At 66.3% G+C, this 49,270-nt stretch carries 47 protein-coding genes; 20 read left to right on the top strand and 27 right to left on the bottom strand.

Annotated elements, in window-relative coordinates; genetic code table 11:
* Positions 1–500: alpha/beta fold hydrolase (locus LL06_RS16910; RefSeq protein ID WP_035529488.1), on the bottom strand; the 500-nt coding region annotated here is incomplete at its 3' end.
* A gap of 149 nt (positions 501–649) precedes the next feature.
* Between LL06_RS16910 and LL06_RS16905 the strand changes: the two genes are divergently transcribed.
* Both LL06_RS16905 and LL06_RS16900 read left to right on the top strand, forming a co-directional pair.
* A complete protein-coding gene (locus tag LL06_RS16905) occupies positions 650–1,594 on the top strand; it encodes a helix-turn-helix domain-containing protein (protein ID WP_035529486.1) in 945 nt (314 codons plus the stop codon).
* Positions 1,595–1,665: 71 nt separating this feature from the next.
* A complete protein-coding gene (locus tag LL06_RS16900) occupies positions 1,666–2,037 on the top strand; it encodes a VOC family protein (RefSeq protein ID WP_035529484.1) in 372 nt (123 codons plus the stop codon).
* A 53-nt stretch (positions 2,038–2,090) separates the two neighbouring features.
* Here LL06_RS16900 and LL06_RS16895 read toward each other — a convergent pair whose 3' ends face one another.
* The 9 genes from LL06_RS16895 to pcaC form a co-directional block, all read right to left on the bottom strand.
* On the bottom strand, positions 2,091–3,491 hold the full coding sequence (locus LL06_RS16895; protein ID WP_052161665.1) for a L,D-transpeptidase: 1,401 nt from the start codon (positions 3,489–3,491) through the stop codon (positions 2,091–2,093).
* An 86-nt stretch (positions 3,492–3,577) separates the two neighbouring features.
* Entirely contained in the window at positions 3,578–4,759 is a 1,182-nt protein-coding gene (pobA, locus tag LL06_RS16890; RefSeq protein ID WP_035529482.1) for a 4-hydroxybenzoate 3-monooxygenase, read from the bottom strand.
* On the bottom strand, positions 4,756–5,826 hold the full coding sequence (locus tag LL06_RS16885) for a 3-carboxy-cis,cis-muconate cycloisomerase (RefSeq protein ID WP_035529480.1): 1,071 nt from the start codon (positions 5,824–5,826) through the stop codon (positions 4,756–4,758). Before LL06_RS16885 ends, pobA begins: the two co-directional genes overlap by 4 nt.
* 1 nt (position 5,827) lies before the next feature.
* Positions 5,828–7,033 carry a 3-oxoadipyl-CoA thiolase gene (pcaF, locus tag LL06_RS16880; protein ID WP_035529478.1) on the bottom strand — a complete coding sequence of 402 codons (1,206 nt, stop codon included), beginning with the start codon at positions 7,031–7,033 and terminating at the stop codon, positions 5,828–5,830.
* Positions 7,033–7,827: a CoA-transferase subunit beta gene (locus LL06_RS16875; RefSeq protein ID WP_035529476.1), complete on the bottom strand. Its 795-nt coding sequence runs from the start codon at positions 7,825–7,827 to the stop codon at positions 7,033–7,035. Before LL06_RS16875 ends, pcaF begins: the two co-directional genes overlap by 1 nt.
* Entirely contained in the window at positions 7,824–8,678 is an 855-nt protein-coding gene (locus LL06_RS16870) for a CoA transferase subunit A (protein ID WP_035529473.1), read from the bottom strand. The genes LL06_RS16875 and LL06_RS16870 overlap by 4 nt, the downstream gene beginning before the upstream one ends.
* Positions 8,679–8,687: 9 nt before the next feature.
* Positions 8,688–9,296: a protocatechuate 3,4-dioxygenase subunit alpha gene (gene pcaG / locus LL06_RS16865; RefSeq protein ID WP_035529471.1), complete on the bottom strand. Its 609-nt coding sequence runs from the start codon at positions 9,294–9,296 to the stop codon at positions 8,688–8,690.
* 1 nt (position 9,297) lies between these two features.
* Positions 9,298–10,041, bottom strand: coding sequence for a protocatechuate 3,4-dioxygenase subunit beta (pcaH, locus tag LL06_RS16860; RefSeq protein WP_035529468.1), 744 nt, complete (start codon positions 10,039–10,041; stop codon positions 9,298–9,300).
* Entirely contained in the window at positions 10,038–10,433 is a 396-nt protein-coding gene (pcaC, locus tag LL06_RS16855; RefSeq protein WP_035529464.1) for a 4-carboxymuconolactone decarboxylase, read from the bottom strand. Before pcaC ends, pcaH begins: the two co-directional genes overlap by 4 nt.
* 97 nt (positions 10,434–10,530) lie before the next feature.
* Between pcaC and pcaQ the strand changes: the two genes are divergently transcribed.
* Positions 10,531–11,448, top strand: a complete 918-nt coding sequence (gene pcaQ, locus LL06_RS16850) for a pca operon transcription factor PcaQ (RefSeq protein ID WP_035529461.1) — start codon at positions 10,531–10,533, stop codon at positions 11,446–11,448.
* An 86-nt stretch (positions 11,449–11,534) separates the two neighbouring features.
* On the top strand, positions 11,535–12,314 hold the full coding sequence (locus LL06_RS16845) for a DeoR/GlpR family DNA-binding transcription regulator (protein WP_035529459.1): 780 nt from the start codon (positions 11,535–11,537) through the stop codon (positions 12,312–12,314).
* Here LL06_RS16845 and LL06_RS16840 read toward each other — a convergent pair.
* Positions 12,311–13,105 (bottom strand): pyrroline-5-carboxylate reductase dimerization domain-containing protein, encoded by a 795-nt coding sequence (locus LL06_RS16840; RefSeq protein ID WP_152599650.1) that lies wholly within the window; start codon positions 13,103–13,105, stop codon positions 12,311–12,313. The two genes, LL06_RS16845 and LL06_RS16840, sit on opposite strands and share 4 nt — an antisense overlap.
* A 466-nt stretch (positions 13,106–13,571) precedes the next feature.
* Here LL06_RS16840 and LL06_RS16835 point away from each other — a divergent pair, with 466 nt between their 5' ends.
* Complete coding sequence (locus LL06_RS16835; protein ID WP_035529457.1) at positions 13,572–14,720, top strand: efflux RND transporter periplasmic adaptor subunit; 1,149 nt, start codon at positions 13,572–13,574, stop codon at positions 14,718–14,720.
* A complete protein-coding gene (locus tag LL06_RS16830) occupies positions 14,717–17,857 on the top strand; it encodes an efflux RND transporter permease subunit (RefSeq protein ID WP_035529454.1) in 3,141 nt (1,046 codons plus the stop codon). Before LL06_RS16835 ends, LL06_RS16830 begins: the two co-directional genes overlap by 4 nt.
* Before the next feature lie 85 nt (positions 17,858–17,942).
* Here LL06_RS16830 and LL06_RS16825 read toward each other — a convergent pair whose 3' ends face one another.
* On the bottom strand, positions 17,943–18,914 hold the full coding sequence (locus tag LL06_RS16825) for an SLAC1 anion channel family protein (protein ID WP_152599649.1): 972 nt from the start codon (positions 18,912–18,914) through the stop codon (positions 17,943–17,945).
* Positions 18,915–19,297: 383 nt separating this feature from the next.
* On the opposite strand from LL06_RS16825, the gene LL06_RS16820 reads away from it, so the two are divergent.
* From LL06_RS16820 to LL06_RS16805, 4 genes are read left to right on the top strand one after another with little or no spacing between them, the layout of a single operon-like run.
* Positions 19,298–20,419: an ABC transporter ATP-binding protein gene (locus LL06_RS16820; RefSeq protein ID WP_280114122.1), complete on the top strand. Its 1,122-nt coding sequence runs from the start codon at positions 19,298–19,300 to the stop codon at positions 20,417–20,419.
* Positions 20,416–21,312 (top strand): ABC transporter permease, encoded by an 897-nt coding sequence (locus LL06_RS16815; RefSeq protein WP_035529447.1) that lies wholly within the window; start codon positions 20,416–20,418, stop codon positions 21,310–21,312. The genes LL06_RS16820 and LL06_RS16815 overlap by 4 nt, the downstream gene beginning before the upstream one ends.
* Positions 21,309–22,142, top strand: a complete 834-nt coding sequence (locus tag LL06_RS16810; RefSeq protein WP_052161664.1) for an ABC transporter permease — start codon at positions 21,309–21,311, stop codon at positions 22,140–22,142. The genes LL06_RS16815 and LL06_RS16810 overlap by 4 nt, the downstream gene beginning before the upstream one ends.
* A gap of 33 nt (positions 22,143–22,175) precedes the next feature.
* Complete coding sequence (locus LL06_RS16805) at positions 22,176–23,243, top strand: extracellular solute-binding protein (protein WP_035529511.1); 1,068 nt, start codon at positions 22,176–22,178, stop codon at positions 23,241–23,243.
* A gap of 76 nt (positions 23,244–23,319) precedes the next feature.
* Here the strand turns inward: LL06_RS16805 and LL06_RS16800 are convergent, their stop codons facing one another.
* The 7 genes from LL06_RS16800 to LL06_RS16770 all read right to left on the bottom strand — a co-directional run bounded on the left by LL06_RS16800 (position 23,320) and on the right by LL06_RS16770 (position 30,947).
* Positions 23,320–24,180 (bottom strand): ABC transporter permease, encoded by an 861-nt coding sequence (locus LL06_RS16800; protein WP_081964030.1) that lies wholly within the window; start codon positions 24,178–24,180, stop codon positions 23,320–23,322.
* Positions 24,170–24,940, bottom strand: a complete 771-nt coding sequence (locus LL06_RS16795; protein ID WP_035529444.1) for an ABC transporter ATP-binding protein — start codon at positions 24,938–24,940, stop codon at positions 24,170–24,172. Before LL06_RS16795 ends, LL06_RS16800 begins: the two co-directional genes overlap by 11 nt.
* An 82-nt stretch (positions 24,941–25,022) precedes the next feature.
* Positions 25,023–26,057: an ABC transporter substrate-binding protein gene (locus tag LL06_RS16790; protein WP_081964029.1), complete on the bottom strand. Its 1,035-nt coding sequence runs from the start codon at positions 26,055–26,057 to the stop codon at positions 25,023–25,025.
* Between the two features lie 280 nt (positions 26,058–26,337).
* Positions 26,338–26,571 (bottom strand): hypothetical protein, encoded by a 234-nt coding sequence (locus LL06_RS16785; protein ID WP_035529438.1) that lies wholly within the window; start codon positions 26,569–26,571, stop codon positions 26,338–26,340.
* 56 nt (positions 26,572–26,627) lie between these two features.
* Complete coding sequence (locus tag LL06_RS16780) at positions 26,628–27,833, bottom strand: aminomethyltransferase family protein (protein WP_035529435.1); 1,206 nt, start codon at positions 27,831–27,833, stop codon at positions 26,628–26,630.
* 1 nt (position 27,834) lies between these two features.
* Positions 27,835–29,346, bottom strand: a complete 1,512-nt coding sequence (locus LL06_RS28070) for an NAD(P)/FAD-dependent oxidoreductase (protein ID WP_035529433.1) — start codon at positions 29,344–29,346, stop codon at positions 27,835–27,837.
* Positions 29,343–30,947 carry an NAD(P)/FAD-dependent oxidoreductase gene (locus tag LL06_RS16770; RefSeq protein ID WP_035529507.1) on the bottom strand — a complete coding sequence of 535 codons (1,605 nt, stop codon included), beginning with the start codon at positions 30,945–30,947 and terminating at the stop codon, positions 29,343–29,345. The genes LL06_RS28070 and LL06_RS16770 overlap by 4 nt, the downstream gene beginning before the upstream one ends.
* A 199-nt stretch (positions 30,948–31,146) precedes the next feature.
* Here LL06_RS16770 and LL06_RS16765 point away from each other — a divergent pair, with 199 nt between their 5' ends.
* The 4 genes from LL06_RS16765 (at position 31,147) to LL06_RS16750 (ending at position 34,710) form a co-directional block, all read left to right on the top strand.
* Positions 31,147–31,767, top strand: a complete 621-nt coding sequence (locus LL06_RS16765; protein WP_035529430.1) for a TetR family transcriptional regulator C-terminal domain-containing protein — start codon at positions 31,147–31,149, stop codon at positions 31,765–31,767.
* A 286-nt stretch (positions 31,768–32,053) separates the two neighbouring features.
* A complete protein-coding gene (locus tag LL06_RS16760) occupies positions 32,054–32,890 on the top strand; it encodes a methyltransferase domain-containing protein (RefSeq protein WP_052161663.1) in 837 nt (278 codons plus the stop codon).
* The gene (locus tag LL06_RS16755) at positions 32,887–33,615 is read left to right on the top strand and encodes a TetR family transcriptional regulator C-terminal domain-containing protein (protein WP_081964028.1); all 729 of its coding nucleotides are present in this window, start codon (positions 32,887–32,889) and stop codon (positions 33,613–33,615) included. Before LL06_RS16760 ends, LL06_RS16755 begins: the two co-directional genes overlap by 4 nt.
* Positions 33,616–33,696: 81 nt before the next feature.
* Complete coding sequence (locus LL06_RS16750; protein ID WP_244447164.1) at positions 33,697–34,710, top strand: extracellular solute-binding protein; 1,014 nt, start codon at positions 33,697–33,699, stop codon at positions 34,708–34,710.
* 322 nt (positions 34,711–35,032) lie between these two features.
* On the opposite strand, the gene LL06_RS16745 is transcribed toward LL06_RS16750, so the two are convergent.
* The 3 genes from LL06_RS16745 to LL06_RS16735 all read right to left on the bottom strand — a co-directional run bounded on the left by LL06_RS16745 (position 35,033) and on the right by LL06_RS16735 (position 37,873).
* Positions 35,033–36,106 carry an ABC transporter ATP-binding protein gene (locus LL06_RS16745; protein ID WP_035529428.1) on the bottom strand — a complete coding sequence of 358 codons (1,074 nt, stop codon included), beginning with the start codon at positions 36,104–36,106 and terminating at the stop codon, positions 35,033–35,035.
* A gap of 64 nt (positions 36,107–36,170) precedes the next feature.
* Complete coding sequence (locus LL06_RS16740) at positions 36,171–36,977, bottom strand: ABC transporter permease (protein ID WP_035529425.1); 807 nt, start codon at positions 36,975–36,977, stop codon at positions 36,171–36,173.
* Entirely contained in the window at positions 36,974–37,873 is a 900-nt protein-coding gene (locus LL06_RS16735) for an ABC transporter permease (RefSeq protein ID WP_052161661.1), read from the bottom strand. Before LL06_RS16735 ends, LL06_RS16740 begins: the two co-directional genes overlap by 4 nt.
* A gap of 267 nt (positions 37,874–38,140) precedes the next feature.
* Between LL06_RS16735 and LL06_RS16730 the strand changes: the two genes are divergently transcribed.
* Positions 38,141–39,535, top strand: a complete 1,395-nt coding sequence (locus LL06_RS16730; RefSeq protein WP_035529422.1) for an aminotransferase — start codon at positions 38,141–38,143, stop codon at positions 39,533–39,535.
* Between the two features lie 168 nt (positions 39,536–39,703).
* On the top strand, positions 39,704–39,940 hold the full coding sequence (locus LL06_RS16725) for a hypothetical protein (protein WP_152599648.1): 237 nt from the start codon (positions 39,704–39,706) through the stop codon (positions 39,938–39,940).
* 131 nt (positions 39,941–40,071) lie between these two features.
* Here LL06_RS16725 and LL06_RS16720 read toward each other — a convergent pair whose 3' ends face one another.
* The 5 genes from LL06_RS16720 to LL06_RS16700 form a co-directional block, all read right to left on the bottom strand.
* Entirely contained in the window at positions 40,072–41,274 is a 1,203-nt protein-coding gene (locus LL06_RS16720) for an aromatic ring-hydroxylating dioxygenase subunit alpha (RefSeq protein ID WP_035529417.1), read from the bottom strand.
* 127 nt (positions 41,275–41,401) lie between these two features.
* Complete coding sequence (locus LL06_RS16715) at positions 41,402–42,715, bottom strand: TRAP transporter large permease (protein WP_035529415.1); 1,314 nt, start codon at positions 42,713–42,715, stop codon at positions 41,402–41,404.
* On the bottom strand, positions 42,708–43,214 hold the full coding sequence (locus tag LL06_RS16710; protein WP_035529411.1) for a TRAP transporter small permease subunit: 507 nt from the start codon (positions 43,212–43,214) through the stop codon (positions 42,708–42,710). The genes LL06_RS16715 and LL06_RS16710 overlap by 8 nt, the downstream gene beginning before the upstream one ends.
* Positions 43,215–43,273: 59 nt before the next feature.
* Positions 43,274–44,296, bottom strand: a complete 1,023-nt coding sequence (locus LL06_RS16705) for a TRAP transporter substrate-binding protein (protein ID WP_035529408.1) — start codon at positions 44,294–44,296, stop codon at positions 43,274–43,276.
* A gap of 108 nt (positions 44,297–44,404) precedes the next feature.
* Positions 44,405–44,917, bottom strand: coding sequence for a MarR family winged helix-turn-helix transcriptional regulator (locus LL06_RS16700; protein ID WP_052161660.1), 513 nt, complete (start codon positions 44,915–44,917; stop codon positions 44,405–44,407).
* Between the two features lie 138 nt (positions 44,918–45,055).
* On the opposite strand from LL06_RS16700, the gene LL06_RS16695 reads away from it, so the two are divergent.
* The 4 genes from LL06_RS16695 to LL06_RS16680 all read left to right on the top strand — a co-directional run.
* Positions 45,056–46,042, top strand: coding sequence for a PDR/VanB family oxidoreductase (locus tag LL06_RS16695; protein WP_244447163.1), 987 nt, complete (start codon positions 45,056–45,058; stop codon positions 46,040–46,042).
* Between the two features lie 10 nt (positions 46,043–46,052).
* Entirely contained in the window at positions 46,053–47,396 is a 1,344-nt protein-coding gene (locus LL06_RS16690; RefSeq protein WP_035529405.1) for an aromatic ring-hydroxylating dioxygenase subunit alpha, read from the top strand.
* Positions 47,393–47,872, top strand: coding sequence for an aromatic-ring-hydroxylating dioxygenase subunit beta (locus LL06_RS16685; protein ID WP_035529403.1), 480 nt, complete (start codon positions 47,393–47,395; stop codon positions 47,870–47,872). Before LL06_RS16690 ends, LL06_RS16685 begins: the two co-directional genes overlap by 4 nt.
* Positions 47,869–49,270 (top strand): AMP-binding protein (locus tag LL06_RS16680; protein ID WP_035529400.1); only part of this gene is annotated, 1,402 nt, incomplete at its 3' end. The genes LL06_RS16685 and LL06_RS16680, both read left to right, overlap by 4 nt.

Genomic DNA, 49,270 nt, shown 5'->3' with positions numbered 1-49,270 from the left:
AGGCGCGCCGCCCGGTCGGCGGCAAAGCCCTGCCTCAGCCCGGCCCAGTGATCGCTGCGCACCAGCCGCTGCGCATTGGCAAGCCCCGCCACCAGCGGCACCTGCGAGACCACGCATTTGACGCGGCGGTCCTGTGCCGCCACCACCAGCACATGGCCGCCGCTGTAGCTCGATCCCCAGATGCCGATGCGCTCGGCGTCGACTTCGTCGCGGCCCTGGACATAGGTGATCGCGTCGCGGAAATCGCGGATCTGCTGGATCGGGTCGATCTCGCCGCGCGGCGTGCCGGCGCTGTCGCCGAGATTGCGGTTGTCATAGACCAGCACGTTCATGCCGGCCTCGTTGAAGGTCCTGGCGAAGCCTTCGAGATGCATTTCCTTGGTGGCCGAAAAGCCGTGGCACATGACGATGGCCGGGGCCGGCTTTCCCCCGGCCGCGGCGAAGAACCAGCCGGCGAGCTCGGTGCCGTCCTCGGTGTGGAAACTGACGTCGTGTTTCATGCGATATCCTCCCGTGCATGCAAGACGGCCTCACCCTAGGGGCGGGCGGCGGCGCCCGCTTGACCGCGAGTGCGCAAATCGCCATCATTTTGCGCGGCCGGCTGCGGAGGAGCAGCCGTCCTGTCGGTGCGCGCTTCGGGAGGGCCGCCATGGAGTGGGCGACAGCACAGATCGCGCCGGTCGATCGCTTCGAAGCCTGGCGCCAGGCGCTCAACGCCACGCATCTGCCGTGGACGCTCGGCCGCCCGCCATCCCCGGGGTTTTCCGCGTCGCTGCGCACGCTCGAAGCGGGCGGGCTCAGCATCGTCGACTGCATCTGCGATCCCTGCCACGGCTATCGCGACCGCCGCGACATCCGCAGCGGCGACGACGGCTGCTTCGGGGTGCTGATGCTGCGCAAGGGGCGCGAGCGCGTCGAACAGGGCGGCACGACGGTCGAGCTCGGGCCGGGATCGACGCTGATCTGGGACGCGAGCCGTCCCGCCGCCTTCGATGTGCTCGAGCCGCTGGAAAAATGCACGCTGATGATCCCGCGCGAGGTGCTCCGGCGCGAGACGGGACTGTCCGACCTGCCGGTGGGGCTCATCGACAGTTCACGTGGCTTCGGGGCGCTCCTGCATGCGCGGGCGACCGGGCTCGGCGGCGTGTTCGCCGATTTCGACACAGGCGACAGGGCAACGCTCGGCGCGGCGCTGCTCAGCGATCTCGTTCATGCGATCAGGGGCGGGGTCCGTTCGCCCACGGTTCCGCCGCGCGCCCGGCTGGTCGAACGGGTCTACCGCATCATCGACACCGGCTTCGCCGATCCCGATCTCGACCTGCCGCGCGTCGCCGCCTGCGCCGGCATTTCGGTCAGATACCTGCATCAGATCCTCGAGGACGCGCCGGAGACTGCGGGTGCGCGCATCCTGCGGAGGCGGCTCGAGGCGCTCGCCGCCGGGCTCGCCGATCCCGAGCTTGCGGAGGCGAGCATCACGCAGATCGGCTTTGCCAGCGGCTTCTCCTCAGCCTCCCATATCAGCCGGGCCTTCCGCGAGCATTTCGGAAAGGCGCCGTCGGCCTTTCGCAGGGCGGCCCTGGAGAGCCGGCGGTAAGGCCTCTTGGGCGCGCAGGCGATTGCGGCTATCCTGCCCCCGGTCGGCAGTCCAGGACCAGGAGCGATCCCATGCAGCTCGGCGCATTCTCCATCAGTCTCGCGGTCAAGGATCTCGCGGTGTCGCGGGCATTCTACGAGAAGCTCGGTTTCCGGGCGGTGGGCGGCGAGGCCAGCGAGAAATGGCTGATGATGCAGAACGCCGACTGCGTCATCGGGCTGTTCGAGGGCATGTTCGAGAAGAACATCCTCACCTTCAACCCGGGGTGGGCGACGAACTCCGAGCCGGTCGAGACATTCACCGATGTGCGGGACCTGCAGAAGCAGCTCAAGGCCTTGAGCGTGGCCTTCGACACCGAGGCCGACGAGGCCACCACCGGGCCGGCGAGCTTCCTCATCCACGACCCCGACGGCAATCCGATCCTCGTCGACCAGCACCGCTGAGCGCTCGGCCGGAGCGGGTCCGGCCGGGCGCTGGCAGGGTCTGGCGGCGAAAGCTAGTCCACGAAGCTCACGGTCACGCCCGGCGTGACCAGGCCGGCCAGTTCCTCGGCGTCCCAGTTGGTCAGCCGCACGCAGCCGTGCGAGGCGGTCTTGCCGATCTTGGAGGGTTCGGGCGTGCCGTGGATGCCGTAGGTGGGCTTGGACAGCGCGATCCAGATGGTGCCGACGGGGCCGTTCGGGCCGGGCGGGACTTCCAGGATCTGGTCGTTGTCGCCCTGCTTGAAATTGACCTTGGGATTGTAGGTGTAGCCGGGATTGCGGGCGACGCGCTCGATGGTCACCTGGCCGGTGGGCGAGGGCGTGTCGGACGAGCCGATGGTGGTCGGGTAGGCGACCACCAGCTTGCCGTTGGCGTCGTAGCCGCGGACCTGCTTGCGGGCCTTGTCGGCAACGATGCTGGCCACCTTCCCGGTCCGCTTCTGGCCGGGCTCGACCACCTTGATCTGCACGCCCGGGCGGGAGAAATCGGCGCCGGGATTGAGCGCCTTGAGATAGTCCTCGTCCATGTGGAAGCGTTCGGCCAGCATCTCGACGGTCGAGGTGTAGGCGAGCCGCTCCAGCCGCGCCTTTTCGGCGTAGTCGCTGGGAATGGAGGCGATGAAGGGGCCGGCGGCGTCTTCCGAGGTGATGGTGTAGGAGGTGAAGGCCAGTCCGCCGCTGGCCGCCAGGCGGCTGACGATCAGGTCGGTGTCGGCGGGATCGATGCGTTCCCCGGTTTCCTCGAACCAGGCATCGAGCGCCTTGCTGACATTGGAGCCCATGCGGCCGTCGATGACGCCGGGCGACACGCCGTTGCGGTCGAGAAACACCTGCAGGGCGGCGACCTGCGCCTTGGTCAGCTTCGGCGCCGCGGGCTGCGCGGGCATGGCGGGCTCGACGAATCGCGGCGCCTCGATCACCTCGGGCGTATCCTGCGGTCCGGAGAGGCCGGGTTCGCGGGTCCGTTCGCCCGGCACCGTGCCGGTCATCGGGTTGAGGTCGCGGCGCTCGATGCCGTCGGCGGGCGGAGCCGCGGCGAAACCGTCGCGCTCATAGAGGCCGCCGTCGAACCCGTCGCGCGGGTAGGCTTCGCGCGGCGGCGGCGGCGGTGCCGGAAAGGCCGATTCGATCCGGTCGCGCATCCGCGGGCGCTGGCCGCCGTTCTGCTGGCGGTATTGCCAGGCCGGGATCTCGAAGCCGATCACCTGGTCCCAGGTGTCGAGCAGCAGGCGGCGGCCTTCGGTGTCGATGACGATGCGGACGGCGCCGGCTTCGGGCACATCGCGCATCAGCCGGCCGTCGGTGTCGACGACAACCATCCCGTCGACCGGCTGTTGGGCCAGCGCCTGCGGTGCGGTCAGCGCGCTCAACGCCAGGAGCGCTGCGGCATAGGGGGAACGGGCTATCTTGATCATGCGGTCAACCTGCGGCTTATGGGACAATGGGGCATCATTGCCTGATTATGCTGAACGGAGCCTGAACAGACTGTGAAATCCGGGCTTCAGTAAGGCAAACCGACATAGTTTTCCGCAAGCGCGGTTTTTGCGGCTTCGGAGCTGAGCGTATAGGCCAGTTCGGTTTCGAGGATGCGGGCCTCGAAGGGGCCCTGTTCGGGAAACCGGTGCAGCATGGTCGTCATCCACCAGGAAAACCTCACGGCCTTCCAGGCCCGGGCGAGCGCGCGCTCGGAATAGGAGTCGAGCAGGAACCGGTCGCGCTCGAGGAAATGGCCGCACAGGCCCTCGAACAGGTAATGCACGTCCGACACCGCCAGGTTGAGCCCCTTGGCGCCGGTGGGCGGGACGATGTGCGCGGCGTCGCCGACCAGGAACAGGCTGCCGAAGCGCATCGGCTCGGCGACGAAGGACCTCAGCGGCGCGATGGATTTTTCGAATGACGGCCCGGTGGTCACCGCCTCGGCGATGTCGGGCGGCAGCCGCCGGCGCAGTTCGGTCCAGAACCGGTCGTCCGACCAGGCCTCGACGCTGTCGCCGGCGTTGCACTGGATGTAGTAGCGGCTACGGCTTTTCGAGCGCATCGAACAGAGCGCGAAGCCGCGGGAATGGCTGGCGTAGATCAGCTCGTGGCTGACGGGAGGCACATCGCTCAGGATGCCGAGCCAGCCGAAAGGGTAGACTTTCTCGAAGGTGCGGATCGACTTTTCCGGCACGGCGCGGCGGCTCGCGCCATGAAAGCCGTCGCATCCGGCGATGAAGCGGCAGTCGATCCGCACCTCTTCGCCGTCGATCCGGCAGGTGACATGGGGCTTGTCGCCGGCGAAGTCGTGCGGCTCGACGGCGTCGACCGAGTAATAGGTGACGCCGCCGGTGTCGGCGCGGCGGTCGACCAGGTCCCGCGTCACTTCGGTCTGGCCATAGACCGTGACCCACTTGCCGCCGGTCAGGCCGGAGAGATCGATGCGGTGGACATCGGTTTCGCGGGTGATGGCGAAGCCTTCATGCACCAGGCCCTGGGCGTGCATCCGGCCGCCGATCCCGGCCGCCTCGAGCGTGCGCTGGGCGCCCTGCTCCAGGACGCCGGCGCGCACCCGCGACAGCACGTGGTCGAGGCTCGAGCGTTCGACGATGATCGTGTCGATGCCGATGTCATGCAGCAACTGGCCGAGAAGCAGGCCCGAAGGGCCGGCGCCGATGATGCAGACCTGCGTGCTGAGAATTTTCATCGCCCGTCTCCCCCGGGCTCGCCGATCCGATCGACGCAGCCCATCAGCGCAGACGCCGTCGCCAGAGCGGCGCCGGCGGCCTCACACATCTTCGGCAGGATCATCCATTCGAGCATCCAGGCGGCGCCCGAGCGCTCCATCTCGTGGATCTGCGCCTGGTGCATGCCGGCGACCAGCGTGGCGTTGAGCCGCGCCAGCGCCACCAGGCGTTCGGCCGCGACCGGGTTCTGCTTGTGCGGCATGGCCGAGGAGCCGCCGCCGCCCGAGAGCCTGATGTCCCGGTCGCCGCGCAACGCCATCAGGGCCACGTCCTGGCCGATCTTGCCGAGCGCGCCGGTGAGTTCCGACAGGTAATTGGCGTGCGCCAGCATAGGGCCGCGCGCCGCATGCCAGCTATGGCCCGGCCAGCGCAGGTCGAGCTCGCGGCCGAGCGTCTCGGCGATGATGGCCGCGTTGTCGCCGAGCGCCCGCAGGCCGCCCACCGCGCCGCCGAACTGCAGGATGCGGGTCTGTTCCCTGAGCTTGGTCAGGCGGGCGCGCAGCGCCTCAAGCGGCTGGCTCCAGGCGGCGAGGCGGTCGGACGCCTTGAAGCCGAGTGCCGGCTGCATCCGGGTGATGGCCTCGAGCGCGTTGCCGCCGTCGCGGTTCTCGAGATCGGCAAGGCGCGTAAGAAGCGCGTCAAGTCGCTTGGAAAGGATGGCGCCGGTGCGGCCCAGCGCCTCGATGGTGGCGGTGTCGACCAGATCCTGGCTGGTGGCGCCGTGGTGGACGAGCTCGCTGCCTGGGCCGGTCACAAGGGCGCGCAATTGCCGGACATAGTCGGGCGCCGGCACGCCGTCGCGGAGAAGGGCGCCGTCGATCGCCGCCCGGTCCGGTTCGAAGCCGGCGATCTGGTCGATCAGTCCGGCGGCATCGTCCGGACCGATCAATTTCGCCTGCGCGAGCCCCTTGATCAGCGCCTGCTCGAAGCGGGCGAAGCTGGCGAACAGGGCGGTGCCGGAAAACAGCCCGGCGATCTCGGGATCGCCGCTCAAGCCGTCCATCCAGCCCTGTCCGCCGGTGTCCATCTCAGACCCGTTCCAGGGCGATGGCGATGCCCTGGCCGACGCCGATGCACATGGTGGCGAGCGCCAGCTTCTCGTTGCGGATGGCGAGCTCCAGCGCCGCGGTGCCGGTGATGCGGGCGCCGGACATGCCGAGCGGATGGCCGAGCGCGATGGCGCCGCCATTGGGATTGATGTGCTCGGCGTCCTCGGCAAGGTCGAGCTCGCGCAGCACGGCGATGCCCTGGCTGGCGAAGGCCTCGTTGAGTTCGATGACGCCGAAATCGGACGGCTTGAGGCCGAGCCGGGCGCAGAGTTTCAGCGTCGCCGGCGCCGGTCCGATGCCCATGATCCTGGGCTCGACGCCGGCGGTGGCGCCGCCGAGGATGCGGGCGATGGGGGTGAGGCCGTGCTTCCGCGCGGCCGCCTCGCTGGCGATGATCAGCGCCGCGGCGCCGTCATTGACGCCGGACGCATTGCCGGCCGTGACGCTGCCGCCCTGCCGGAACGGGGTTCCGAGTTTCGCGAGCTGCTCGATCGTGGTGTCGGGGCGGGGATGCTCGTCGCTGTCGACCACGATCGGGTCGCCCTTGCGGCGCGGGATCTCGACCGGGGCGATTTCCCGGTCGAAGCGGCCCGAGGCCTGGGCGGCGCCGGCGCGCTTCTGGCTCCTGAGCGCGAACGCGTCCTGGTCGGCTCGGGAGACGCCATACTGCTCGGCCACGTTCTCGCCGGTCTCGGGCATGGAATCGATGCCGTACTGGGCCTTCATCAGCGGGTTGACGAAGCGCCAGCCGATGGTGGTGTCATGGATCTCGGCATGGCGCGAAAAGGCGGTGTCGGCCTTGGGCATGACGAAGGGCGCGCGCGACATGCTTTCGACGCCGCCGGCGATGACCATGCCGGCCTCGTCAGAGCGGATCATCCGGGCGGCGGCCAAGACCGCGTCCATGCCCGAGCCGCAGAGGCGGTTCAGGGTGGTGCCGGGCACCCAGACCGGAAGGCCCGCGAGCAGCGACGACATGCGGGCGACGTTGCGGTTGTCCTCGCCGGCCTGGTTGGCGCAGCCGTAATAGACCTCGTCGATCTCCGCCCAGTCGACACTGGCGTTGCGGGCCATCAGCGCGCGGATCGGGATGGCGCCGAGATCATCGGCGCGGACCTGTGCCAGGGCGCCGCCGAAACGGCCAATCGGGGTGCGGATGTAATCGCAAATGAATGCTTCGGCCATCAGGCGGCTTCTCCGGTGTTGGTGCCCGAATGGGCGGCTTTGGTGCGGGCGTTGAGATCGCGCAGGGTTGTCAGTTCCAGCTCGGTCGGCGACGGGGTTTCGCCCACCTCGTCGGCGAAGCGGACGGTCCAGCCGCATTCGGCCTGCACCATCTCGCGGGTCACGCCGGGATGCAACAGCACCACGGTGAACTCATGTGTTACAGGATCGGTCCGCCAGACCGCAAGGTCTGTCACCATCAGCGTCGGCCCCTTGGTGGCGATCCCCAGCCGCGCGCGGTGGTCGCCGCCCTCGCCATGGCCGAAGCTGGTGAAGAAGTCGATCTTCTCCACCATGGCGCGCCTGGACTGCTTGAGCGTGATGAAGATCTCGCCGCAGGAGGAGGCGATCTCGGGCGCGCCGCCGCCGCCGGGCAGGCGGGTCTTGGGATGGTCGTAATCGCCGATCACGGTGGTGTTGATGTTGCCGAAGCGGTCTATCTGGGCGGCGCCGAGGAAGCCCACGGTGACGCGGCCGCCCTGCAGCCAGTAGCGGAACATCTCGGGCACCGAGACGGTGGTGACCGCCGTGTCGCAGAGTTCGCCGTCGCCGATCGACAGCGGCAGCACCGAGGGCGCGGTGCCGATGGTGCCGCTCTCATAGATCAGCGTGACGTCGGGCGCATGGGTGAGGCGGGCGATGTTGCAGGCGGCGGACGGCGCGCCGATGCCGACGAAGCAGACATCGGTGTTCTTGAGCGCCCGGGCGGCGGCGATCGTCATCATTTCGGTCGGGGTGAAATCGGTCTCAGTCATGACCTGCTCCTCAAGTGGCTGACCCGATCGTCGAAATCCTCGGGCCTGGCGTCCAGCACGTTCTGCTTCATCCAGGCGAGGAACGTGTCGCGGTCGGCCGCGATCTTGTCCCAGGCGATGTAGCTTGCATTGTCGCGGGGGTAGTAGCCGTGGGCATAGGACGGATGGGCGCCGCCCGGCACCAGGCAGATGGCGCTCACGGTCCAGCCGGGCAGGACGCAGGCATTGGGATGGGCGTCGAGATCGTCGACGATCTCCTCGACGGTCACCACCGCGCGCTTCGCCGCCAGCACCGCCTCCTTCTGCACGCCGACGATGCCCTCGATCAGCACATTGCCCTTGCGGTCGGCCTTCTGGGCGTGAATGAAGGTTACATCTGGGCGGATGGCGGGGACGGCCGCCAACACCTCGCCGGTGAACGGGCAGGTGACCGACCTGATGTTGGGATTGACCCTCGCCAGTTCCGCGCCCTTGTAGCCGCGCAACACCGCAAACGGCAGGCCAGCGGCGCCGGCCTCGTAGGCATTGGCCATGGCGGCGTGGGAATGCTCCTCGATCTCGAGTGCGTGCGGCCAGCCGTTCTCGACCGAATCGCGCAGCCGCCTGAGCAGGCCCACGCCGGGATTGCCGGCATAGGAGAAGATGAGCTTTCTCACCGCGCCCATGCCGATCATCTGGTCGTAGACGAGATCGGGCGTCATCCGCACCAGCGTCAGGTCCTTGACGCCCTGGCGCAGCGCCTCGTGGGCGCTGGCATGGGGGATCAGGTGGGTGAAGCCCTCGAAGGCGGCGGTGTCGCCGGTGGTGAGATTCTGCGCCACCGCTTCGGGCAGCGTCATGAATTGAGCCATTGTCTGTCCTCAGATGTCGAAGAATACGGTTTCCTGCGGGCCTTGCAGGTGGATGTCGTGGCTGTAGCGGCCGGCGCCGCCCTTGGAGATCAGCGTCGCTACCCGGTCGCGGTGCTCGATGCGGCCAAGCACCGGATCGGCGGCATTGGCGTCAAGCTCGTCCTCGAAATAGATCCGCGTGTTGAGGCCCAGATTGATGCCGCGGGCGACGATCCAGAGGTTGATGTGCGGCGCCTGCAGCCTGCCGTCGGGGAAGGGCACGCGGCCCGGCTTGATCGTGTCGAAGCGGAACAGGCCGGTCTCAGCGTCGGCGGGCGAGCGGCCCCAGCCGCAGAAATCCGCGGTGGCCTTGGCATGGTGGACGCCGTCGGCGTCGGCCTGCCAGATTTCCACCAGCGCGTCCCTAATGAGATTGCCGCCGCCGTCGAAGACCCGGCCCTCGAGCGTGATGCGCTCACCCTTGGTCCGGTCGCCGACCATGGTCGTTCCGAGGTCGGTGGCATAGACGCCCCCGATGCCGCAGAAATTGGGCGTGAGCCCGATATGGACGTAAGGGCCGGCGGTCTGCGACGGCGATTCCCTGAGGGGGTAGAGCGGTGTGTCGGTCGGACGCGTCATCTCAGTTTCCCTCCATCCGGTTCTCGAACAGCGTCGAGCGGCTGCCGCGCAGGACGATGTCGAAGCGGTAGGCGAGCGCATCCATCGGCGCGCTGGCGTTCATGTCGAGCCGGGCGGTGAGCTGGTCGACCGCCCTCGGATCGTTGATGGTGCGCACGATCGGGCAGCGGGCGATCAGCGGATCGCCCTCGAAATACATCTGGGTGATCAGCCGCTGGGCGAAGCCGTGGCCGAAGACCGAGAAATGGATATGCGCCGGACGCCAGTCGTTGGGCCCGTTCGGCCAGGGGTAGGGGCCGGGGCGGACGGTGCGGAAGGAGTAAGCACCGTCCTCGCCGGAAATCGTCCGGCCGCAGCCGCCGAAATTGGGATCGAGCGGGGCGAGGTAGCCGTCCTTCTTGTGGCGGTAGCGTCCCCCCGCATTGGCCTGCCAGAACTCGACGAGGACATTCGGCACCGGCTGGCCGCGCTCGTCGAGCACCCGGCCCTCGACGATGATGCGCTCGCCGATGGCGCTCATGCCGGGGCTCGCGAAATTGAGCACCAGGTCATTGTCGAGCGGGCCGAGCATGTCGTGGCCGAAGGCCGGGCCGGTGGTTTCCGACAGAGAATTGCCGAAGGCCACCAGCGGCTTGGCGGGCGAGCGCAGCACCGAGGTCTTGTAGTCGGGCGTCAACGCCTTGGGGTGCCAGGAGCGGTCGCGGGGGAAGAAATTGGCGACGGGCGGACGGTTGGAGGAGGTCATGGCCGGGCCTCCCGGCTTTCCGCCGCCATCTCCGAAAGCGTGCGCTTGGCGATGCGGATGGCGGTGTTGGCGGCGGGCACGCCGGCATAGATCGCCACGTGCAGCAGCGCCTCGCGGATGTCGCTCTCGCTGGCGCCGGTGTTGGCGGTGGCGCGGATGTGCAGGGCGAGTTCCTCTTCCTGGCCGAGGGCTGCCAGCAGCGCGATGGTCACCATCGAGCGCTCCCGGTGGCTCCAGTCGGGGCGCGACCAGACCCGTTCCCAGGCGCTGGCGGTGATCAGGTCCTGGAACGGCGCGTCGAATTCGCTGGACCTGGCGAACGCCGCATCGACATGCGCATCGCCCAGCACGGCGCGGCGCGTGCGCTCGCCTTTAGACTTGGTGTCGGCCATCCGGTCCTCCCGTTCCGCTCCATCCTCGGTTTCACTTTACATAGTGGAATGGAAATGAATAATGATTTTTCGACCTTTAACTCATCCCGGTATTGTTATGGATATCTCGCGGCGCATCAAGATCCGGCATCTGGAAGCCTTCGTCGAAGTGGCGCGGCAGAAGAGCGTCGGCCGCGCCGCCATCACCCTGTCGCTGACCCAGCCGGCGGTGACGCGGACCATCCGCGAGCTCGAGGAGATCGTCGGCGCGGCGCTGATCGAGCGCGAGGGGCGGGGGATCCGGCTGTCGCACCAGGGCGAGGTGTTCCTGTCGCATGCCGGATCCGGCCTGGCCGCCGTCCGCGGCGGGATCGCGGCGCTCGCCAATGTCGCCACCACCACGGGGCCGCCGGTGCGGATCGGCGCGCTGCCGACCGTCTCGGCGACGATCATGCCGGGCGCCGTCGCCGAGTTCCTGGCTTCGGGGCTGAAAAGCCCGCTCCGGGTCGTCACCGGGGAAAACCGGGTGCTGCTCGATCAGTTGCGCAAGGCCGATCTCGACCTGGTGATGGGGCGCATGCCGGCGCCCGAGAACATGGCGAGCCTCCGCTTCGAACCGCTCTACCGCGACCGGGTGGTGTTCGTCGTCGCCCGCAGCCATCCGCTCGCCGGGCTGCGGCAGGTGAGCGCCGACATCCTGGCGCGGCACCCGGTGCTCACCCCGCCCGAGGGCTCGATCATCCATCCCTTCGTCGAGCGGCTGATCCTCGAACAGGGCATGGCGCGTCCGGTCAAGGCGATCGAGACGGTGTCGGACAGTTTCGGCCGCGCCTTCCTGCGGGCGAGCGACGCGATCTGGATCATCTCGCGGGGCGTGGTCGCGGCCGAGATCGCCTCGGGCGAGTTCGTCGAACTGCCGATCGACACCGGCTCGACCATGGGCGCGGTGGGCCTGATCACGCGGGACGCCGACCGGCCGCATGACGCGGCGGTGTTCTTCGCCGATCTGCTGAGACGGCGCACGGCCGGCGGCTGAGCGGTCCGGGCCGACAGGCGCATTTTGACTTTCGTTTCTTTCGTTTTAAACTGGACGCGAAATCAACCCTCTCCGGATTCCCCGCCATGTACCTCGCTCCGCGCCATTCCGAGATCATCGACCTCGCCCGGACCGAGGGCCGCGTGCTGGTCGATGATCTCGCGGCACGTTTCGCGGTCACGCCGCAGACGATCCGCAAGGACCTCAACGATCTGTGCGACCGGCAACTCCTGATGCGCATCCATGGCGGCGCCATCCTGCCTTCGGGCACGCAGAACATGGAATACGCCCAGCGCGGCAAGATCGCGGCGGAGGAGAAGAGCGCCATCGGCGAGGCGGCCGCGGCGCTGATCCCCGACAACGCCTCGCTGTTCATCAATATCGGCACCACCACCGAGGCCGTCAGCCAGGCGCTGCTGCGGCACGGGCGGTTGATGATCATCACCAACAACATCAATGTCGCCAACCGGATGCGGCCCTTCGCGCAGTTCGAGGTGGTGATCGCCGGCGGCGTGGTGCGGGCGTCGGACGGCGGCATCGTCGGCGAGGCGGCGGTGGATTTCATCCGCCAGTTCAAGGTCGACTACGCGGTCATCGGCGCCTCCGCCATCGACCATGACGGCGCGCTGCTCGATTACGACTTCCGCGAGGTCAAGGTGGCGCAGGCGATCATTGCCAATGCGCGGCAGGTGATCCTGGTCGCCGATTCGACCAAGTTCGAGCGTACCGCGCCGGTCCGGATCGGTCATCTCGACCAGGTCGACACCTTCGTCACCGACCAGTGCCCCAACGACAAGATCCGCCAGATCTGCCGCGACTGCGACGTGCATCTGGTCGAGACCATGCCGCATGCGAAGGACGGCTAGCCCAGGCTGCGCGCCTTTCGCACGGCGGCGTCGAGCCCCTCGGCGATTGCCTCCCGGATCGGCGAGTTGCCCATGGCGCTGAGCCCCGCCGCGGTGGTGCCGGCGTAGTCGATCATCTGCCGCACATGGTCGGCGGGAGAGGCCTGCCCATGGGCGAGCATGGCGCCGGCGGAAAAGAACAACTGCCGGATGGCGCGGTCGGCGACAGCCGGCGCAATGCCGGCCTTGACGGCGTAGTCGATCATGCAGTCGGCATAGAAGGCGACGAAGCCCGGCACCGGCCCGGTCATTGCCGTGAAATGGTCAAGATGGGCCTCGTCATCGACCTCGTCGGTGAGGCCGCAGGCCGAAAAGATCCGCGTGACCACGGCCCGGTCGGCCGGACCGACGGCCGGCGCAGCCGCCCAGGGGCTGTAGGCAAGGCCGAGCTCGGCGGCGGGGCTGCTCATGGCGCGGACGACGCGATCCGACCCGGTCATGGCCTGGAGCCGGTCGAGCGTGACGCCCGCCATCACCGAGATCACCAGCTTTGCCGGAACATCCATGCCGATGTCAGGCGCCAGGGCCGGGGGGACGGAGAGAATGACAATGTCGCAGGCCTCACCCAGGCGGGCATTGTCCGTCGTCACCTCGACCTCCGGGAACTGCTCGAAACCCGCCTTGCCGCCGCTGCGGTTGGAAATCCAGAGGTCCGAGGCGGGCAGGGCCATGCGGTCCAGGAGCGCGTGCGCGATGGCGCGGCCGAGCATGCCCGAGCCGCCTATGATGCCAATTTTTGGCAGGTCCGTCATCCATACTCCTCCCAACGGTCGCTCGACAGGGTCGCGGCATTGCGATCCTATCAAACCGGCCGGGATTGGGAACCTGTCATGACGAGAGGTTGGAGGAATGCGGTGCGCGACGCGCCGGGGCGAAGACGATGCTTGCGGGAAGCCGCGCACGCGGTCTGCGGAACCGGCAAAAGGGGGAACGAAAGGGCTCGTGTGTGCGCCCTGTGCCGAAGCAAAAGTGGTTCCGCGGCCTATATAAGCTGTTTTTTATCTGTTGCCGTGAAGCCACCAATGCCGGCCAACAAAGCTTGGCAACGAAAATTTACCCAGCTTGTTCTTTTTAGACCTTCGTCGTGTGACTATATAGCCCGGAAGCGAGACCCTGACCGCAGAGCGCGGTCGTCAGCATGCGCGGTTCCAGACGCTGCAGATTGAGGTTTGTCTGCCTGGTTCTCGCGCCGGTATTTTTTTGAGAGCGGATTTCTTCATGGCCATGCCAAGGTTTCATACCGTCGCAGCTTTTGTCGTGCTGGCCGTTTCGGCCGCGTGGGTGCTGACGGGCGAGTTTTCGGCCATCGGCAGCGCCGCCCAGGATCCCGAGGCCACGCCCGAGCTGGAGCAGCCGGCCGCGCCCGCCCTGCAGCAGAAGGCGCTGCGCACGGTGGCGGTGACCACGCCCGAATTCATCGAGCACAGCCGCATCATCCGGATTTCCGGGGTGACGGCGCCGGACAAGCGCACGACGCTGGCCACCCGCAGCGCCGGCATCCTGGGCGAGCTCAAGGTCGAGAAGGGCGACAAGGTCGCGGCCGGCGACGTCGTTCTGGTGCTCGACGGCACGGAGAAGCAGTCGATGGTGGAGACCGCCCGGGCCCTGCTCGACCAGCGCCAGAAGGAAGCCGACAACGTCGAGCGGCTGGTCAAGGAGGGCATCACCCCCACCACGCAGATCGACAGCGCCCGCTCGGCGCTGGCGTCGGCGCGCTCGCAGCTCGAGGCGGCCCAGGCCGAGGTCGACCGGCTCACGGTCATAGCCCCGTTTTCGGGCGTGATCGACCAGGTCATGGTCGAGGAAGGAAGCTGGCTGCCGTCCGGCGAGGCGGTCGCGGTGCTGCTGCAGCTTGACCCGGTGGTGGCCAAGGGCGAAGTCAGCGAGCGCGAGATCGTCCATGTCGGGGTCGGCAGCGAGGCAGATGTGCGGCTGATCAGCGGCGACATTGTCTCCGGCACCGTGCGCCATGTCAGCCTTGAGGCAACCGCCGGCACCCGCACCTTCCCGGTCGAGGTCGCCATCCCCAATCCGGACAATTCGGTGCCCGCCGGCATGACCGCCGAGATCATGATCAAGGCCGAGACCGTCACCGCGGTGAGGCTGCCGCGCTCGGTGGTCACGCTCGACGCGGCCGGCAATCTCGGCCTGCGCATCCTCAAGGCCGATTCCACCGTGGGCTTCGTGCCGATCGACCTGATCGACGATTCGCCGGAGGGCCTGGTGCTGAGCGGCGTTCCGCTGGACGCCAAGATCATCGTCGCCGGGCAGGACCTGGTGAGCGAGGGCGACACGGTCCATGCGGTGCCCGCCGACGCGACGCTGATGACCGGAGCGACCGTCAAGCAGGCGGAGAAACTGCAATGAATTTCGTCGACGTCGCCATCCGCAATGCGCGGCTGACGCTCGCGGTCCTTCTGTTCCTGGTCGTCGCCGGGTCGATGGCCTATGTCTCGATCCCCAAGGAAGCCGAGCCCGACGTCCAGATCCCGATCATCTATGTGAGCATGACCTATCAGGGGATTTCGCCCGAGGATTCGGAGAGGCTGCTGCTCAGGCCGGTCGAAACCCGGCTGAAGAACGTCACCGGCGTCAAGCAGATGCGCTCCACCGCCTACCAGGGCGGCGGCAACGTGGTGATCGAGTTCATGGCCGGCGCCGACCTCGGCAAGGCGCTCGACGACGTGCGCAACAAGGTCTCAGACGCCAAGCCGGACCTGCCGGAGGGCGCGGACGAGCCGACGGTCAACGAGGTCAACATCTCCGAGTTCCCGGTGCTGGTGGTGACGCTGGCGGGCGACGTGCCCGAGCGCGCGCTGACGCGGGCGGCGCGGGAACTGCGCGACCGGATCGAGGAGGTCGGCGGCGTGCTCGACGCCTCGCTGCAGGGCGCGCGCGACGACCTGGTCGAGGTGATCATCGACCCGGTGAAGCTGTCGTCCTACGGCATGCAGCTCGACCAGCTCATCGCCGGCGTCAACGCGTCGAACTCGGTGGTGGCCGCGGGCGCGCTCGAGGGCGAGGAGGGCCGCTACGCGGTCAAGGTGCCGCTGCTCATCGAAACCGTCGAGGATGTCGCCAACCTGCCGATCATCGCCGGCTCCAACGCGGTGGTGCGGGCGCGCGATCTCGCCACCATCCGCTCGACCTTCAAGGACGCCGAGACCATCACGAGGCTCAACGGCGAACCGGCGATCGCCATCGAAGTCTCCAAGCGCACCGGCGCGAACCTGATCGAGACCGTGGACGCGGTCAAGGTGGTGGCCAACGAGTTCAAGACGCTGCTGCCCGAGGGCGCCTCCATCGGCTTCAGCCAGGACAAGTCGACCTCCATCCGGCAGTTGCTGGGGGACCTGCAGAACTCGGTGCTGACCGCGGTGATCCTGGTGTTCATCGTCATTCTCTACGCGCTGTCGGGGCGGGCGTCGCTGCTGATCGGCTTTGCCATTCCCGCCTCGTTCCTGATGGGCATCCTGGCACTGTCGCTGGCGGGCCTGACGGTCAACATCGTGGTGCTGTTCAGCCTGATCCTGGCGGTGGGCATGCTGGTTGACGACGCCATCATCGTCACCGAATTCGCCGAACGGCGGATGAGCGAGGGCTTGAATCGGCGCGACGCCTTCTCGCTCGCCGCCAAGCGCATGGCGGGGCCGGTGGTCGCGGCGACGCTCACGCGCGTGGCGGCGTTCTCGCCGCTGCTGTTCTGGCCCGGCATGGTCGGCGAGTTCATGAAATACATGCCGATCACGCTGATCGCGACGCTGTCGGCGTCGTTGCTCTATGCGCTGGTGTTCACGCCGACGCTGGGCGCCATGTTCGCCAAGCCGACGATCGAGACCGGTCCGCAGCGCGACGGGCTCTACATGAAGTTCGTCAGCCGCGCCGTGCGCCATCCCTTCATCGTCGTGTTCTTCACGCTGGCCGCGCTGATCGTGGTTCCGGTCGCCTACGGCAAATACGGCAAGGGCGTCGAGTTCTTCCCCAATGTCGAGCCCGACTACGGTCTGCTCTACGTGCATGCGCGCGGCAATCTCTCGCTCGAGGAGAAGGATGCGGCGGTCCGCGCGGTCGAGCAGCGGATCATTGGCTGGCCGGGGCTGACCAGCGTCTACACCCGCGTGGGCAAGGTCGGCGGCGGCGGCAACAGCGTCGCCGAGGATGTGGTTGGCGTCATCCAGTACGAATTCGTCGACTGGCGGGAGCGCAAGCCCGCGGGCGAGATCCTCGATGATTTCCGCCGCGAACTCACCGGCTTTCCCGGCGTCGACATCGAGGTGCAGGTTCCCCAGGGCGGCCCGCCGACCGGCAAGGCGATCCAGATCCAGCTTTCGGCCGCCGATCCGGCCGGATTGCCCGACGTGGCGCGCAGGGTGGCGGCGCAGCTCGAGGCCACGCCCGGCGTGATCGATGTCTCCGACGGCCTGCCGCCGCCCGGCGTCGATTGGGAAATCAAGGTCAACCGCTCGGTGGCCGCGCGCTACGGCATCGGCCCCTCGTCGGTTGGCACCGTGGTGCAGCTCGTCACCACCGGCCTGAAGCTGACCGACTACCGGCCCGCGGGCGCCGACGACGCCGTCGACATAAGGCTCCGGCTGCCGGAGGACCGGCGGACGCTGTCGACGCTCGACGATCTCAGGATCGAGACCAGCCAGGGCTCGGTGCCGATCTCCAATTTCGTCACGCGCGAAGCCGCGCCGAGCGTCGGCACGCTGACGCGGATCGACGGGGTGCGCACGATCACCGTGGAAGCCGGGATCAGCGAAGGCATCCAGGCCGATCCGGTGCGCAAGGGCATCGTCGCGGAGCTGGAGAAGGCGGACCTCAACGCGATGGGCATCCGCTGGAAGCTCGCCGGCGAGGACGAAGAGCAGAAGGCGGCGGGCGAGTTTTTGAGCAAGGCCTTCGGCGCGGCGATCTTCCTGATCTTCATCGTGCTCCTGGCCCAGTTCAACAACTTCCTGTCAGTGGCGCTGGTGCTGTCGGCGGTGGTGATGTCGACCATCGGCGTGTTCCTGGGCCTTTTGATCATGGGCCAGCCGCTCGGCATCGTCATGACCGGCATCGGCATCATCGCGCTGGCGGGCGTGGTGGTGAACAACAACATCGTGCTGATCGACACCTACGACCATCTCAGGCGCGAGGGCAGCGACAAGCTCGACGCCATTCTCGAGACCTGCCGCGAGCGCGCGCGTCCGGTGGTGCTGACCGCCATGACCGCGATTCTGGGCGTGCTGCCGATCGCCTTCGGCGTCAACCTCGAGCTGATGGCGCACGAGACCACCTATGGCGCGCCGTCGACGCAATGGTGGATTTCGCTTTCGAGCGCGATCGTCTTCGGCCTGGCCTTCTCGACCATCCTCACGCTGGTGGTGACGCCGTCGCTGCTGATGATCGTCACGCGCTCGAAGAACAGCAAGATCACCGCCTGGTGGCAGCGAATGAAGGCGCGCGTCGGTCTGGGCCGCAAGCGGGACGCCGCCGGCGCGGCGGAACCCGCGGAATAGCGGTCCGTCACTGATAAAGCCTCAAAGGGCGCCGGCATGGCGATGCCGGCGCCCTTTTCTCGTGATCGGTCCAGTTAGGGCGCGCCTATTCCGGCTGGCAGATGGCCTTGGCGCGGATGGCCTGCGCGGTGCGCACCGCCAGGGTCGCCACCGCCAGCGCCAGCACCGCGGTGAGGCCGAAGCCCACCATCCGGTGCGGCTCCGAGCCGGTCTCGCGGGCGAAGACGAAGGAGGCGACCGACAGCGCCGCCACCGGGAAGGTGAGCGCCCACCAGGACAAAGCGAAGGGCAGGCGGAAGAAGCGCGGCGCCTGGGTGAGCACGATCAGCGCGAAGACATAGCCGATATTGAGGAGAATCCGGGCGAAGGCGTCGACGTCGCCGGTCAGCCGCACCCAGGCGACGAAGGCCACCGCCGGCGGGGCGATCAGGATCACCAGCGTCGGCATCAGCCGCGAGGGCAGCGGCTCGTGGAAGATCAGCCGGTTCATCACCAGGGTGAGCAGCACGATCCAGAACAGGAGCCCCGCCGAGAAGAACAGCCAGGACAGCTCCACCGCGCCGAAGCCGACTCCGGCCAGCGGCACCACCACATTGCCCACCGCCGGGATGAACCAGGCGGGCGACAGGTGGATCGGCTGGAACGGGCGGTGGCCGATCCAGTTGGCGACGACGCTGAGCGCCAGGATTCCCTGCGCCGCGACGCCCAGGCTCCAGACGCCATAGGCGAGACCTGGCATGCGCGGGGCAAGCGCCGTGCCGAGCAGCAAGAGCGAGATCGATATGGTCGGGAAGAAGGCGATGCGGACCGGGTGGTTCCACTCGGCCCTGACCGCGGCGGGGTGGCGGACAAGCTTGAGGCCGTAGAAGACCGCCAGCACGGCGAAGACTGCCACCGCCGCGCCGAGAATGAACTGCGAGGCGGCGCCCGAGGCGCCAGCGGCCTGTTCGGCCGCCGTCATCGCCAGGACCAGGCCCAGCAGGCCCATCATCACGGCAAAGAAGGTCACCGGGAAATTCTCAAGCCGGTCCGGCTTGGCAATCGACATGTCGACCATGGTGCGAACGGATCCTTTATTTCAGCGCCGGCAACGATGTGCCCGAGGCAATATAAAAGATCCTTGATATAAATCAAAGCTGCACGTGCGATTGCGCTAATGCGCTGTTACCGCACCGCAAATCGCGGCCGGAGGCAGCGGCCTCGGGCCAGCGGCGGGCGACCCGCAGGGGCTCCCGGCGCCCGCGCGCCGCTCCGGACCGGGCGGGACAGGGCCGCAAAGTCCGGCCTTTGCCTTGACATTGCTGGCTAATTGCTGAACGATCATTCAATATCTAATTGCCGGTAAAATGGTGAAAATTGCATCTTCTCAAGGCCTTGCAAGCCGCAGGCGAAGTTCGTCGCGAGCGATCGGGAAAGATGCAGAGTCTTCAAGGAGCGCCTTTGAATACATCGACACCATCTTCCACTCTCTCCCCGGCGCAAGACCAGTGCGCGGTCTCGGTCCGGTCGCTCAGCAAGGTGTTTGGAAGCGGCGCGCATGCCTTCCGGGCGCTGGACGATGTGTCGGTCGACATCCGGAAGAACGAGTTCTTCACCTTGCTCGGCCCCTCGGGCTGCGGCAAGACGACCCTGCTGCGGCTGATCGCGGGCTTCGAGCAGCCCACTTCCGGGGCGGTTCTGCTCGACGGGGAGGATCTCTCGGCCAAGCCGCCCTATCAGCGCCCGGTCAACACGGTGTTCCAGAACTACGCGCTGTTTCCGCACATGACGGTGAGCCAGAACATCTCGTTCGGGCTCGAGATGCTCGGCCGCCCAAGCGACGAGATCAAGCGCGTGACGGAGGACATGCTGCGGCTGGTGCGGCTCGAATCCATGGCCGACCGGCGCATTACCCAGATTTCCGGCGGCCAGCAGCAGCGCGTGGCGCTGGCCCGCGCGCTCGCGCCGCATCCCAAGGTGCTGCTGCTCGACGAGCCGCTGTCGGCGCTGGACCTGCAGTTGCGCAAGGACATGCAGCTCGAGCTCAAGCGGCTGCAGACCGACACCGGCATCACCTTCGTGTTCGTGACCCACGACCAGGACGAGGCGCTGACCATGTCCGACCGCATCGCGGTGATGAATGGCGGCGAGATCCTGCAAATAGGGACGCCGCGCGAGATCTACGACAAGCCGCAGCACCGTTTCGTCGCGGGCTTCATCGGCGAGATCAACCTGGTTCCCGTGCAGGCAATGGGCGGGCAGGACTACGCCATCTCCGGCGTCGGCACGCTCAGGGCGGATGACGCATCGGCGGCGGCCAAGGGCGGCCGCGCGGTGCTCGCGATCCGTCCCGAGCGCATCGCCCTGTCAGCGCCCTCGGCCGGCACCTTGCCCGGGGTGGTGACCAACGTCGTCTATCACGGCACCGACACGATCTTTCACCTCAAGCTCGCCGACGGGCTGGAACTGCGCGCCCGCTCGCAGAACAACACGGCGAAGATCCAGTCCTTCGCCAAGGGCGATCACGTCGGCTGGTCGGTCGACGCGGCTTCCGTCTCCGTTCTGGCCGACGACCCGTCATGAGCCGGGCGGGCAAGACCATCCTGTTCCGCGCCCTGCTGATCGGGCCGGCGCTGATGGCGATCACCGTGTTCATGATCGTTCCCCTGGCGCTGATGGCCTATATCTCGTTCCGCGGGCGGGACTATTCCGGCGGCGTGCTGTGGGACCAGTTCACACCGGAAGCCTATGTCCGGCTGTTCTTCGAGCGGGAACTCGACGGCACGCTGGCGCTCAATTTCAACTACATGGCCATCATCCTGCGCTCGGTCTGGCTGTCGTTCCTGACCATGGCGATCTCGCTCGCCGTCGGGCTGCCGGTGGCCATGTTCATGGCGACGCGGAACGCCAGGTGGAAGGCGGTGCTGGTGTTCATGGTGACGCTGCCGTTCTGGACCAACCTGCTGGTCAGGAACTACGCCTGGATCCTGTTGTTGCGCGATCACGGCACCATCAATTCGGTGCTGCTGTGGCTCGGCGTCATCTCCGAACCGCTGCCGCTCTTGCACAATTCCTTCGCGGTCGCCGTCGGGCTCACCTATTCGTTCCTGCCCTTCATGGTGCTGCCGATCTATGCGAGCCTCGAGAAGATCGACCTCCGCCTGGTCGAGGCCTCGTTCGATCTCTACGCCACCCGCTGGCAGACCATCCGCCGGATCATCCTGCCGCTCGCCTTTCCGGGCATCGTCGCGGGCTGCGTGCTGGTGTTCGTGCCGGCGCTCGGCGCCTATATCACGCCGGAGCTGCTCGGCGGCGGCAAGACGTTGATGATCGGCAACCTGATCGGCTTCCAGTTCGGCGGCGCGCGCAACTGGCCGTTCGGCGCGGCGCTCGGCCTGTTCCTGCTCCTGCTGGTACTCATCTCGCTCGGGCTCTACGCACGGCGCTACCGCGGCGAACTGGAGGGATCGCAATGAGGCTCAACCCGTTCCGCGCGCGGCCCTTCCCGGGCGACGTCCGGCACTGGCCGGGGCTGTTCACGGCAACGGCGGTGTTCTTCGCCTATGTCTATCTGCCGATCCTGATCCTGATCGCGCTGTCCTTCAACGAGAACCGGACGGTGACGGTCTGGACCGGGTTCTCGCTTGACTGGTACCGCGTGGCCTTTGCCAACCGCGACATCGTCGGGGCGGCGACCAATTCGCTGATCATCGCCTCGGTGGCTTCGGTCAGCGCCACGACGCTCGCGACGCTCGCGGCGCTGCGGATGGCGAGCAACGACCGTTTCCTCGGCAAGGCCGGCATCAACGCGGTCTTCGCGCTGCCGATCACGGTTCCCGAGATCGTGCCGGCGGTGGCGACGCTGATGTTCTTCGCGAGCCTCGGCTTCACCTTCGGGCTCGGCACGGTGATCATCGGCCATATCGTGTTCTGCATCCCGTTTGCCTATCTGCCGATCCGGGCGCGGCTCGAAGGCATGGACCCGAAGATCGGCGAGGCGGCTGCCGACCTCTACGCCAATCCGGTGCGGGCCTTCTGGCGGGTGACGCTGCCGCAACTGGTTCCGGGCATTCTCTCGGGCCTGGTGCTGGCCTTCATCATCTCGCTTGATGATTTCGTCACCACCTTCTTCCTGGGCGGCGCGGGGTCGACCACGCTGCCCATCTACATCTTCGGTCTGGTGAGAACCGGCGTCACGCCGGAGGTCAACGCGATCTCCTCGCTGATGCTGCTCTTGTCGCTCTCTCTAGTCTCCCTGTCGCTCTTTCTGGGACGGGATCAGAATCGGAAAACCGGGCCCGATTGAGACGCCAACGCCCGCACACAATTGGAGAACATCATGATCAGGAACAACAGGGTAGGAAAGCATACAGCCAAACTGCTGGTGGCCACGGCGATCACGCTCACCGCATTCGGCGGCAGCGCGATGGCGGAGGGTGAACTGCATCTTTACAACTGGACGAACTATTTCGCGCCCGAACTGCTGGAGCGCTTCGAGAAGGAAACCGGCACCAAGGTCAGCGTCGACAATTACGCCTCGGAAGAGGATCTGCTCGCCAAACTGCAGGCCGGCGGCGGCGGCTATGACGTGATCTTTCCCGGCAGCACCACGCTCGGCGTGATGGTCGAGAAGGGCCTGCTCGCCAAGATCGACGTCAACCAGATGGAGAACTTCAAGAACCTGCTGCCGGCGTTTACCACCATGGCGGGCGATGAGAAGCGCGAATATTCCGCGCCCTACATGTGGGGCACGACCGGCTTCACCTATGATCCCGCGCTGGTGCCGGGCGGCAAGCTCGAGGAAAGCTGGAAGGAGCTGTTCGAGCCCAAGGACGAGCTGAAGGGCAAGATCGCCATGCTCAACGAGATGTCGGATGTCTGGAACGCGGCGGCCTATTACACCGGCGTCAGCAAATGCACCGAGGACCCGGCCGAGGCGCAGAAGATCCTCGACGTGCTGATGGCCCAGAAGCCGCATGTGAAGCTCTATTCCAATGACGGCACCATCGACCGCATGATCGCGGGCGAAGTGGCGGTCCACATGCAGTGGAACGGCGCCGCGCACCGGGTCAAGGAAAAGAAGCCGGACGCGGTCTATGTCTATCCCAAGGAAGGCACCACCTTCTGGACCGACGTCATCGCGGTCCCGAAGGACGCGCCGAACATGGAAGCGGCGAAGGCCTTCGTCAACTGGATGATGTCGCCGGAAGTGGCGGCGATCGCATCGAACTACACCGGCTATTCCAACGCGGTGTCGGGCTCGGGCGAATTCCTGAAGGAAGACCTGAGGAACGACCCGGCGGTGAATACGCCCGAGGAGTACAATGAAAGGCTGCGCGCCTTCGAGGCCTGCTCGCCGGCGTCGAAGGACCTGCGCGAAAAGGTCTGGACCAAGCTCAAGTCCTGATCTGAGCTGAACGGATGACAGGCGGGCCGGATCCATCGACGTGGGTCCGGCCCGTTTCGTTTGGTGAGAGCTGTGATCAGGCGCGCCAGCGCAGCAGCCAGCGTTCGGCCCGGCTGATGAGCCAGCCGACGGTGAGCCCCAGCACCGAGAGCATGGCGACGCCGGCGATCAACTGGTCGGTGGCAAACAGCGCGCCCGCCATCAGGATATAGGCGCCGATGCCGAATTCCGCGCCGATCATTTCGGCCGCCACCAGCAGGATGATGGCGATGGAGGCGGAGATGCGGAAGCCCGACAGGATGGCCGGAAGGGCGCCGGGAATGATGATCTTGCGCACGATCGACAGCCAGGACAGGCCGAAGGACTGACCCATGCGGATCAGGTTGCGGTCGACATTGTCGACCCCGCCATAGGTGGCGATGACGGTGGGGAAGAACACGCCGAACAGGATGGTGGCGACCTTGGAGCCTTCACCGATGCCGAACCAGATGATGAACAGCGGCAGCAGCGCGATCTTGGGGATCGGAAACAGCGCCGAGACGAAGGGGGAGACGCCGGCGCGCACGATCGAGAACAGCGCGACGGCGAGCCCGACGGTGACGCCGATCAGGCTGCCGACGCTCCAGCCGATCACCAGCCGGTAGAGACTGGCCGAGAGGTGCTTCCAGATCATGCCGGTCTCGAACAGGTCCGCCATGGCGCCCGCGGCCTCCGACGGGGCGGGGAGCGCAATGTTGGAGATGAAGCCGGTCTGCGAGCCGATCTCCCACAGGATCACCAGAACCACGAACAGGAAAAGCGCCACGAAGCGGTGGCGCGTGTGCACGAAGCCGCCGCCGCGGAACGGCACCGGCTTGACCGCTGCTACATGGCGGTTCTGCTGCAGGTCGGCCGTGGCGCGGCGGGGCTGCTCGAGGTCGGCTGCGTCAAGCGACATCGGACAGCTCCCGGTCGGCGGCGCGGGCCTCGTCGCGCATGGCTTCCCAGAGCCGGCGCTGGATCGCGGTGGTCTCGGCGGGATGATTGATCCGCTCATTGAGCGGAATGTCGATGTCGACGATCTCGCGGATCCGGCCGGGCCGGCGCGACAGCATGACGATGCGGTGGCCGAGCCGCACGGCTTCGGCGAGATTGTGGGTGATGTAGCAGGCGGAGAAGCCGACCTGGCCCCAGAGATCGACCAGGTCGTCCATCAGCAGGTCGCGGGTCTGGCTGTCGAGCGCCGAGAGCGGCTCGTCCATCAGCATCACCGCCGGGTTGACCGACAGCGCCCGGGCGATGGCCACGCGCTGCTTCATGCCGCCCGAGAGCTGCCGTGGCCAGGCGCCGGCGAATTCGCTGAGCTTGGTGCGGGCGAGCACATCGGCGATGATGGCGCGCGCCCGGTCCTTGGGAATGGCATGGTCCTCGAGCACGAGGCTCACATTGCCCTCGACCGTGCGCCAGGGCAGCAGCGCGAAATCCTGGAACACATAGGTGAGCGGATTGAGACTGTCGGCCGGTGGATCTCCGGCGATCAGGGCCGCGCCCGAGTCGGGCTTCTCCAGCCCGCCGAGGATCCGGAGCAGGGTCGACTTGCCGCAGCCCGAAGGGCCGACGATGCAGACGATCTCGCCCGATCCGACCGACAGCGAAATGTCGTTCAGAACCTCAACGTTCCCATAGGAATGGCTGACGCGATCGAGGATCAGTTCCATGGCCGGGTATCCTGGTTGTCATTTCCGGGCGGTCCGCGACGATGACGCCGCGGGCCGCTGTCTCGCTTGTCGGGTCTCGCGCTCAGTAGGCCTCGACGAAGCTGGTGTCGACCAGGTCTTCCATGGTCACGCCTTCGGGCGCCAGCTTCTCGGACTGGAACCACTTGAGCTGGTCCTCGACGCTGGCGACGTTGAGCCTGGCGCCCGAATTGATGCGCATGGCGCCGGCGGCAATCCGCGGGCCGGCCTTGTCGATCGGCTGGTCGGCATAGACATACTGGTGCACCATGCCGGTGATCGCGGCCACGTCGTCGGCGCCCATGGTCTTGTCGACGAAGGCGGCGTTGTAATCGTCGATGCCCTTGGAGAGGCCCGCGAGGAACCGGGTGACGAGCTCGCGGTTGTCGGTGACGTTCCTGGTCGAGGTGAAGACCGTGGTGACCTGGTAATTGTCGATGTAGTCGGAGATCTTGCCGATCTCGACCACTTCGGGTCCCTTGGTCAGCGCGCCGGCGATATTGGGGACGATCGACCAGGCGTCGATCTGGCCGGATTTCAGCGCCGCGATCACGGCCGGCACCTTCTGCATCGGCGTGATCTTGAGCTCGGACCGGTCGAAGCCGGCCTTGTCGGCGATCTTGTGGGCCATGTAGTGGAACGAGGAGCCCTGGGTGGTGACGCCGAAGCTGCGGCCCGCGAGCTTGTCGGGGCTGGTGACGCCCGCGTCATGGGCGGCCTTGGAGACCAGGATCTTCTGGCCCTCGATCTCCGGCGTTTCCTGCAGCGCGCCGCCGATGATGCGCACGGCGCCCTTTTCGGCCAGGCTGATCAGGCCGCCGGAAATGGCAGTCATGCCGAAATCGATGTCGCCCGAGGCGATCGCCACCGCCATCGGCTGGGCCGCCTGGAAGCTCACGAATTCGACGTCGAGATCCTGCTCGTCGAAATAGCCCTTGCCCTCGGCGATGATGCTGGGCGAGTGCGAGGTCAGCGACAGGATGCCGATCTTGATGGCGTCGGCGGCCTGGGCGGCGGGCGTCAAGGCGGCGCCGGCCACCAGGCCGAGGGCCGTGGCGGCAAACATGGAAAGTGCGGTTCTGCGTGTCGTCGTGATCATGAGATCCTCCCGGTTATCGATCGTCGTCTGTTGTCTTCTCTGCGGTCCGGCAGTTCGCCGGTTTGAATGAATGGATCAAGCCTCCCGATCGCGGCACTGCGCCGCCCTGGCTGAAAAACCGTATCTGAGGGATGTCGAAGCCAATCAATGGGTTGGGGGAGAAGGGCCTTGTCCGGTCAAGAATCGGACGGCAACCCGGCGCGCTCCGTTCAGACCCAGCCCCGGCTCCCCGGGTTCTGCAAAGTGTGGAGGGATTTTGTAGGCGGCATCGCGGGACCAGTCAATCGCCGCCGTCGGGCGGCCTGCGGGAGCGGGACACGGCGGCGGGGTCCTCGGAATCGAGATTGCAGCAGATGCGGTAGGCCTCGAGCTCGTCCGCGTCGAGCTTTCCGCGCCGGTAGAAATACATCGCCGCGCCGTAGCGGTGCATGCCCGACCCCGGCACGCCGAGCGGCAGGCGGAGCAGGGCGAGCTGCTCCCGGTCTTCCGCGCTGTCGGCCGCAATCGGCTGCATTGGCGTCTCCAAGTCCGGTCGGCGCCATGCTCGACGACGACCGGATGTCCGGTGTCTCAGTAATCGGCGGGCGGCGTGGCCGACCGGCGGGGATGGACGAAGAAGGGCTTGTCCACCGGCTGGCACCGCGCCATGCGCCGCTGCCAGCGGATTTCCTTCTGCAGGTAGATCTCGACCCAGAGGTCGCCGGCGACCGTCTGGCCGTAGGGCGCGTCGAGCCAGGCATAGGCGATGTTGCGCTTGCAGGTGGGCGACCACAAGGCCGAGGTCACCATGCCCACCTCGCGGGTCTTCCTGTGATAGACCAGCGCATTGTGGGCCGGCTTGTCGCGCTCGATCTCGATCGCCACCAGTTTTCGGCGCGGGGGCTTCTTGGACAGCTCCAGCAGCGCGCGGCGGCCGTTGAAATGCGGCTTGTCGAGCGCCACCAGCCAGTCGAGCCCCAATTCATAGGGCGTGCTGGCGCGATCGGCCCTGAGTACCGTCTGGGCGGAGAGGAAATCGACCTTCGGCAGCAGGAAGCCGGCCTCGATCCGGGCCATCTCCAGCGCCTCGTAGCCGATGACGCGCAGGCCGCGGAGCTTGCCCGCCGCCGTCAGCGCGTCCCAGACCGCGAGCGCATCGGCGGGCTCCATCCACAGCTCGTAGCCGAGATCGCCGGTGAAGCCGGTACGCGAGATGCTGACCTCGGCGCCGGCGATGGTGTAGCCGGCGATGCCGAAGGGCTTCAGTGTCTCGATTCCCGCGAGCCCCAGGTCCTTGAGCAGGGCGCAGGAGGTCGGGCCCTGCAGCGCCAGGCCGGCGATCTCGCGGGTAACGTCGCGGATCTCGACATCGAAGCCCCAGGCGATGTCCTCGAGCCAGGAGAGCTGCGGCTCCTGGCAGCAGAGGCGGAACTCGGTCGCGGAATAGCGGAACACGGTGCCGTCATCGACGACCTGGCCGTCCTCGTCGCACCAGATGCAATAGGCGACGCGGCCGGGCTTGAGCTTTCTGATGTCGCGCGTCACCAGCCGGTTGACCACGCTTTCCGCGTCCGGGCCGGTGATGGCGTATTTGCACATCGGCGAAATGTCGAACAGCGTCGACTGGTTGCGGATGGCGAAATACTCGAACTCGACCGTGTCGAGCACGGAGGGCGAGGCGTAGCCCATCCAGTTCATCCAGGCCCGCTGGCGGTTGTGGGCGACGAGGCGCTCGTGAAACGGGCCGGGCTCGAGGCCCAGATGGACGAGCGGGGCGGATGTTGCGGTGGCTTGCATGTCAGTGTCCCCCGTCGCGAAGGGCGGCGCGGGCCGCGTTGAAGCCTGCGGCGCCGGAAATGTCGCCGCCGGGATGGGCGCCCGCGCCGCAGAGATAGAGGCCCGCGACCGGCATGCGGTAGCGCGCGGCGCCGTCGAAGGGCCTGAGCATCAGCAACTGGTCGACGCGCAATTCGCCGTGGTGCCAGTGCCCGCCGGCCGCGCCATAGCCGGCCTCTATGTCGGCGGGCGACATGACGCGGGACCCGGTCACGGTCGAGGCGATTCCGGGCAGCGCCTCCTCCAGCACGGCGAGGACGGAGGCGGAAAGCTTCGCCTTGGCCTCGTCGGTCCAGCCGCCGGCGAGGTCGTAGGGCGTGAACTGGGCGCTGACCGACAGGCGTCTCGTTGCGCCGTCATAGACGGCTTCGAGCGCCGGGCGATCGGGCAGGTTGCGGTATTTGGCGGCGTTGAAAGCGGTTTCGATCGCCTGCATCGAGGGTGCAACAACCAGCCGCTGGCCGGAAAGGAGCGCGCCGCCGCAGCGCACTGCCGGCGGTTCGGCGACGTCGAAATCGAGGCGGGAGACCATGCCCTTCGACGCCATGCTGCGGCAACGGCGGACGAATTCGCCGTCGAGATGGGCGACGCCCAGCAGCGTGATCAGCGTGGTCTTCGGTGAGGCGTTGGAGAGCACCAGCGGGGCCGTGATCTCTTCCCCGGAGGCCAGCCGCACGCCGGCCGCGCGGTCGCCCTCGACCAGGATGCGTTCGACCGGCGCGCCGGTGCGGATCTCGCCGCCCGCGGCCTTGACGCAGTCGGCCAGCGCCGTGACCAGCGCGTCGGGACTGCCTTGCGGCATGAGCCTCAGCCCGTGGCCGTGCGGCGAATGCGACGCCATGCGGTAGAGCAGCGTCAGCACAGTGCCGGGCGAGCGCGGCCCCATGGCGCCGCCGAGCGTGGCGTCCAGGGCGAGGAGGCCCGCGAGCGGCCCGTCGCCGATCTCGTCGTTGAGCAGGTCCCAGGCGTTCGACAGAATGATGCGCAGGAGGTCGCGCATTTCCGTCTTGCCGAGCAGGCGCATCTTCAGCGCCATGCGGGCGAAGCCGGCCATCTCGCTGAGATTCGCCTTGCCGAGGCTTGGCGGAGTCTCAAGCAGCATGGCGCCAAGCGCCTTCGCCTGGCGGCCGAGCCGGGCGTACAGTGCGGCATAGGCCTCGGCGGTGGCGATGTCGACACCGGTCGCCAGTCCGCCCGCGACCCGCAGCGGCGGCCCGTCGGCGCCGAAGCTCAGCACATCGAGCGGCTTCGCCTTGTAGAGCATGGTCTGGTCGAGCTGCAGCGCCTTGGCGATTTCCGGGCGCAGCGCGTAGGGCAGGGGGGCAACGCGGAACGCCGGGTCGCCCAGCATGCCGCCGGGATGATCGCGGGCCTCGAGCACCAGCACCTTCCTGCCCTTGCGAGCAAGCGTGGCCGCGGCGACCAGGCCGTTGTGGCCGGCGCCGATGAGGATGGCATCGTAGCGCGGGCTCATGCGGAGAATCCCATGTCGATCTTGTGGCCGAGGTCGCTCAGCACCTCGCGCGCGGCATTGGCGCCGGGAGCGCCCATGACGCCGCCGCCGGGATGGGTGGAGGATCCGCACATGTAGAGCCCCTTGATCGGCGAGCGGTATTGCGCGTATCCGGGCACCGGGCGGTTGAACAGCAACTGGTCGAAGGTGAGCTCGCCCTGGAAGATGTTGCCTTCGGTGAGGCCCACCTGATCCTCGATGTCCTTCGGGCTACGGATTTCCTTGTGGACGATCAGCTTGCGGAAATCTCGGCTGTGCCGCTCGATCTTCGAGATCACCGTCTCGGCGAAGGCCTCGCGGTTGGCGTCGTTCCACTCACCATTGGCGAGTTCGTAGGGCGCATATTGGACGAAGATCGTGGCGTAATGCTTGCCGGGCGGGGCCATGGTCGGATCGATCTGGGTCGGGATCAGGAAATCGACATAGGGGCTTGCCGACCACTTGCCGTCCTTCCAGTCGTCATAGGCGCGCTCGATCTCCTCCATGTCGTCGAGGAAATGAAGGTCGCCGCGAAGGAACGAGGCGTCCTTCGGCGCGCCGGTGAATGTGGGCATGCCGTCGAGCGCGATGTTGAGTTTTCCGGACGAGCCGCGGAAGCGGTAGCGCTTGACGCCCTTGACGAAATCGGCGGGCAATTCCTTCTCGTCGGTGTGGTCGACGAAGGTGCGGCGCACATCCATGCCGGACACGACCGTTTCGGCCGTGAGTTCGTCGCCGTTCTCGAGCACGACGCCGCGGACCTTGCCGTCGCGGACGGTGAAATGGTCGAGGCCGGAGCCCATGCGGATCTCGCCGCCGGAAGCCTCGAACGAGCGCGCCATGGCCTGGGTGATGGAGCCCATGCCGCCGCGGGCGAAGCCCCAGGCGCCGATGGCGCCGTCGACCTCGCCCATGTAGTGGTGCAGCAGCACGTAAGCCGTGCCGGGCGAGTAGGGGCCCAGGCCCGTGCCGATGATGCCGGAGCCGGCGATATAGGCCTTGATCATCGGGGTCTCGAAATACTGGTCGAGATACTCGGCGATCGACATGGTCCAGAAGCGCACGGTCTCGGCCATCTCACGCGGGCCGAGATTGTGGAAGCGCTTGAGGATGTAGAGCAGCTCGCAAATGTCGCGCGGCTTCATCGAGGCGGGATCGGGCGCGGTACGCAACAGCAGCGGCTTGATGAACTTGCACTGGCGCATCACCGCGCGGGAATAGCGCTCGTAGCCGTCGGCGTCGCGCGGCGAATGGCGGATCAACTCGCGGCGCAGCGCGTCATGGTCGGACATGTAGGCGAAATAGTCGCCCTTGGAATCAAACACGGCGCCGCCCTCGTAGGGGATCACCTGCAGCCCGTGCTTGGGCAGTTCCAGCGCCCGGATGATCTCCGGGCGGAGCAGGGAGCAGACATAGGAGCAGTTCGAATAGGTCCAGCCCGGCGTCAGCGACAGGCTGACCGCGGCGCCGCCGACATGGTCCTCCTTCTCGACGATGACGGTCTTCAGGCCGGCCCGGGCCATGAAGCAGGCGGCGGTGAGGCCGTTGTGGCCTGCTCCTACGATGATCGCGTCATATTTCATGGCGAGTTCCGGATTGGTAAAATCCAAGGCTAGAATAAACTGAGCGTTCAGTCAAAAAATTTGTTCTCTAAAGTCTTCGTGGCCTGAGTAAGTGCGATCCGGCGGATGGAACGGCTATGGCGCGGGCGCGTTGACCGGCTGCATAATTTCATGGTCTGAACCGATTCCGCTTTGCGCAAATATGCAGTAGACAGGGCAAATGTCGCAGCCAGCCGATACCAGCAAGATCTCGCCCACCAGCCTGCGCACCCAGGCGCGGATGATCGATGCCGTCGTCGACGTGGTGGCGCGGCATGGCATCTCCGGCACCACCTTCGCTAATGTATCGGCCACGGCGGGCGTGTCGCAGGGCGCTCTGGTGTTCCACTTCAAGTCCAAGGATGGGCTCCTCACCGAGACCCTGTCGCGGCTGTTGCAGGAATACGAGCAGGCCTGGCGCGCGGCCTTCGCCTCGCCCGATCCGCTCGACCGGATCCTCGGCCTGATCGGCGCCGATTTCAGCCCGTCGATCTGCAGCCGCAAAAAGCTGGCGCTGTGGTTCTCGTTCTGGGGCGAGGCCGGCGCGCAGCCGCTCTACAACAAGATCTGCGTGGAGGCCGAGGACGCCCGCCATCAGGCGATGCTCGCCTGCTGCCGCGAGCTGGTGGAGACGACCGGCGGTCCCGACCCGGAACTGCTGACCGATTCCATCGATGCGTTTACCGACGGATTGTGGCTGCAGATCCATATCCAGAGCCAGCCGATCACCCGCACCGAGGCGCTCGACAAGGCTCATGCGCATCTGCGGCTGCTGCTGCCGCACCATGCCGGCCGCATCTGAGGTCACGCCGCACTTCCTTCCGGAGTGTCGCGGCCGGGCGGGTCACCCGAAATGCTGATCCGGGGATGCGCGCGACCGCGCGAAGGGCTTGGCGCGGGTCGCGTCGGACCGGCGCCGGGGCTTGGCTGACGTCCCCCGAAAAGCGCTCAGCACAGGTCCCTTATGTCACCTTGCCGGGGACGCCGCTCACCCCACTATTGAATGAACGTTCAACAAACGTGTTGCAATATGCGCCCGTTGCGCCAATAATTCGGCACGAGCGACTGAGTGAGGAACCCGTTCCATCATGACAGACGGCATTGACGATTCGACATCAGAGGCGCCCCCCGGATCGGCCGCGGACGAGGCCGCGCCGGAATATGACGACACGGCGATCCGCTTCCTGGAAGCCTTGTGGGGCGAGGGGTTCCTGTCGCCGGGCGGGCCGGACGAGGTCCGCCGCGTGGTCGCGGATGTCGATTTTGCCGGCAAGCGGGTGCTCGACATCGGCTGCGGCTCGGGCGGCATTACCCTGTTCCTGGCGCGGGAATATGAGCCTGCCAAAATCGTCGGCTACGATGTCGAGCAGCCGGTCGTGGATCTCGCGACCAGGCGCGCCCGGGAGCAGGGGCTCGACGGAATCGCGCGTTTCGTGCGCAGCGAGCCGGGGCCGCTGCCCTTTCCCGTCGAGAGCTTCGACATCGTCTTTTCCAAGGATGCGCTGATCCACGTCTCCGACAAGGAGACCTTGTTCAGGGACATCTTCCGCCTGCTCAGGCCCGGCGGGCGGTTTGCCGCGAGCGACTGGCTGACCTCCCATGACGGCGCGCCGTCCGAGGCAATGCGCGCCTATCTCGCCGCCGAAGGCCTGAGCTTCGGCATGGCCTCGGCCGCGCGCTACGAGAGGGCGATGGCGCAGGCGGGCTTCGTCGACATCCGCACCGTCAACCGCAACGAATGGTACCGCGAGGTCGCGCGCGGCGAGCTCGAGCGGCTCACGGGGCCGCTCTATGCATCCGTCGCCGAGGCCGTCGGCGCGGATTATGTCGACAAGAACATCAGGACCTGGAGCGCCATGCAGACGGTGCTCGACAGCGGCGAGCACTGCCCGACCCATGTGTTCGGCGCAAGGCCCGCGGCATGAGCGCCCATCCCGAAAGGAAGAATTCCCTGGACGAGATTCCCCCTCCCGACGACGACACGCCGGCGACCCGCGCCACGGAGGCGGCGCGCCGCCGCGAGCCCAAGGCGCTGCGCCGCGAACAACTGATCAACGCCACCATCGATTCGCTCGCCAAGCGCGGCTATGCGGCCACCACGCTGGCCGATGTGGCCGACGGCGCCGGACTGTCGCGCGGCATCGTCAACTTTCACTTCACCAGCAAGGACAACCTTCTGTCCGAGACGATCAAGTTCCTGCAGGACGAGTACACCGCCAACTGGCAGGCGATGGTGCAGAAGGCCGCGCCCGACACCGCCTCGCAACTGCTCGCCATGGTGACGGCCGATCTCGACAGGAAGATCTGCACCCACCGCAAGCTTGCCGCCTGGTTCGCGCTGATCACCGAATCGCGCTCCAAGCCCGCCTACCAGGAGATGGCCTGGGACCGCGACGCCAAGTACCGCGCCATGCTGGCCTCGATCTGCCTGAAGGCCAAGGTGGAAGGCGGCTACGCCTTCGATCCGCAGAGCACGGCGGATGCGATCTACGCCATGCAGGAAGGCCTGTGGCTCAGGATGATGCTGTTCGGCCGCGGCTACAAGCGCGAAGCGGCGCTCGGTGTCGTGCTCGATGCGCTGTGCACGATATTCCCCAGGCATTTCGCCGCGGGCGGAACACCGCTCGCGATCAAAGCAGAAGACCAATAGAGGAGAACACCAATGCAGAAAAAATCAACGAGGGGACTGATCTCCGGTTTCGCCGTGGCGCTCGCGCTCGGCGCTGCCCCGATGGCCGCACAGGCCGCCGACGGCCAGCTCACCGTGTTCGACTGGGCCGGCTATGAGGATCCCGCATTCCACCCGGCCTATGTCGCCAAGCACGGCGAGTCCCCGACCTTCGCGTTCTTCGGCGACGAGGAGGAGGCCTTCCAGAAGCTTCGCACCGGCTTCAGGGCCGATGTGGCGCATCCCTGCTCGCAAAGCGTGGGCAAATGGCGCGATGCCGGCCTGCTCAAGCCGCTCGACACCGCGAAGATCCCCGAGTGGGACAACATCATGCCCGGCTTCAAGTCGATGACCGACCTGATGACCACCGCCGACGGCAAGGCCTGGCTGGTGCCATTCGAATGGGGCAACACCGCCGTCACCTACCGCACCGACAAGGTCGAGGAGGCCGAGGTCAAATCGCTCAAGGCGTTCGCCGATCCGAAGTTCAAGGACCGGGTGTCGATCGGCGACAATGTCGACGACGCCTATGCGCTGGCCTCGCTCGCCATCGGTCTCACCGACTGGACCAAGATGACGGACAAGCAGTTCGAGGAGGCTTCGGCCTTCCTGCGCGACGTGCACAAGAACGTGCGGCTCTACTGGACCGACAACACCGAGCTGAGCCAGGCGATTGCCGGCGAGGAAGTCGACCTCGCCTGGGCGTGGAACGAGACCGCGACCACGCTGCAGGCCGACGGCGTGCCCGTCGCCATCAAGAGGGACACCGACGAAGGCCTGTCGACCTGGGTCTGCGGCTATGTGCTGCTCAAGGACGGCGAAGGCAGCGAGGACAAGGCCTACGACTACATCAACGCCACGCTCGATCCGGCGGTGTCCTCCTACATCGTGTCCGAATGGGGCTACGGCCACGGCAACGCCAAGGGCATGGACGCCATCGACGCGGAAACGCTCAAGGGCGCCGGCTATGACGACCTCGCCTCGTTCGTCGACAAGACGCTGTTCCAGTCGCCGGTTCCGGTGGAACTCAAGCAGAAGATGATCGCCGAATTCGAGAAGATCAAGGCCGGGTATTGATCGTTGCCGGTCCTGCGAAACGGGAAAAGGCGCCATGTGGCGTCTTCGGACTGCTGATAAGCCCTGCCCGGAATGACGGAGCCATGTCCTCCGTCATTCCGGCCCCCGCGCCGGAATCCAGCCACGGCGCGTCGGCGCCGTGAAAGAGTCTTTCGCGATCAAGGACTTGATCGCGCTGGATGCCGGATCAAGTCCGGCATGACGGGGGTCGAGGGATAGCCAGCACTAAACGACAAGTGGTCGAAGTTGCGGGGTTTGTCAGCTCTCTCAGGCGCCATTCATGCGGCGCCTTTCTCATGGGCATGAAAGGTGGCCTCGCGGCTCAGCCCTGCATGATGATGAAGGCGTCGCGGTCGTAGGTGATGGCGATGTCGGAGCCTACGGGAATGTCGTCGGCGCCGAAATCATTGGTCTCGACAACCGACACGCGTTCGCTCTGGCCCTCGATGCCCACCACCAGCGAGGTCATTTCGCCGTAATAATTGCGGTCGACCACCTTGCCGGTGACGATATGGTCCGCGGTCTCGCCCTCCCAGACGATGCGCAGGCGCTCGGGCCTGATGCCGATGATGGCGCTCGCGGGATCGGAGATCGCCTTGCCGGCGAGATGGCCGGTGATGGCGCCGATGCCCGGCAGCACCGCCCTGAACACCTTGCCATCGACGGCGAGCTCGGAGGCGGTGAGGAAGTTCATGCCGCCGAGGAAATCGGCCACCTGCCTTGTGGCGGGGTTCTGGTAGATCTCCTTGGGGCTGTCGATCTGGGCGATCTGGCCCGCAAACATCACCGCGATCCGGTCCGACATCGACAGCGCCTCATACTGGTCGTGGGTGACCAGCACGAAGGTAATGCCGATCTGGCGCTGCAGGTGCCTCAGCTCCACCTGCATCTGCTCGCGCAGGTTCTTGTCGAGCGCCGACAGCGGCTCGTCGAGCAGCAGCACCTTGGGGCGCATCACCAGGGAGCGGGCGAGTGCGACGCGCTGGCGCTGGCCGCCCGAGAGCTGGTTGCCCATGCGCGGCCCCAATTCCGAGAGTTCGACCTGGGCCAGCGCCTCCCTGACCCGCTTTTCCTCCTCCTCCCGCCCGAGCCTCAGCCGCTTGAGGCCGTAGGCGATGTTCTCGGAGACGTTGAGGTGGGGGAAGATGGCGTAGCTCTGAAACACCATGTTGGTGGGCCGGAGGTTGGGCGGAATGCCGGCCATCGATTTGCCGCCGATCAGGATCTCGCCCGAGGTGGGCTCGTCGAAGCCGCCGATCATGCGCAGGAGCGTGGTCTTGCCGCAGCCCGACGGCCCCAGCAGCGAGAAGAACTCGCCCTCGCCGATGCTGGCGTTGAGCGTGTCGAGCGCCCGGAAATTTCCGAACACCTTGTCGACATTGCGGATGTCGATCATCGGGGCGGCGCTCATGCTTCCCCCGTCCCGTTGGCCGTGTCGGCAGGGCGCGTCGTGTCAAACCTCATGGGCGGAGCTCCATCTTGCGTTCGGCTCGGCGGCGGAACAGTTCGGCGGCGGTGAGCAGTATCAGCGAGGCGGCAATCAGGATGGATCCGAGCGCCAGCACGTTCGGAAGCTTCGCCGCGAAGCGCAACTGGCCCCAGATATAGACCGGCAGCGTCGGCTCGGTGCCGCTCAGGAAAAAGGCGAGAATGAACTCGTCCAGCGAAATGGTGAAGGTGACCAGCAGGCTCGAGACGATCGACGGCGCCAGCATCGGCAGCGTCACCCGCCTCAGCGTGCCGAAGGAGGTCTCGCCAAGGTCGCGCGAGGCCTCCTCCATGCTCGGATCGAAGCCCTCGAAGCCCGAGACCAGCACGGTGACCGAATAGGGCACGCAGATGAGCAGATGCCCGAGGATCACGGTGACCAGCGACAGTTGCAGCCCGAGCCCGAGCATGACCACCAGCAGCGAGATGGCGATGATGATTTCGGGCAGGATCAGCGGCGCCATGATCAGGCTGCTCGCCGCCCCCAGGCCGCGGAAGCGGTGGCGGGTGATGGCGCGGGCGGCGCAGATGCCCAGGACAGTGCTGAGCACCGCGGCGCTGACGCCGACGACCAGCGAGTTCCAGGCCGCCCCCTGCATGGCCGCGTTGCCGGCGAGGCTCTCGTACCATTTGAAGGTGAAGCCCGCCAAAGGCAGCTTCGGCGTGGCCGAATCGTTGAAGGAGAACACCGGCAGCAGCAGCACCGGGAAATAGAGGATCGCCACGTAGAGGATCACATAGGCGGACAGGATGCGCCGGGAGGCGGAGAGCGCGCTCATTTGAGCAGCCTTTTCAGACCGGCCAGCAGCAGCACGATGGCGCCGGCGACCATCGAGACGATGACCATGGTGCTGACCGCGAGTGCGGCACCCAGCGGCCAGTTCGACGCCTTGCCGAACTGCACCTGGATGGCGTTGGCGATCATGACGCCGTCCTTGCCGCCGACGAGCTTGGGCGTGACATAGTCGCCGACGGTCGGGATCATGACGATCATCAGCGCGGCGATGATGCCGGGCATGGTCAGCGGCAGCGTGATCCTGAGGAACCGGCGCACCGGGCCGTCGCCGAGATCGGCCGCGGCCTCGAGCAGCGAGCGGTCGAGCTTCTCGAGCGAGACGAACAGCGGCAGGATGGCGAAGGCCGCCCAACTGTGGGCCAGCGTGATGACGACGGCGTTGACATTGTAGATGAGTGAACTCAGCGGCTCGGCGATGACGCCGAGATAGAGCAGGGTCTCGTTGAGCACGCCCTTGTAGCCGAGGATCACCTTCCACGACAGGATCCGCAGCAGGTAGCCCGACCAGAAGGGAACCGTGATGATGAACAGCCACAGGCCCTTGTAGCGCCCGCCGTGAAAGGACACGAACCAGGCCACCGGATAGGCGAGGATGACGGTGACGAAGGCGACGGTGACCGAGACGAACAGCGAGCGCATCAAGAGGTCGCGGTAGATCGGCTCGGTCAGCGCCGCCCTGTAGTTCTCGAGCGTGAAGGTGCGGTCGATGGTGAGATAGTCCTGCGACCAGAAGCTGTTGGCGACGATGACGATGATCGGCCCGATCAACAGCAGCATGGCGTAGATGAGCGGCGGCGAGATGGTGAGCCAGCCCTTGCCCGTCTCCGTGCGCAGGAACCGCGTGACAGGCGCCAGGCCTGCGGCGCGCTCGGCGGGCATCGTGGGGGCGGATGTCTCCAATGGCGTTTTCCTCACCGTGACCGTGTGAGCCGGCGTTCCCGGGCCGGCTTGCAGGAGCTTGCCGTCTTTGCCGGTTGTCTCCGACCGGACCCTGGGCAAGTCGAGGGCAATTGGAGGCCAAAAGAGAGTTGAATGCAAGCCGTATTTCTGCCAAATTGACTGAACAGCCATTCAATAACTCGTAGCGATGGCACTCCGGAGCCGTTGAAATCCGGCCTTCTTCGTCCATTTCAGGAAACTGTCGTCATGCCCGATACCCAAGCCCTTCTCTACAAGAAAGCCACCCAGGACGCGGTGAACCACCTGGTCCAGCCGTGGCCGTCGGCGGGCTCGATCGGGGCGGAAGCGCGCGGCATGCTGGGGGAAGGCGAGGGGATCTACGTCCATGACGACAAGGGCCGCAAGCTGATCGACGGGCCGGCCGGCATGTGGTGCACCAATGTCGGCCACCGCAACCAGGCCCTGGCCGACACGCTGCGCGAGCAGGCGATGGAACTGTCCTACAATTCGCCCTGGTACACCTCCAACGAACCCTCGGCGGAGCTGGCGCGGCGCATCGCCGATCATGCGCCGGGCGATCTCAACCACGTGTTCTTCACCACCGGCGGATCCACGGCGGTGGAAAGCGCGCTCAGGTTCGCCCAGTACTACAACAATGTCCGCGGGCTCGAGGGCAAGAAGAAGTTCATCTGCCGCGACGGCGGCTATCACGGCAGCACCTATCTCTCGGCCAGCCTGAACGGCAGCCAGCGGTCGCGCAACTGGATGGACTTCGCCGACGAGATGATGATCCGGCTGTCGTGCCCGGATCCGTTCCGGCGTCCGAAGGACATGAGCGTCGATGCCTTCCGCGACCATCTGGTGCAGGAATTCAGGGACGCCGTGGCCGAGCATGGCGCGGAGACCATCGCGGCCTTCGTCGGCGAGCCGATCATGGCGTCGGGCGGCGTGATCGTGCCTCCGGAGGGCTATTTCAAGGCGATCCGCGAGATCTGCACCGAGAACGACATCCTATTCATCGCCGACGAGGTGGTGACCGCCTTCGGACGGCTCGGCCATGTGTTCGCCTCGGAGGCCTGTTTCGACGTGGTGCCGGATATCATCACCTTCGCCAAGGGCGTGACCTCGGGCTATTTCCCGCTCGGCGGCATGGTGGTGTCGGACCGGCTGCTCACCAGCCTGCGCGCGTCGAATCATCCCGAGGCGATGTATGCCCATGGGCTCACCTATTCCAGCCACCCGATCGGCTGCGCGGTGGCGCTCAAGAACCTCGACATCCTGGAAGGCGGGCTCTTGGACCATACCCGCGAGATCACGCCCTATTTCCACGAGAAGCTGAAGGCGCTCGAGGAGTTGGAGCTGGTGGGCGAGGTGCGCGGCATGGGGCTGATGGCCTGCATCGAATGCGTGGCCGACCGCGACAGCCACAATCCGATCCGGCTCGACACCGAAGTGGGCGTGCGGATCGACAGGCATTGCCAGGAACTGGGGCTGCTGCTCAGGCCGCTCGTGCATATGTGCGTGATGTCGCCGCCGCTGGTCATCACGCGGGCGCAGATCGACACGATGGCCGGCATCCTGCACGAGGGGATTTCGCGCACCATGCGCGACCTGCGCGCCGAGGGCGTCTGGAACGGCTGAGGGCGCATGTCGTTCGGGCAGCTTGCCGGAGCCAGACCTGCCCGGTCCGCGGATGGCATGATCGGCGGACGGCGGATTTGCGTCCCGAGCGGAGGAGAATTAACCTCTTGCGGATCCGTGTCGAACGGAATCACCGAAAAGGTTTCAGACCTGAAAAGGAAGATCACGATGCCTGACCCCGAGAATGTAGGGCACGGCGCCCGGCTTCTCGCCATCGAGACGGCGCTGCGCGTTCTCATCGACCAGACGAGCCTGACCGAGCCTGCCGTGCGCAGCCGCATCAGAGGGGCGGTCGATGCCTATCTTGCGACCATACCTCCGGCGTCAGAGACGGAACGCGAATTCATGGAGCGTTCCAGGGGGTTCGTGGAGTCCCTCCTGAAGCCGCCATCCACCTCGCAGTGAGGTCATGACTGGGGCGGTCTGGCACAGAAGCCCCGTTGCGGCCGGTCGCCGGAGGCTTCCCGCATGGAAAACCGGTATTCTTCAGGTTCCCGGCGTCCGCCGCCAGCCCCGATTCTCCCGGGGAACGACGATCAGCCGCCGGTCGCCATCTCCGCGTTGAGCCTTGCGATGTCGTCCTCGTGCGGGCGCTCGTCGAGCGTGCTCACCGGCAGCACCGCGCGCAGATGGTCGTGATGGCTGCGCACGCCGTATTCGAGGTCCGAGAGATAGAAGCCCTTGAAGGCGCTCGAATTCATCGCCTCGTTCGACCATTCGGTCAGCCGCACGTCCTCGCCCATGGTCTCGTAGTCGATGCGGGCGGCGAGCTTGCGGGCGACCCTCTGCTGCCGGGTCTCGTCGCGGTAGCGGTAGATCGAGCCGCGCAGCAGGGTCTGGCCCGTCGACAGCGGAAACTCCAGGTAGAACTGCACCGATTCCGGCGTCGCGGCGATCACCGCGTTGGGGAACAGGCCGTAATAGACCCAGGCGCGCTTGAGATAGTCCGGCATGCCGGGGCGCGGCTGCATGGCCTTGAGGTAGTTGCGCACGCTCCAGCGCCGGCCGTTCTCGTTGCATTCGGCATAGGAGCGCGACACGCCGTTGACAAAGGGCTCGTCGAAATAGGAGCGGCCATAGAGATCCTGCAGCGCCGGATGCGCCAGCGCCACGTGGTAGCCCTCATTGTCGACGTCGCGCACCGATTTCCAGTTGACCTCGGACACCATGGTCCAGATCTCGCCGGCGGGCACCATGTCGGCGATGTCGAAATGGGCGATCTCCTCGGCGAAGGGCGCGAACAGATCGGCGACCGCGCCCTGCGGACCCTTCTCGAAGCGGACGAAGACGAAGCCGTTCCAGATCTCCGCTTCGAGCGGCTGCAGGCCGAACTCGACCTTGTCGAGTTCGGGGAAGGATTTCGGCCGGGCAGCGCCGCGCAGCGTGCCGTCGAGATTGTAGACCCAGCCGTGGAAGGGGCAGACCAGCGCCCCCTTGCAGGAGCCCTTCTCCTCGGCCACGACGCGGGCGCCGCGGTGGCGGCACATGTTGTGAAAGGCGCGCACCTCGCCGTCCTGGCCGCGCAGGATGAGCGCGCGCTCGCCGCACATGTCGAAGGCGAGGTAGTCGCCGGTCTCCGGCAGGTCGGAGACATGGCAGGCGATCTGCCAGTGCTTGCGGAACAGCTCCCGCTTCTCGAGCTCCAGGAAGGCGGCGCTGTGATAGGTCCAGCCGGGCAGGCCGCACCGGTCCCAGCTCTCGGGGACGGAAATATCGCGATGGGAAACTGGGCGGTTCATGGGTCACCTGAATTTTGAGCAATTGCTCAGAAAATACGGCGAACCCGACGCCGCGTCAAGTCACGGCGTTGCTCGGGGACCGCCGCGCGCCGGGCGGTCCCCTGCTTTCATGGCCGGAAAAGCGACGTTACATCTGCGAAGGCAGGACCAGCACGAGCCAGGGAAACAGCACCAGGATGATCAGCCGGACGATGTCCATCATCCAGAAGGGCGTGACGCCCCTGAAGATGGTGCCGACCGAAATGTCTCCCACCACGCTCTTGAGGATGAAGACATTGAGGCCGACGGGTGGGGTGATCAGGCTGATCTCGGTCACGACGACGACGACGATGCCGAACCAGACCGGATCGAAGCCGAGACCGGTGACGATCGGGAAGAAGATCGGCACGGTCAACAGCAGCATCGACAGGCTCTCGAACACGCAGCCGAGCGCGACATAGATCAGGATGATGACGGTCATCACCAGCCAGGGCGACAGGTCGGCGCCGACGATCATGTCCTTGAGGCCTTCGGGCAGGCCGGCATAGTTGACGAAGTTGGAGAAGATCCAGGCGCCGATGAGGACGCTGAACAGTTGCGCTGTGGTGGTCGCTGTTTCCTTGAGAACCGTGATCGTTTCGCGCACCGTCAGGGTGCCGCGGAAGAGCGCGATCAGGAAGGCGCCCATGGCGCCCATGCCGGCGGCTTCGGTGGGCGAGAAGGTGAGGTGGATCGGCCAGAAGTCGAGCGCGCCGTAGAGCCCGCCGATGACCAGGAAGAACAGGAGCAGCACCGACCAGACGCCGCGCAGGGCGTCGAGCTTTTCGGCCAGGCTGAAGCGCCGCCCGGCGGGGCCTGCGGCCGGATCGCGGAACACCGAGATCTGCACCGCGACCAGATAGAAGACGATGCCGAGGATGCCGGGAATGATGCCGGCGATGAACAGCTTGCCGATCGAGGTTTCGGTGAGCAGGCCGTAGATCACCAGGATGACCGAGGGCGGGATGAGGATGCCCAGCGTGCCGCCCGCGGCGATGGAGGCGGAGGAGAGTTCGTCCGAATAGCCATGCTTGCGCATCTCCGGCATCACCACCTTGGACATGGTGGCGGCGGTGGCGAGCGACGAGCCGCAGATGGCGGCAAATCCGCCGCAGGCGGCGATCGTGGCCATCGCCAGGCCGCCGCGGAAATGGCCCAGGAAGGCGTTGGAGACCTGGTAGAGTTCGCGGCTGATGCCGCCCTTGTTGACGAACAGGCCCATGAGGATGAACAGCGGCACCACCGACAATCCATAATCCTGGCTGGTGTCGATGATCAGCCGCGAGACCAGCGAGATCGCCGCCACGAAACTGGTCTCGTAGGCCATGCCGACCATGCCGACGATGGCCATGGCGAAGGCGATGGGCATGCGCAGCAGCACCAGCAGCAGCACTGCGGCAAAACCGATGAGGGATTCAATCATGTGCGCCTCGGAGCAGGTCGGGCTTGAACAGGATGACCAGTCCGCGCAACGCCATGGTGACCGCGGTGACCAGCGTCATGAAGGCGATGAACCAGGTGATGTAGTAGACCGGGATCGCCAGGTATTCGGTCAGATCGCCGTAGCTGCGGGCGCGGTCGGCGAGATCGAAGGAGCGCATCGCCGGCCAGACCAGCAGCACGCCGCAGACGAGCGTTGTGAGGCCGTCGAGGATGCGCTCGACGCCGGCGCGGCGGAACAGGGGGTCGAGCAGGTCGACGACGATGTGCTCGGCCCGGCCCGAGACGACCGGGAGGGCTGCAAACACGATGATGGCGATCGCCATGCGGGTGAGTTCGGTCGCAGCCTCGATCGGCGCGGAGAAGGTCGAGCGCATGATGACATCGGCGAATGTCAGCACCATCAGCACGAACAGGGTGACCGCGGCAAGGAGCATCGGCAGTTCCGACAGCCGGTGCAGCAATCTGGCGATGGATTTCATGAGGGGCTCCTTGCGGGCGGGTGCGCGGGGGCAGGGCTCGGCCGTGCCCCCGCACGGGCTTATTTGCCGTAGGACGCCATGGTGGACGCCACCATCTCGTGGGCGGCGTCGGCATCGATGCCGAGCGCCGAGATCTCGGCCAGCACCTTGGTGCGAACGCGCGCGGCCATTTCGCCGAACGTGGCCTGGTCTTCCGCGCTGGCGGTGACGATCTTGTTGTCGCCCGCGGCCATGGTGGCCTCGCGCGCGACCTCGTCGCTCTTGTCCCAGGCGGCGCCCATCATCTTGGACGCGGTCTCGCCGAAGACCTTTTCCTCGAGCGCGGCCTTCACATCGTCGGGCAGCGAATTGAACTTGTCCTCGCTCATCAGCACGGCGAAGGCGCCGCGGTAGAAGCCGCCGGGCATTTCATAGACGTTCTTGGCGACTTCGTTGAGCTTGAAGCTCAGGCGCTCTCCCATGTTCATCGCCACCGCATCGGCGGCGCCCGACGACAGGGTCTCGTACACCTTCGGCGCGGGCACCTGGATGCCGATCAGGCCGAGCTCGGCGCCGACATCGGCGGAGACGCCGCCGCCCAGGCGGGTCTTGAGCCCATTCAGGTCGGCCAGGGTGTTGACCGGTTTGTTGGAGTGGATCTGGCCGGGGCCGTGGGTGGTGAGCGCGATGACCTTGGTGCCCTTGAACTCGTCGAGCTTGGCCAGGTACTTCTCATGCACCTGCCAGTAGGCGACGGACGCGGCTTCGGCGTTGCCCTCGTAGCCCGGAAGTTCGATCAGCTTGGTGGCGATGAAGCGTCCCGGCTGGTAGCCGTTGAAAATGATGGTGATGTCGGCGGCGCCGTCGAGGATCAGGTCCATCTGCGCCGGCGGCGGCGCGAGGCCCATCTTGATTTCGCCGCTGACCTTGCCGTCGGTCGCTTCTTCCATCATGCCGATAAGGCCTTGCAGCATGTCGGTGTTGATCGGATGCGACGGCGGCAGCCAGCTTGAGATGGTCAGGTTGATGTCGGCAGCCATGGCGGAGACGGAAAATCCGACCGCCAAGACCGTGCTTGCGAATAAGGTCCCAAACTTTTTCATGCGCTTCCTCCCGGTGAGTGGTGGCCAGACATTGATCGAGTTTCGGCCACGACACAAGAAACATGCATTATCATATAAAAACATGCAATATCATGTATCCCTCTTTTTTCAGGGATCCGGCCGGACCTCGGCCGGCCGGATGGCCGGCTGCAAGGCCGCCGCGGCCGAATCGGATTCCAGCCGCTCGATCATTGCGCGCAATGTCTGCTTGATTTCCTTGCCGGTGTTGCCCTGGAAGGCGTTGAGCAGCTCGCGCTCATTGGCCTTGGCGTCGGCGACCAGCGCGTTGGCGATGCCGCGGCCGTCCTCGGTCAGGAACACCCGCACGCGGCGGCCGTCCTCGGGATCGCTGCGCCGCATCACCAGGCCGCGCCGGTCCATCTGGATGATGATCTTGGTGAGCCGCGACTGCTCGATCATGGCGTAGCGCGCCAGTTCGGTCACCATCGAGCCGTCCCAATCGGTAAGGCAGGCGAGCACGCGCCATTCGGGCACGCGCAGGCCCTGCGCGCGGACATGGGAATGGAAGCGCGCGCTCGCGGCCTCGCTGGCTGCGGCCAGCAGATACAGAAGGTAATTGGGGACGAAGGGGTCCTGGTGGCCGTTGGTTTTCGTGTTCATCCGGGTTCCGCATCAGCTCAAGCCTGGCTGCGGCCTTTGCCGGTTCATCCGAACCCGCGGGCGCTGCCGGGAGATTTCATCGCATCCCCCGAATGTATCTTCAACAAAAACCTCTTGACAAGAAATATATGAAAATTCATGTTTCTTGCATGGGAGGACGCTGAATTGGTCGAACCGGTCACATTGAAAGTCGCCTCAGCACGCATGCTGACCGACGCCGTGCGCGAGCTTGTGTTCGAGGCCGGCGGCGGTGCGGCGCTTGCGGGCTTCACGCCGGGCGCCCATGTCAGGTTCCTGCTGGCCGAGGGGGAGCGCTGCTATTCGCTGGTCGATTTCGACGCCGGCGCCGCCCCCGACGGGGCTGCGCAGTACCGTTTCGCGGTCCAGCTCGAGAAGGACGGCGGCGGCGGATCGCGGTTCATGCACGGGCTTATGCCTGGCGACCAGGTGCAGGCTTTGGCCCCGCACAATGATTTTCCGCTGGCGCCGGGCAAGCCCGCGCTGCTGATCGCGGGCGGCATCGGCGTCACGCCGGTGATCTCGATGGCGGCGGCGCTAAGGCAGGCGGGAACGCCGTTCCGGTTCCACTATGCCGCGCGCACTGAGGCGGCGATGGCCTATCGCAGCGAGATCGAGGCCGCGTTCGGCGAGCTGGCGTCGCTGCATTTCGACGACCAGCCGGACACCGCGCTCGATCTCGGACGGCTTCTGGCCGAAGCGGCCGCGGACGAGCACATCTATGTCTGCGGACCGAAGGGCCTGATCGAGGCGGTGAAATCCAGAGCAGAGGCGGACGGAATCGCCGCCGACCGGGTGCATTTCGAACTGTTCACCTCGGCGGCCGGGCAATCCGGCGACACCGCATTCGAGGTCGAGCTCAAGTCGAGCGGGCAGGTCTTCACCGTGCCGCCGGGCAGATCGATCATCGACGTGCTCGAGGAGGGCGGCGTCGACCTGGTGCATGACTGCCGGCGCGGCGATTGCGGCATCTGCCAGACCGACATCATCGAAGGCATTGCCGATCACCGCGACGTGGTGTTGAGCGAGAGCGAGAAGGCCGAGGGCAAGGTCATGCAGATCTGCGTGAGCCGGGCGAAATCCGCCCGCCTGGTGCTGGATCTTTAGGGAGGAAACGATGGGACGTTACGCACAGAATCCGGCGGCGATCAAAGCGCTTCACCGCGGCTACGAGGTCCACCGCGATGTCTATATCGATCAGGAGCTCTACCAGCTCGAGATGCGGCATCTGTTCGCCAATGCCTGGGTGTTCGTCGGCCACGAGAGCCAGACGCCGGAGAAGGGGGACTATTTCTCCACCCAGGTCGGCGACCAGCCGGTGATCCAGGTGCGCCACAGCGACGGCGAAGTCCATGTGCTGTTCAACCGCTGTCCGCACAAGGGCACCAAGATCGTCATCGACCGGGCCGGCAACACCGGCAAGTTCTTCCGCTGCCCCTATCATGCCTGGTCGTTCAAGACCGATGGCTGCCTGCTGGCGATCCCGCTCAAGAAGGGCTACGAGAACACCGGCTTCGAAAACTCCGACAGCGCCAAGGGCATGCGCGCGGTCGGCGCGGTCAAGAACTATCGCGGCTTCATCTTCTGCCGCCTGGCCGAGACCGGGATTTCCTTCGAGGAGTTCTTCGGCGGCTCGCTGTCGTCGATCGACAACATGGTCGACCGCTCGCCCGCGGGCCGGCTGGAGGTGGCCGGGCCGCCGCTCAGGTACCTGCACCATTGCAACTGGAAAATGCTGGTCGAGAACCAGACCGACACCTGCCATCCGATGGTGGCGCATGAAAGCTCGGCCGGCACGGCGGTGAAGCTGTGGAAGGAGCTCGACATGCCCGAAGGCACGCCGCTGCCGCCGGCCATGGAGATCATCGCGCCCTTCACCTCGCCCTACGAGTTCTTCGAGAAGATGGGGATCCGCACCTGGCCCAACGGCCACGGGCACACCGGGGTGCACCACTCGATCCACTCCAATTATTCCGAAATCCCGGGCTACATGGACAAGATGGTCGAAAGCTATGGCGAGGAGAAAGCCAAGGCGATCCTTGGCGAGAACCGGCACAACACGGTCTATTTCCCCAACATCATGATCAAGGGACCGATCCAGCAGCTCAGGGTGTTCATTCCGCTGGCGGCCGACAGGACCATCGTCGAAAGCTACATCTACCGGCTGGTCGACGGGCCGGAGGAGCTGACCGCACGCACGGCCATGTACAACCGGATGATCAACGCGCCGACCTCGATCGTCGGCCATGACGATCTGGAAATGTACGAACGCGCCCAGGAAGGGCTGCATGTCAACGGCCTGGAATGGGTCAATATCCAGAGGCTTTACGAGCCGGGCGAGGATTTCTCGCACGAGGCGGTCGAGAACGGCACGACCGAGCGGCAGATGCGCAACCAGTTCGATGCCTGGGTCAAGTTCATGACCTGCGACATGGACGGCGTTCAGGAGGCGGCGGAATGACGATCTCGAAGGACCAGCTCATCGACTTCATCTATGATGAGGTCCGCATGCTCGACGAGGGCCGCTACGACGAGTGGCTGGCGCTGTGGCTCAAGGACGGGCATTACTGGATGCCGCTCGACTACAAGCAGACCGATCCGTTCAGCGTCACCTCGCTGATGTATGAGGACCTGTTCATGCTCAAGCTCAGGGTCGAGCGGTTGAACGGGGCACGGACCTTCTCGCAGAAGCCGAAGAGCCGCTGTCACCACGTCATCCAGCGGCCCTTCGTCGACGCCATGGACGAGGCGGCGGGCACTTATGTGACGACGACCTTCATGCATTATGTCGAAACCCGGCTCGACGAGCAGACCCTGCTGGCGCTCACCGCCAGGCATGAACTCGCCCTGGTCGATGGGGCCTTGCGGATCGCCAACAAGCGCGTCGACATCCTCAACTGCGACGCGGCCTTCCGCAACATCCAGCTTCTGCCATGATCGAACCCGGCATCGAGACGATCTGGCAGGCCTTCGCCGCCACGGCCGCCCGGTATCCGGACCGGCCGGTGTTCAACGTGCTGGCCGAGACGGCCGCCATCTACGGCATCGATCCCGGCGAGAGACGCTATGGCGCGGTGCGGGACCGGGCTTCGGACCTGGCGGAGGCGCTGCTCGCCAAAGGCTACGGCCCGGGTTTCCGGGTGATGCTGCTCATGGAAAACCGGCCGGATTTCTTCGTCTGGCTGATCGCGCTCAACCGCATCGGCGCCTCGGTGGTGCCGGTCAATCCCGATCTCAGGCATGCCGAGCTCACCTATATGGCGGGGCATTCCGAGCCGTCGCTGATCGTGGGCCTTGCCGGCCGCTGCGAAGACCTTGCCGCGGCGGCGCGCGAGGCCGGCCTGTCGGTCGCGGTCATCGCCCCCGGCGATCCGCTGCCCGGGCCCGGAACGGCGGGGCCAGTGGCGCTCCGGACCGATCCGGCGGGCGTGCCGCTCGGCGGCGAGGCGATGGAGGCGGCGCTGCTCTACACCTCCGGCACCACCGGCAGCCCCAAGGGCTGCATCCTGACCAACACCTATTTCCTCGAGGCCGGGCGCTGGTACGCCGGCGCGGGGGGCCTGTGCGACTTGGGCGAGAGCGGCGAGCGGATGATCACGCCGCTGCCGGTCTTCCACATGAACGCCATGGCCTATTCCTTCATGGCGATGGTCGCCGTCGGCGGCTGCCTCACCGTGCTCGACCGGTTCCACCCGTCGAGCTGGTGGCGCAGCGTGGCCCAGAGCCGGGCCACGTGCCTGCATTATCTCGGCGTCATGCCGTCGATGCTGATGGGCGCGCCCGCAAGCGACAGCGACCGCGATCATTCCGTCCGCTTCGGGTTCGGCGCGGGCGTCGACCCGAGACTGCATGCGGGCTTCGAAGAGCGCTTCGGCTTTCCGCTGGTCGAGGCCTGGGCGATGACGGAAACCGGCGCAGGCGCGGTGATCTGCGCCAACCAGCTTCCGCGCCGGGTGGGCGAGAGCTGCCTGGGCAAGCCGGGTCCGGACCTGGACGTGCGGATTGTCGACGCCGACGGCCATGACAGCCCGAACGGCCCCGGCGAATTGCTGGTGCGCCACAAGGGCGCCGACCCGCGCCACGGCTTTTTCGCGGGCTATTTCAAGAACCCGGAGGCGACCGAGGAAGCCTGGGCCGAAGGCTGGTTTCACACCGGCGACATCGTCCGCCGCGAGGACGACGGCTCGATGTTCTTCGTCGACCGCAAGAAGAACGTGATCCGCCGCTCGGGCGAGAACATCGCCGCGGTCGAGGTCGAATCGACCTTGATGCGTCATCCGGCGGTGCTGGCCGCGGGCGTCGCCGCGGTCGCCGACCCGGTGCGCGGCGACGAGG

The sequence above is a fragment of the Hoeflea sp. BAL378 genome, assembly GCF_000759435.1.
Classification (GTDB): domain Bacteria; phylum Pseudomonadota; class Alphaproteobacteria; order Rhizobiales; family Rhizobiaceae; genus Hoeflea.
The sequence above is the reverse complement of the archived record's forward strand: the minus strand, read 5'-3'. Positions and strand labels throughout refer to the sequence as shown.

Coding starts and splice junctions, on each gene's coding strand:
- LL06_RS16905 (WP_035529486.1), top strand. CDS start 650: ATGGAGTGGGCGACAGCACAGATCGCGCCGGTCGATCGCTTCGAAGCC.
- LL06_RS16900 (WP_035529484.1), top strand. CDS start 1,666: ATGCAGCTCGGCGCATTCTCCATCAGTCTCGCGGTCAAGGATCTCGCG.
- LL06_RS16895 (WP_052161665.1), bottom strand. CDS start 3,491: ATGATCAAGATAGCCCGTTCCCCCTATGCCGCAGCGCTCCTGGCGTTG.
- pobA (WP_035529482.1), bottom strand. CDS start 4,759: ATGAAAATTCTCAGCACGCAGGTCTGCATCATCGGCGCCGGCCCTTCG.
- LL06_RS16885 (WP_035529480.1), bottom strand. CDS start 5,826: ATGGACACCGGCGGACAGGGCTGGATGGACGGCTTGAGCGGCGATCCC.
- pcaF (WP_035529478.1), bottom strand. CDS start 7,033: ATGGCCGAAGCATTCATTTGCGATTACATCCGCACCCCGATTGGCCGT.
- LL06_RS16875 (WP_035529476.1), bottom strand. CDS start 7,827: ATGACTGAGACCGATTTCACCCCGACCGAAATGATGACGATCGCCGCC.
- LL06_RS16870 (WP_035529473.1), bottom strand. CDS start 8,678: ATGGCTCAATTCATGACGCTGCCCGAAGCGGTGGCGCAGAATCTCACC.
- pcaG (WP_035529471.1), bottom strand. CDS start 9,296: ATGACGCGTCCGACCGACACACCGCTCTACCCCCTCAGGGAATCGCCG.
- pcaH (WP_035529468.1), bottom strand. CDS start 10,041: ATGACCTCCTCCAACCGTCCGCCCGTCGCCAATTTCTTCCCCCGCGAC.
- pcaC (WP_035529464.1), bottom strand. CDS start 10,433: ATGGCCGACACCAAGTCTAAAGGCGAGCGCACGCGCCGCGCCGTGCTG.
- pcaQ (WP_035529461.1), top strand. CDS start 10,531: ATGGATATCTCGCGGCGCATCAAGATCCGGCATCTGGAAGCCTTCGTC.
- LL06_RS16845 (WP_035529459.1), top strand. CDS start 11,535: ATGTACCTCGCTCCGCGCCATTCCGAGATCATCGACCTCGCCCGGACC.
- LL06_RS16840 (WP_152599650.1), bottom strand. CDS start 13,105: ATGACGGACCTGCCAAAAATTGGCATCATAGGCGGCTCGGGCATGCTC.
- LL06_RS16835 (WP_035529457.1), top strand. CDS start 13,572: ATGGCCATGCCAAGGTTTCATACCGTCGCAGCTTTTGTCGTGCTGGCC.
- LL06_RS16830 (WP_035529454.1), top strand. CDS start 14,717: ATGAATTTCGTCGACGTCGCCATCCGCAATGCGCGGCTGACGCTCGCG.
- LL06_RS16825 (WP_152599649.1), bottom strand. CDS start 18,914: ATGGTCGACATGTCGATTGCCAAGCCGGACCGGCTTGAGAATTTCCCG.
- LL06_RS16815 (WP_035529447.1), top strand. CDS start 20,416: ATGAGCCGGGCGGGCAAGACCATCCTGTTCCGCGCCCTGCTGATCGGG.
- LL06_RS16810 (WP_052161664.1), top strand. CDS start 21,309: ATGAGGCTCAACCCGTTCCGCGCGCGGCCCTTCCCGGGCGACGTCCGG.
- LL06_RS16805 (WP_035529511.1), top strand. CDS start 22,176: ATGATCAGGAACAACAGGGTAGGAAAGCATACAGCCAAACTGCTGGTG.
- LL06_RS16800 (WP_081964030.1), bottom strand. CDS start 24,180: ATGTCGCTTGACGCAGCCGACCTCGAGCAGCCCCGCCGCGCCACGGCC.
- LL06_RS16795 (WP_035529444.1), bottom strand. CDS start 24,940: ATGGAACTGATCCTCGATCGCGTCAGCCATTCCTATGGGAACGTTGAG.
- LL06_RS16790 (WP_081964029.1), bottom strand. CDS start 26,057: ATGATCACGACGACACGCAGAACCGCACTTTCCATGTTTGCCGCCACG.
- LL06_RS16785 (WP_035529438.1), bottom strand. CDS start 26,571: ATGCAGCCGATTGCGGCCGACAGCGCGGAAGACCGGGAGCAGCTCGCC.
- LL06_RS16780 (WP_035529435.1), bottom strand. CDS start 27,833: ATGCAAGCCACCGCAACATCCGCCCCGCTCGTCCATCTGGGCCTCGAG.
- LL06_RS28070 (WP_035529433.1), bottom strand. CDS start 29,346: ATGAGCCCGCGCTACGATGCCATCCTCATCGGCGCCGGCCACAACGGC.
- LL06_RS16770 (WP_035529507.1), bottom strand. CDS start 30,947: ATGAAATATGACGCGATCATCGTAGGAGCAGGCCACAACGGCCTCACC.
- LL06_RS16765 (WP_035529430.1), top strand. CDS start 31,147: ATGTCGCAGCCAGCCGATACCAGCAAGATCTCGCCCACCAGCCTGCGC.
- LL06_RS16760 (WP_052161663.1), top strand. CDS start 32,054: ATGACAGACGGCATTGACGATTCGACATCAGAGGCGCCCCCCGGATCG.
- LL06_RS16755 (WP_081964028.1), top strand. CDS start 32,887: ATGAGCGCCCATCCCGAAAGGAAGAATTCCCTGGACGAGATTCCCCCT.
- LL06_RS16750 (WP_244447164.1), top strand. CDS start 33,697: ATGGCCGCACAGGCCGCCGACGGCCAGCTCACCGTGTTCGACTGGGCC.
- LL06_RS16745 (WP_035529428.1), bottom strand. CDS start 36,106: ATGATCGACATCCGCAATGTCGACAAGGTGTTCGGAAATTTCCGGGCG.
- LL06_RS16740 (WP_035529425.1), bottom strand. CDS start 36,977: ATGAGCGCGCTCTCCGCCTCCCGGCGCATCCTGTCCGCCTATGTGATC.
- LL06_RS16735 (WP_052161661.1), bottom strand. CDS start 37,873: ATGCCCGCCGAGCGCGCCGCAGGCCTGGCGCCTGTCACGCGGTTCCTG.
- LL06_RS16730 (WP_035529422.1), top strand. CDS start 38,141: ATGCCCGATACCCAAGCCCTTCTCTACAAGAAAGCCACCCAGGACGCG.
- LL06_RS16725 (WP_152599648.1), top strand. CDS start 39,704: ATGCCTGACCCCGAGAATGTAGGGCACGGCGCCCGGCTTCTCGCCATC.
- LL06_RS16720 (WP_035529417.1), bottom strand. CDS start 41,274: ATGAACCGCCCAGTTTCCCATCGCGATATTTCCGTCCCCGAGAGCTGG.
- LL06_RS16715 (WP_035529415.1), bottom strand. CDS start 42,715: ATGATTGAATCCCTCATCGGTTTTGCCGCAGTGCTGCTGCTGGTGCTG.
- LL06_RS16710 (WP_035529411.1), bottom strand. CDS start 43,214: ATGAAATCCATCGCCAGATTGCTGCACCGGCTGTCGGAACTGCCGATG.
- LL06_RS16705 (WP_035529408.1), bottom strand. CDS start 44,296: ATGAAAAAGTTTGGGACCTTATTCGCAAGCACGGTCTTGGCGGTCGGA.
- LL06_RS16700 (WP_052161660.1), bottom strand. CDS start 44,917: ATGAACACGAAAACCAACGGCCACCAGGACCCCTTCGTCCCCAATTAC.
- LL06_RS16695 (WP_244447163.1), top strand. CDS start 45,056: ATGTTTCTTGCATGGGAGGACGCTGAATTGGTCGAACCGGTCACATTG.
- LL06_RS16690 (WP_035529405.1), top strand. CDS start 46,053: ATGGGACGTTACGCACAGAATCCGGCGGCGATCAAAGCGCTTCACCGC.
- LL06_RS16685 (WP_035529403.1), top strand. CDS start 47,393: ATGACGATCTCGAAGGACCAGCTCATCGACTTCATCTATGATGAGGTC.